Origin of the sequence: Paenibacillus sp. FSL K6-3182 (genome assembly GCF_037976325.1) — a bacterium.
In the GTDB taxonomy this organism is placed as follows: domain Bacteria; phylum Bacillota; class Bacilli; order Paenibacillales; family Paenibacillaceae; genus Pristimantibacillus.
Map to the genome: position 1 here is coordinate 5,575,687 of NZ_CP150265.1, position 57,671 is coordinate 5,633,357.

Here is a 57,671-nt window from a genome sequence, read left to right on the forward strand (position 1 = left end):
CTTCCATGAGAATTCGACTTCACGAGTTAGCAGGATCGGCTTGAACGCCTGGAATATCCCCTCTTTGTCTTGTGAAGACTTCAACGAAACGCCCTGACAAGTGATGCTATGTTCAACAGGAGGATAAACAGCAAATGCCATCCGGTCGGCTTCAGTACCGCTAATGCGCAACCCTTTCTCCTTAAACACGACGTTTCCTTCGCATAGAATTAACCGTTCACCTCCAAATGCCCGGCCCTTCCACAGATGCAGGGACTGCTCTTCGGTTATTGTCAGCACCTTAACAACATGACTGGCAGCAGAGCGAACAGTGAATTCGCAGCCAGATCCCGGCTTCAGATCGGAAATGGCGAGCGTACCATCCTGCCGCACCAAAGTTCCCTCTTTCAATTCGACATCGGAAACGGTATCCGATTCGAAGGAGAATTCGGGGCACACGCCAGAAACCTCGAAGAATACATACAGCGTCTCCCCATCTCCGCGAAGCATGCATAACAGCTGTGCGGTCGCATATTTCAAACGTACACCGTCCATATCCATATGGAATGGCCAGAAGAAGTAACCGTCCTTCTTAAGCGTAAATCCATTTGCAGGAACGTTCAGCTCACCTCCGGGTAACCGCAATTCAACCTGTACGCCATCCTTGTCTTTCATCTCCGTTAGTCTCTGGTAGTTGTTGAAGAACAGGAAGCCGCTATCTCCTTGTGCTCTCGCAACGACGCGTACCGTCTCGTTATCCTCCAAGGATGAAGGCCGAACTTGCGGAAAAACCACAGCCATGGGCGCAAGCCTTTCTCCGAAATCGTGTAGAAATAAATGAAGCCGCTTTAGTATTCTATAAGAATCCCTGATTCCGCCAAACTCTCCGAGCGGCGCCTGGAAATCGTAGCTCCGTACGGGCAACTGATTGCCTTGGGGATTGGATTCTTGCATCGTTGAAAGTTCTCCGAGCGGCTGGGTTCCTCCATGATACATATAGTAGCCCAGCAGATTGCACCCGTTAGCTATCTTAATCATCGCCATCGCGCCAACGTCGTCCGCCTGTATGATGGGACGCCGATGATAGGTAATTTGCACGCCGCCCCCAAGCTCGCAAGAGCCATCGGGATAACGTTCGATGTCTTCCAAATCTTTAATATCAACGGCTTTCTCGCCGAACAGATCGCTGCCGATGCTCGGATCGTTCCGTACTGAATGGAAGAAATAATGCGGTCCTGGAGGCAGTTGGTTTGTATGCTTTTCCCAAGGATGATCCGGATAACCTCCGAATAACGGCAGCATTTCGTCCTTCGGAATCCGTGCTCCACCTGGGCCCCCCCAACCTGTAACCGTATATAAAGGAGCTTTCATGCCCAATCCTCGCGCGATACTCTTTAAGGCTCGCAAATGCTCGGGGTTATCCGTCAATTCGTTGTCGAATTGCATGCCGACGATCGAGCCGCCTTCTTGGAAGGACAACCCTTCGATCTGCTTGGCAATTTCCCCGTAAAACCTTCTAACATACCGCAAATAGTCATCATCGTTTGTCCGTAACGCGCATCTTCCATAGATCCAATCCGGAAATCCTCCATTACGGCATTCGCCATGCGCCCATGGGCCTATGCGAACAAGGACCTCCAATTCGTTCTTCTGACAGAACTGCACGAATTTCCTAAGTTCCTTGTCTCCCGACCAATCGAAGCGACCCTCTGTTTCTTCATGATAGATCCAGAATATATAAGTAGCGACGATCTGAATGCCGCCCGCTTTCATCTTAAGCAGCTCTTCCTCCCACTGTCCATGAGGAAACCTGGAGAAATGAAACTCCCCCATAACCGGCAGCCACGGCTTTCCTCCGCGGGTGAGATGCAAGCTGTTCACGTTGATTTCCTCTCCCGCCGGATTGGTGCCTCCCATTTTTAGATGACCTTCGATCAATACTGGCTTTCGTTGATTGCCAACATCTAGTAAGTATTTCATTGTTTCACTCCCCGAGTATGCGTCTTTCCAACCCATCCCAGCTGTTGCACTGGATTCGAGCGCTTGAATTAATTTTCACTTCCATCATAATTTTGGTATCCTACCTGAACAATGGGCATTTTTTAAGATCATTGTCCAAATCCGTCGAACTGTCTTATTCAAATATTAATCTCGTAGTCAGATATTTAGAAATCGAAACCGGTTGCTGACCAGAAGGCCATTAGAGTTCTGAACATGGCTTGTTGTCCATCTTCCTGCGTTCACATGCAAGCAACATCAACTTACTCACTTCTTCGCCCCTTACTCTAAAATCGATTGTCTGATCGACATTAGAGACAAGCGTCACGCTCATTCTCCGATCCTCTAGATTCCAGTTCAATATGGAGAGAGATAGTTAGATTTTTAGGTCGTTCTCATTTCTTAATATTCGAAGCAATGATGGATATGATCGTTTGACAAAGCCTATTGTTCCGAATATGATAATACTGACTAGTCAGTACAAAATAATAGGAGTTGATATTCATGCATGAAATGTACGAATTGAAAGCTATCTTTACGCCGAATGAAGGAAAACGCGGAGATTGGGCAAAACTGAAAGTGGAGTACGGCAATCTCGGGGATAGCGTCGAGATCGACAAATCGATCGTAAGAATTTCGGATTACGGGATTTACGATGCAATGAAACGCGAAGAAGATGGATCGTTCACATGGTCTTATCCAATTCCGTATGAGGCGCCGATCCAAACCTACGAGATCGAAGTGTATGCAATAGACAAGATAGGAAACAAGGGACCTAAGCAAACGGTTATCTTCACTGTTACCAGCTAAAAATTCCCTTTCACACGAAACCGACGGCAGCTCGAATGTCTGCCGTCGGTTGTTCCTCCTAATCTACCTTTTGTCCTCTTCGGTTAATATCTTCATCCAGCGACGCATTGTCATCAAAGCGAAAGTCTATCGAGAACTTGTCACTTGCCGATCCATTTCCCGTTTGTGAAGTCTGGGATCGCTACCGGCTGCCCGCCCATGGCAATCGAATCCTCGGTTAATGAGGATATACTCATCCACGAAGCCATATCATATACATCAATCGGCGTTTGCGCCTTGTTCCTGAAACTCTCGATGAAATCCCGGAAGACAAGCCAATCCATCCCGTCATGGCCTCCTTTAACTCCTTCCTGCAAATAGCTCTCCCACAGCGGATGTTCATATTGCTCGCGAAGGTGCTCGACGTTCCCCCATTGCGTCTTCCAATTCGATTCATACTGGTTATGCTGTCCATCTATGAATAAAGAATGGTTCTCCTCCATATACATTCCTTTTGTTCCCCTTACCGTAAAACCTCTTGAATAATATCTAGGCAATGTAGTATCCAATGTGAGTGTAATCGTTTCTCCGCGAGCGCACTGGATGATAGTCGTTACGATATCGCCTTGCTTAAACCGAGTACGAGCAAGCTCGCTATCCTTCCTCTTGCTTGTGATGTATTCCTGCATGCCTTCCGCCTTTGAGGCGAGAGACACAAGCGATACCATACGATTTCCTCTATTGATATCTAGTATTCTGGCGATGGGACCTAGCTCGTGAGTGGGATAATTATCGCAGTTTCTATGAATATATTCGTTCAGTCGATAATGACGGTTTTCTTTGCCATTAGCGATTTCATAACGCAGGTCGTGAAGATAACCTCCTGAGCAATGGACGATTTCTCCGAGAATACCTCGCTTTACCATATTTAATACCATGAGCTCATCGCGGCCGTAGCAGCAATTCTCCAGCATCATGCATGGAACCCTCGTTCGCTCATAAGCTTCTACCAGCTTCCAGCATTCCTGCATGGAATAAGCTCCTCCGACCTCGCAAGCGACATACTTCCCTTTCTCCATCGCTTCGATTGCGATAGGGATATGGGTGGACCAAGGTGTGCAGATCATGATGACGTCAACTGCCTCTTTATTCAGAACTTCCTTATAGTCACCAGTTTCAAAAGGTCGACTGCAGCCTGCCTTTTCAATCATATTAGCTGCCTGTTCGCGACGATCCTCGTGCAAGTCACAGACAGCGACGACTTCCACGTCCTCCATTTTCAGCAATATGATTTCCAAAAGCCCCGTTCCCCGTCCACTAAGCCCGATTAAGCCGATTTTCACTTTAGATTTCATCCTCGTGATCCCTCCGAATAATAGCTGCTTGCCCCTTATCGATCGCAAGGTGCTCTGCCTTCATTGATATCGTCTTTACGATTGCGACTGCCTTGTCTGCCATTGTATTCCCGCGAATTTCAACTCCGCTGCATGCCCGTAAGCGGATGATTTCTTGCGAATCAGCGTATTCTCCGCCCATATCGCCGTTCCTTGAGATCTGGTTATCCGCAACAATTAAATCGTTTGTGCTCTTCGCATCCAATAATGGGGAAGCGTCCAATTCAAAGCGGTTATTACTAATCACAACGTTGCTGTGCACGGGAGCATCCACTGATACAACCGTGTTCTCCGGTTGAATCAAAATGACCGGCTGATTACCGTTACCACAAGCGACAAACCGATTTCCCCTTATCTGGACATCGCGAACCATCCCCGATTCATACCAGCTTACCGCATCGTCGGCGATGAGAATCGCGCTCATATGCAGCTTCTCGAACAGATTATTCTCGATGGTCACTTTACGGCGCGTTGTCACTAGAATTCCACGAGTCGGTATTCTCTTGAAGACATTTCCGCTTATGGATACTTCGGGCGTCCATGTGATATTCTCGATGACATCCTCGTCCCCGATCATTCTCGATACCGGAGCATCCAGCGTCAGTTCGGCTTCACGCAGACTACGCTGCTTGATGTCGACAACATGACGGGTAGCATAAGGTATTAACGAGCTAGCCGAAATAAAATCAATCTCATCGCCCAAATGGAAGGCGCTGAATCCGTAGCTTTGCGGATGCATAAACCGCACGCGAATGCGTCTCTCGTCCTCTGCGCCAATGATTTTTAGATGGGTACCGTGAATATTGATGGCATCATCGTGCGCACCCTCGAATAAGCAATCGTTGATCGATATTTTTCCTTTCATACCGGAAAGATGAACAAAATCGGCGAACGCCGCCGCTGTTCGTCCATGGGAAGGATCAGGCGCCAATCGCAAGCCCTCCAAAGTCAAGTTTTCGCTGAATTGCCCGACGATCCCAAGCCCATGCATATATTGCATCCAGACATGACGCCAAGTAATATTCCGGCAGCCAACGATCAGAGCACCAACCTGATCCCGAATGCCGTCGCGCATTTGAAACACATGACCAACCTTCGTGATCGGAGCTGCCGATACAAACCAAAGCCGAAGCTTACCGAGCTCCATCTGTTCGACATGGCTGACCAACGTGATCGGGTTGGGCACTCTCCAGGTCCGGTTGCTCACCGGGTCAAATTCCTGGGCAGGGCCCCCGCGGTAAGACCAATCTTCATCAGTCCAATAAAGCTTATCGTCCATCAACAAATAATAAGAATCCGGATGAACCTCCACCTCCCAATAGTTTTCGAAGATCGCGACGATTCGCATTTCAGATATAGTCGGCCGGACGAAATCGATCGTCAGGTTCCTTATTTCCACGTCGACGCAGCCGTCCATGACGATCGGCGTCATTTTCCCGTGAAACAGCAGTCGCGAGCCATTCCCTTCCACATGAATTCGTTTTGCCCCTTTAAACCAGAGGCCTATCGTTTTGATCTGATGGGGATGCTCCTTTTCGCTAGCCGTATTCGAGACGTAGTAAGGTTCTTTGCTAGCGTTATTGGCATACAAATCATATCTTCCCGGCGGAAATTCGATTACCGTCGGCCCATCCTCGGCCGAAGCGGCAACGATCGCAGCCTGTACGGACCTAGTCGCATCCTCGCAAGAATCCGGGATCGCTCCGTAATCAGTTACCCGAAACAGACGGGGCGCCGGATCGTTTCCTATCACATTTGCTTGACCTCGCATGCTTCATCTCCCAGTGTGATCGACTTTTCACTACACCCATTTCCTACGACAAACTGCGCTTGAACGCCATCGAATCAATTGTTGAAGCTGCAATGAGCGCCCCCTCGTCTCCTTCGTCCGCTCATTCTCTATTTATTGCTGCGATGGAATGATTGATATCGCCATTCCCGGCGCTAGAGAAAGCTCCAGCAACCCTCCCACAATTCGTTGACCAAGTTGCGCTTCCGATAATCCTTCAGCCGTAATTCGGTAGATATCAACGGCAGCTACTTCGTTCCAATCAGGCGGAAGCGACCAAGCCTTCTTCGAGTATCCACTCTTGCTGAATGCGATTAATTCCGGTTGCACTTGCCATAAAGCAGGGAACAGCACGTCGTCTCCTACGCGCAGCGGCTTGCTGTCTCGACGAACGGAGTGATCCGCTAGATGAACGGAATGCCCTCCCGAATAATGAACGACCCTGTTATCGCCCTCGCCCTCTATCTTAATGCGATCAAGCGAGTTCAAATACTGGTATTGAAGCATTCTTGTACAGATCTGCTCCATGAAGATATCGTGCCAATCCTCGCGTGAAACTTCGTTGCCTTGATCCCAGAATACATCCTCGCCATGCACGCCCGCGCCGAACAAGAACTCCAGATCATGTCTGCGAGGAATGCCCGGTTTAGAGTAATCTCGAATAGCAGCTCCGCTCAGCAGCTTGGCGGGTCTCTCCAGAAAATGCTTCTCCTGGTTCTGATCAAACCACCAGCACCACGGTTGCAATCCGATGAACGGATCGTTGCGATGATGGGCGAAGTTTTCGCTTGTCACATCAATCCCGCGACTTCGGAAATAGCGAATCGTCCGGCGCATGTAGGAGGACTCCTCCTCCTGGGAGACGCCTCGGAAAACATTCGCTCTCGGAAAATAAGCGTCCAGGTGTACCGTGCCGGCCTTATCAAGCTCGAGCAGCGAGATCAACTTCTCGATTCGCTGGACGATTTTCCCGCTCTCCCATTCCTTCTTATAAAAAATTTGATAGGCAGCCATATTATTATAGTTACCGATTTGAAGCAAAGAACCATCTTCGTTACGCGAAATCAGATCATGCTCCATGTAAAGATCCCAATGCGGGCTATTATCGTAGGCGTCCGTCATATTGACATGAACGCTGACTGTTGTGTTATAACGTTTGGCTGCTTCCGCCAACCACAAATAGCTGTCCTTCGCAGTCGAATCCTGCGGCCTCTTCAAATGGACATTCACTTCATCCCAGGCAGGGTATCTGTCATCGTGACCATTATACTGCCATCCGACCAAGTAAATGATTTTCGGAATGCCTCTGGTAAGCCGATCGATGTCCACAATATATCGAAGCGCCTGTTCAAACGTACAAAACACCTTCGACCCGCCTTTACCGTCCGGAATCGCCATGCCTAGCTTCATTGTCAGCGTCTGACTATAATCGAAATTGTAAGGGCTCTCCGGTTGCATCGTTTCTTGCCAATCGTAATATTCCCCCGGAATGAATCTCCACGCTTCATTAGTATCTATTGAGTTAGTCATCCTGGCCTCTTCCTTTCTGTAATGAAGAAACCTGACAGCGCCACACATCGACGCTGTCAGGCTTCGCATTTCTTTTTACTTGGATACTTGAGCGTTCATCATATCCACGATCGATTGATAATCGCCAATATCCGAAAGCTCCTTCTTAAATGCATCCCATTCGGAGAGATTTCTCTCGCCAAGAAGGAATTTATAAATATTTTCGTCCAAATACGTTTGTACCGCGGTCATGATTTGCGCTTTCTTCGCTTCGTCATCTTTGCTCAGACGAACGACCGGTGCTTGTTCATACGGAGCAATGGCCGTTTCCGAACTTGTGAATTTGCCCATTCCCTCTTGAGGACGCATCTCCTCGAACTGACCCTTGGCGAAAAATTGCACTTTTTTATAAGCGATATAGTCAGTAGAATAATTTTGCGGGGCGAAGACGAAACCTTGACGCGTTGTACCATCGCCATTTAAGTCTTTTTTCTCTTGCCAGTCTCCGTTTTTGTTGATGAATTCCTTTTTACCTTCGACCATTTGGTAGGTTTTCCCTTCAACGCCCCAATGCATCAAATCAATCATTTCATCCGAATACTGATAATCGAGCATCTTGACGATAAGTTCCGGATATTTCGTGTTTTTGGAGACCATGACGCCGTAGTTGGCATAAATGGTATGACCCAAGAGGGCCGGCCCCAACACCCACTGATCGCCGTACTTTTCGTTTTTCGGATTGACCGCTGCTCCCCATGAGACGCCTTGGTCCGGAACGGAATATTGCTCCCACCAACCTGCCCACGCCAACGGAAGCATGAAGGACTTGCCGGTCGTTACTTTCGCCTTCAATTGATCTTGAGACTGGCTCAGGAACTCGGGATCGAGCAGCTTCTCGTCGTACAATTTGCGAATATACATTAAACCTTCTTTGAAAGACTCCTCAGTCGGTCCGTATACGTATTTCTCGCCGTTCCAGTAAATATCGCTTTTCGTATGGTTCGAGAGAGCTAACGCGTCTATGAATTTTGGCCATTCCTGCGAATTGACCGGATAGGAATCCGGATACAGCTCTTTCAGCTTAACGGCCGCATCGTAGAATTCATCCCAGTTTTCCGGAACTTTGATATTATGTTTCTGGAAAACATCGAACCGGTATAACGCTGGGTATGCGGAACCCGCTAACCCCGTATCGTTCCGGAATCCATCCCCGAAGAAAAACATTTTGCCTTCCGGTGTATACATACTCTTGTCCGAGAACTTTGTAGACTCCAAATAAGCTTTATAGTTTGGAGCGTACTCGTCCAGGTAAGGCGCAATGTCCAAGAGGGACCCTTGGTTGCCGAATTGGAACATGACTTCGGCATCCTTCACACCCGACATAATGTCCGGTGTATCGCCGCTGGCCAGCGTCAATTTTATTTTCTCCGGATAGTCGTCACTGTTCACATAGATCCATTTAATATCAAGCTTTTTGCCGATATGCGCTTCCATCTTTTCCTTCCAGAGCTTATAGAGCTCGGTATCCTTCGGATCGTCCCCGAAGCTGGACATGTAAGCGTTAATCTTGATCGTTTCCTCAGCCGGTTCGGATGGCTTGGATGTCTCACCGGAATTGCTGTTGTTTGTTTGCTCTGACGGTTTGTTGTCTCCTTTGCTGCAGCCAGCAAACACGAGTGTCGCAACGAGCAGAAAACTAAGCACTAGAACCATTTTTTTCTTCAAAGCATAACCCCTCCATGAATAGTATTTGTTAATCTATGTTTAATTTCAGATCAACCGCTGTTAGCCTTTCACCGAACCGATCATCATTCCGGACACAAAATGCTTCTGCAATAGCGGGTAGACGAACAGAATCGGTAATATCGTGACGATGATAGACGCCATCCTAATGTTTTTGGTATTCAGATTGTACGTCTCGAGGAATCGTTGCAACCCGCCTGAACTCGTATCATCCTTCAGTTCGATTACCATCCTGCGCAAGAGCAACTGGATGGGATGGCTGCTTTCGTCATTGAGAAAGATCATTGGTTCAAACCACATGTTCCAGAACATGACTGCACCGAATAGCGCAAATGTCGCCAGCAGCGGCTTGGATAATGGCATATATATGCGAAACAGAATGCCGAGATCATTCGCTCCATCCAGGTAAGCGGATTCCCGCAACTCCTTGGGGACATCTTGGAAGAAAGTACGGAAAATGATGATATTGAATGCGCTCATTGCAACTGGCAGTACGATCGCCCATATCGTATTGAACAAATGCAAATCCCTGATAAGAAGGAAGTGCGGAATAAGTCCCCCACTAAATACCATCGTTATGATCACGTATAAGACCAACGGTTTACGAAATACGAATTCGTTGATTGCTAACGGGTAGGCGAATAAGGAGGTCAGCAGCAATTGAAGAAAAGTGCCGATGACTAAGAACTCAATCGTATTCATATAAGCATTCAAGATGTTTTTATCCTGTAAAATGAATTTGTAGCTGTTAAAGTCAAATCCTCGCGGATACCAAGTAATCTTGCCCTGAGCAACTAAGGTGGGATCGCTAATCGAAACAGCAAACGTATTTAATAGCGGATAAAGCATAACAATACATAGCACGATCATAATCGTGTAATTAATAATATCGAAAGCTTTAGACCCAAGCCCTTCATTATATACTTTCAATGTATCCCCTCCTTACCATAAACTGTTTTCAGATACTTTCTTGGAAAAGTAATTCGCAAATACAATTAAAACAAGACTGATCACGGAGAGCATCAAACCGACCGCGGCGCCATATTCAAACTGTCCGCCTTGCACGCCTACCCGATAGACGTAAGTTTCGATAACGTCCGCCGTTTCGTAAATTTTCGGATTGTACATGAGAAGCACTTTTTGAAAATCCGTGCTTAGAATACTTCCTAGCTTCAGAATGAGCATGACCGCTGTCGCGGGGATAATTGCCGGCCATGTGACATATCTCAGTCTCTGCCAACGATTCGCGCCGTCTATGACCGCTGCTTCGTGTTGCGCCGGATCGACACCGGTAAGCGCTGCCAAATAGATGATGGCTCCATAGCCCAATTCCTGCCATATACCCGCACTAATGTAAATCGGTCGGAAAGCTTCCGATATATACAGCAGCGTCCTTGGTTCCGCCCCAAACCAAAACAGAATTTTATTGACGATCCCCTCTACTGAAGTAAATTCATGAACGAAGCCGACAACGATTACCGCGGATAGAAAATGCGGGAAATAAGTAATCGTCTGCACAGCCCGCTTAAAAAATTTGTTGCGAAGTTCATTCAATAATAAAGCAAATAGGATTGGAGCCGGAAAACTGAAAATCAAAGAATAAAAAGCAAGCAATAGCGAGTTTTTAGTAATCCTCCAACTCATCGGACTATCAAAAAACGCCTTAAAATGGTCGAAGCCGACCCAAGGACTTCTTAAGAAGCCCAACGATGCGTCATAACTTTTAAAAGCGATTGTAATTCCATACATGGGTAAATACTTAAAAACTAGAATAACCAGAAATCCAGGCAGCACCATTAGGATCAAGTAGCGCTGCTTCCAACATTTTCGCAGAAAGCTTTGTTTTTTTCTGAGTTGCAGATTATGCGCAAGCTGTTGATTCTGCAAATTTCACCCCTCCAGTACACATATACATAATGTCATTAAAATGTAAGCCCTTTCGAAATGCAGCTGATCATCTCACCAAGCCCACATCGTTCTTGGTGACCTCAGCATACGGGAGAAGATGATTTTTAAGCAATTATCAACTATTAATATCGTTTGAATAATTTCATTTCGATCGAAAATCGATTGTATGTTAAAGAACGAAAATCGCTCCTGCATACGAAATATGGGAATGTCATTTATTAATGTGCTGTTCATTATTTCAGCTGCGCATGACAGCCAAGAATTATCCCCTTATAATGATGGAAAGCGCAACCCGCTTTATGCAAGCGGTTACAAAATAAAGATTAGAAACCGATCTACCTTATAGAAAGAAAAAAGGGGGGCTCCCAACTTGAACAGATTATTCCGAACTGTTTCCACTCGATATCACAGAAGCAGCGTTCTGTTTAAGCTGCTCATCGTCAACATGATTTTTATCATTCTGCTCACCACTCTGCTTGGGTTCAACTACTCGTATTTGAAAACAAACGTCAAGGAACAAGTTGTGCGAACGAATGAAGGCTTCCTGAAGCAATTGTCCGGGGACTTGTCTGGTGAATGGTTGGAGATTCGCAACATGATTTACAATTTCAGCGTTAGCTTGGATACGAAGCTCCTGTCCAACAATCCCAAAAATTCGCGTTCTTATTACCCCACGTTAATGGCATACAAAAACAAAATAACGCAATCGAATCTGCAGCTTCCGTTCCGGGCGCAGATCTCCACTTACTTCCCGAATCAGGACTTGGTGATCAGCAGTGACGGAACGCGTAGTTTGAGCGTCTTCTATAAGAATCTGGATGTTAAAAACGGTGGTGAAACCTGCCGTTGTCTGCTGCAAAACGAATTGGAGCATCTGTATAATTTCCGCAATACTATCGTGTTCTCATACCGGCTTTTCCCGGAAGGCTATATATTCGTACAAATCGCCAAAGCGGAGCTGCTCGCTTATCTGAACAATCAGACAATGTTGCTTGATAACGTTATCGTGATAAGCGATAGGGAAAATCAACTTTTTGTAAGTACAGCTACACTTGATCCAGCAATCGCCGAGCAACGGCTTCCTGAGCTAAAAGGTCCGCTCATCATTAATGGAAATAAATATACGCCTATTTCTCAAACAGATCCATTGTTCACTTACACCGTTTTGTTCTCGGAAAGCCAGATGCAGGAAAAGCTTAAAAAGGCCAACGGGTACACCTTCGTCTTGTTTGCCCTTTTCTTCGCCGTTAATTTGGGATTTCTGTTCGTCAACTGGTCCATGTTCAGGCCGCTAAGGCTCATGGCGAGAACATTCAATCAATGGACGACGGGCCCTGCTACGAAAAATGAATTCGCGATTCTCTCAGATACGTTCAAGGAACTAAATTCCGCCACAGTCTCCATGAAACAGGAGATCACGGAGCAAGCCGACATCTTGGAGCATAACGCGCTGCTTCGGCTGTCAACGGACGAGAATTATACGATGAAGCCCCACATAAACCGGATGCTGTCCGTGAAGTATGATTCCTATGCCATACTCACCGTCATTGAAGAAAGCAACCAAGGCCAATCCGTTACCTTGTATGCTCCATTACTGGAAGCGGCGTTAAGTCAATCCCGACCGTACATTCGACTGCATGCCCATAGCGATAAATCTATATTTATCACAAGCTGCTCCGACACGAACGCACTGGAAGCTCTGGTTTCCCGCGTCTTTGATAGCTGTCCCGATCCGGTAGACAACATACTTGTATTCTGCGGTATCAGCTCCGTTCATACACGGCTAGAGGACATCGGCAAAGCACTTCGTGAATCGACTGACGCGATTGACAAGCATGTCCCCAATCTAACCCATTTAAAGAGCGTTATTCTATATCAAGATCGGAACAGCGATCAAGCGGCGGTCATCCACTTGTCCATCGATAAGGAGCAAGAACTTGTCAACTACACCCTTAAAGGAAATACGGAAACGCTACAGCAATTTTTCGATAAAACGATACAAAAGACGTTCAAAAATTTAACATTTGAACAGTTCCGGAACATGCTTCGTTACCTCCACGACCTGCTGCTTGTCATCATGAACAGTAAGAAGATCAGCGTCGAAGAGGTGTGGGACGTTCCGCCGGCATTTTCGCATACGTACCATCTCCAGTATTTATTCCGGCAGATCCAAGAGGGATATTTTCTCGTGGCTAAGCGATCCGCCCTGCCGATTACGCCTCTTCTGGAGCAGATCAACCAATATATTGATAAGCATTATGCCAATCCGGATTTATCGTTAACGCTTATTGCCGAACATCTGGCTATCACTCACGTGTATTTATCGACATATTTTAAGAAGCACTCCGGCTACAACTTAAACTACTACATGCACCTTGTTCGCATCCAAGCTGCAATTCGCCTTATCCAGTCTCATCCGAATATGACCATGAAGGATATCGCGGAACAAGTCGGATACTCGAATGCCGGAACGTTCATCCGGCATTTCAAGAAAATCTCTGGGACGACGCCCACGCAGCATGTCAGGTTACAGCAGGAATAGAAATAAACAGGACACGATACTAGTAAGGAGGCCGTTGCTTTGAACGGCCTCCCTGCTGCTTCGCTCCGGCACTGCCGGGCCTTTATGTTTCGAAGGTTATGATCCTGTCTACTCCCGCTCCGAACCGGGTAAGGCGCAATTCGCCCTTTGCATAATCAATACTGATGAGATCGAACGCCGTCTCAGTCACCGTTCCGACCGTCCTTTCGGGGCTTTCGTCATAATTTCTGTAGCTGACCGCGTTAAGCGTAGATATCATCGGAATACCGTCATGATACAGCACCTGATCGATATGAACGTGTCCGAACAGGCAAGCGACGACGTGTTTACGGTTTGTTTTAATGATTTTCCAAATCTTCTCACCGTTCTCAACCTCTCCGTCGACGTACCCTTTAACCCCACGTTGAATAATAGGCAGATGCGAGAAAATGACAACTTTCCAGTTTTCGCTTTCCGGTACACCGGTAAAATCGAACACCCTATGTTCAAACCAATCGACCTGCCTGTCCGAGAAGGCGTATTCCCATTGCCCGTTTTGCTGCAGCATCCCGTCCGCTTTTATTTTGTAGAGAATATCGATGCTGTTCAACATTGCGATCCTCGTCTTTTTTTCCGGGATATCATAGTAGTAATAAAGTCCGCTTTCGTTTCCCTTATCGAAGGAAACCGTTCCGTTCAGACATTGGTATATATCCGCATATACCTCGACCGGGAAGATCACATGATTAGCCCCTTTTAATTTCTGGTGAAAATCATGAATCGAGTTGTCGTCATGGTTTCCCCTAGTCGGAAAGACAGGGCATTCCGGCATCCTAATCGCATCCATGAACTCCGACTGAGCATATACGACATTATCCTTTAGCCCATTCTCAACGATGTCACCGCCGACCACTATACAGTCCAATGAGAGCAATTTAGCGGCGTGCTTGATCGCAGCCGCAGCCCAAAGCTGATTCCCTCCCGGTGTATGATGGGGGTCGGTGTAGAACACGATGTCGACTGTCCAATTTGCCTGCGCTTGTTTTGCTCTATCGATCGCTTGGCTTAAAGGCGAATGATAATACTCTGGCAAATCATGATATCGATCACCCGTCAACAATGAGTCTGTTCTGTTCTCAGACGTATCCCGCTCCATATATTCGTTTATCTCCTTCATTGTTTTTAGATGCTTACGACTCTATCTTCTCCTGCTCCGAACCGCGTTGCAGTCAGTTCGCCTTTCAAGTAATTGATGCTGACGATGTCAAATACCGTTTCGGAGAGAGTTCCTTTTATTTTCTCCGGGCAATCGTCAAAGTCCTTATAGGAAACCGCATTCAGTGTAGAGATCATCGGAATGTCGTCCCTGATCTGGACCTGGTCATAGTGTACGTGACCGAAAAAGCAAGCCACGACATGTCGACGGTTCTCTCGAATGATTTTCCACATCGCTTCGCCTCCCGCAACTTCATGATCGGCTCCAGTCACACCGCTTTGAAGAATAGGGACGTGAGAGAAGATCACGGCCTTCCAGTCGTCCTTGTTTGGTTTGCCGCCGAAATCGAATACTTTGCGCCGAACAAAGTCCAGCTGTCTTTCAGAAAAGGAGTATTCCCATTGTCCGTTCTGCCGAAGCAACCCATTATCCGCGGTAACGTAAGGAATATCGATGCAATTTAGAATGACGACCCTCGTATTCTTGTCCGGGATATCAAAGTAGTAATAGAGGCCGCATTCGTTCCCTTTATCGAATGTTACCGTGCCTTCCAACGGTTTAAGCCAATTCTCGTAAGATTCAATCGGAAAGATCACATGCTCTACGCTTCCGGTTTTTCGAAAGAAGTCATGTATGGAATTATCGTCATGGTTGCCTTTCACCGGTAACATGGGACACTCCGGTACCCGAAGCGCGTTAAGAATTTCTCTTTGCGATTGCACGACCTCCTCTTTCGGCCCGTTCTCACTGAAATCTCCGCCGCACACGATCGCATCAAGTGGAAGCAATTGCGCCAATCGCCTGATGGCCGCGGCGGCTTGTAGTTGATTGCCTCCCGGCATATGATGCGGATCCGTATAGAAGAGCAATCGTACGATCGCATCTCCCTGATCTTTTGTTGCCTTTTGGGCCACTACCGAAAGCTCGGAACGGAAATACTCTGGAATTCCTATGTCCTGATTAAGGCGGTTCACTCGACTGCCTCCTTGAACAAGCCCACGGGAACTTGGCCTGACCAGGTGTTCGGTGCCTCTAAACCGAGCGCTTTAATGACGACAGCAGCAGTATCTTCTATGCGAATGGGGCTCACCTCGGTAGGGGTGGATACGTTCGGGCCTGCGCAGCCCCAGAAAATTGTCACGTCCTTCGGATGTTCGCTGCCGTGATTCAACGGATCCTCGCCGCCCCCGCCATGATCCGCGAGAAATATAATTAGGCTTTCCTCCAACAAGTCCTTATTCCGAAGAAGATCGAGAATGTTGCCCACCAATTCGTCCGTCTCTTCAATGACTTCCAAGTATAGCGGCGACCCATAACCGAAGTTATGTCCCGCCCCATCGATTCCGTCGAATTGGATGAACATGACCTTGAAGTCCGAATTCTTTTCGGCAAAGTCGGCTACTTCTCGAACCAGATGCTTATCGGCATGGACGTTTGCAATATACGTCGCAACCCCCTCTTCAATAATTCCGTCATTAATCGGCTTCCATGCGCTGAACGAGGCGATTACAGCAGACGGATCGGCTTCCTTGACGAGTCTCATAAAAGAAGGATAAGGTGAATCGGCTGGATACTTGCTCTTCTCGGCTCTTTCGTTCGTCAAGCCATGCAGCTCAGGCTTTACCCCATGAAACATAGATCCCCAACACTCCCCGCTAATGGTCGGAATCACTGTTTGGGCAGCGTAAGTAATAAATCCGCCGTCCAATGCTTGATCGATATTCGGAGTACGTGCTTGATCGATCATATTTCCGGCGCCATCCAAACCGATAACAATTACTCTCTTCGTTAATTCCTTCACGTTAATCATCTCCTTTATTTGTTATCCGCTCATTCCAACTACAATAATACCGGCTGTTATCGCGGAAGCTGTCACAAGTCTTCTGAACCCGCTTTTTTCTTTTAGTATCCATATTCCCAGCAAAGTAGCCATGACCGTACCCACTTCCCTAATCGGAGCCAGGTGGGACACCGGTGCTAATTCCATTGCAACGAGGAACAAGAAATATGAGCCCGGCATCAGGATTGATCCGAGCAGGATCATTCGTTTGTTTCTTCGCCACTCGCCCGTTAACACTTGTACGTTCAGCATCGTTCGACTATTTCCTAGCATAAAACCAAAGTTGGAAACCGAAATCAGAATCAAAGGAGATACGTATTGCAAAGTCATTTTATCAATGAGCACATAAGAAGTAATACATAATCCTACTCCCACAGCGGTCAATATAGGCTTCATCTGGAAAGGTTGACCTGCTGAGGGGACCCTCTTCCATTCACTTAGTCCCAATATGCCGATAAATATAATACTGACTCCAATCCATCCCCATAAAGATAATCGCTCGCCCATAAATATGACGCTAATCAAAGGAATAAGCAGCACTCCCGTACCACGCTGAATCGGATAAACCTGCGACAAATCACCTAACGCGTACACTTTGGATAACATCCATGCATAGGTCGCTTGTGCTGTCATGGACATCAACAATAGAACATATGCCTCCGGCGGATAGCTCCTGCTCACCAAATGAATCAGTAATAAGGGAATAAGCAGCACGTTCGCCGCAATGACAATGAGGGAGAGATAGGCTTGCTTATGCTTACTTTTCTTAGTGAATAGATTCCATAGAGCATTCATTGTGCCTGACACGAGAACCAACGATACAGCGATCCACAACATACCCAAACCTTCTTTTCGATTTATTGCCTTAACAAGCTAGCGATGGTCTAATCCGCATCATGTTTTGAAGCTAAGAAAAACGTTTCCACGCTCTGCCTCGAAACGAATGAACAATGTCAACAACCAGCCTTCTTCGCAAGCGCTGTCGTCGATCGTAATCGCGAGTCCGATCCCGGAATGCTCCTCAAGCGTGTACGAAGCCGGCACCTTTATCCAGTAGTGCTCTGTCATGCCTCTCGTCCCGCACAGCTCGAGCCGCAAGAGGTTATTGTCCCAGCATTCGTCGAGCACGCTAACCGCATCCATGCTAACGTGGCGGGAAGAACCGATTAATTGTGGTCGGTTTTCGGCTTTACTTAACCCGACAATTTGGCAAGCCCCAAGCTCTAATGGATCTAACGCGATCGCTACAGAAAACTTGCCCATATAGCTTTGCTTCCAGAAATCAAATGCATGATATGCGTCACTCGAATCCAATTCCAATGCTTCAAGCTCCAGTTCAACCTCAGTTAGCGGAACAATCGCGAATCGGCCAGCTACGCACCAGCGGCGAAATGGAAGGTCGAAATGAATGGCCCAGAGCGATGCCGTCACATACGATTCTCGCATTCCGTCGTTCAAACCCAATATCGCATACGCATACTCTTCCCTCGTCTGACTAGCATTGTGCTGCGGATAAGATAAGTCCAATGGAAAAGTCATATCCAATGGGCCGGTTTCCCCTGTCATCGTCGGCAGTGAAGGGATGCAGCGCTGAATGGAGCGAATCCTTTCGCTATCGTACAGGTCTGTATTATCGCTAATAATCATCAAGCCGCCTGTTAGCGATACGAGCGAAAGAAGCGTTTGCCCCCAGTCTTTCTCTGTTCGCACGCAAACGTAATCAGGATCGTTCAAGAACAAAATTCGCTGCGTATGATACCACCTTGCTGTCTCCACCATTTGCTTGCAAATCGCTGTCCAGCTCGCATTGGAATCCCCTGCAATTCTACAAGCATCGACGATTCCGACCGCTTCTGTTAACACGCCCCAGCATGCTAGGAAATATGCATCCTCCCCGAGCTGCTCTCGCGCACATTGGAGATAAGCTCGCAAGCTGCGAGATGCCTCTTCGCTCGTAATACATCCTTCATGGACAGCCTTGTGCAAGCCTTCGTATAGATAGTGACGAATTTGATCTGTTTTGAAATAGCTATAGCCTATTTCCTTCAATCCCTTGTAGAGTGGCGCAACCTGCTCTGCAAGCGTTTCTGGCACTGCCTTGATCACGTATTCAATCCATTGTCCATATAGCGGATCGCCGTTGATATCCCGCTCGAAAAGGTCGCGATGTGCATCGACGAACTCAGGATTCGTGACCATCGCGCTCGTCCATATACCCGCCTGAAAATCTCGCCCCACGATGCTGGAAATTATACCCTCGTGTCCGTCAGGAAAGCGTGCGTTCGTCGATAGCCAAGCGTCAGCAACGATGCCATCTCTCTCTGGCGGAATAGCCTCACGCTGAAACCCATCATCAATCTGCATGTGAGTCAGACCATAAGGCTTGAAGTGCGTTTCCAAAAATGAAGCCGTACGTTCAATATCTTCCCCGGTTACCTGTTGTGCGAATGCCTCCCATGAACTCCAGCCGGTAATCGGCTGCATTTGCGGACGCCATTGCCAAGGCTTATGGTACTCGTAATGAAGATGCATCCGATAATAGTGCATTCGTAAGTTGACGATCCAAGGCCGTAAGCCCCCTTCTATTTCGAGTTCAGCTTGACAGTTCCCATATTCGTTCTGCTCTAATCGCGATTTTGTCCACTTCCATCCTGCTCCGTGCCAATCGATCAACAAATCCTGTAGAACATCGTACAAGCCATTAACCCCAGAGAGCAGCGGTTTGCCTACCTGTCCAAGTATGGCTTGCCCTCTTACAGCACGATTCGGCCTCATGTTTATCGCTTCTTTACTCAAATAAACGATGACTTTGACCTCAGCTGGTTTATCCAATGCCAAATAGAGCTGCTGGGCCAACGGGCTGCTTTGGATATTGCCGTTCGATACTTCCCGATAATACGGCTTTATCCCCTCTGGAATGCTCATCGACAGTAAGCGACTGCCGTTATAATCGTAATTCAGTGACCGAGTGCTGGCATCCCAGCTTTGCGATGCATGTGCAACGGGGGGTTCCTTGCCTGATATCACGCTCATCCAACGACCTCCATATACGTTTAATTTTCCCATACTGTCATGCTAATCAAGAGCATATTCAGACACAACATTCATAATTTAATCTGGCACTCGAAAATGCATAAGCACGATATTCAATTATTCATATTCCTTTCAAATTTTTAACCGAACAACCCTGTAGCACCATTTTTTCGTAATGATCTTAATAAAGCGATATAGTTGATTCTCCCTTTAAGTGATAGATTAAGGGGCATCACCATCTATTTTAGAAGGGAACAGTGATATGACCATCCAAAATACGGAGCAGTTATTCATGATGGAAAACAACGGCATGAAAGTTTCGCTAGACAAGAGAAGTCTAATTCTGCGCGTGGATACAGGAGACACCACGTGGGAAACCGTTCCCGAGGCCGCGAGTATGGCATTAGGATTCGAGGATACAGGTCGAGTTCAAATCCCTCTTAGTCAGGCTGAGAACAAAAGCTTCTCACCGATCGTGTCGGGCTACTTCCAAGGCGTCCGCATCCAGCTTAATCATTCTTCCGAGGACGGGATTGCCAGCGGGATTCAAACGGTTGTCACCGTTCTAATGAACACACATCACGGCGAACTCGTGTTTGAAGTGCTTGAAGTTAGCGAAGGTAAAGACGTATGCGAAGTCATCTGGCCCGGTACTTTCCATTACGCCAGTGCTCGCGAGAGTGATTATACGGTCGTGCCGGCCATGCAAGGCTACTTAATTCCGGGAAATTGGCCGCAGCCTATCCGTAGATATCATCAAGGAATAATGTTCAGCAGGGATGCCTATATGCCTTGGTGGGGGCAAGTTAAAGATGGGAATGGCTATCTATCCATCATCGAAACGCCCGCAGACGCCCGATTGTCCATCGAGCATATTCCACTTGTGCACACGCATGCCGAAGTCGTATGGATTCATTCGCTTGAGCGCTTCAGCGCTGCGCGGAGACTGCGTATCCGCTTCGCCAAAGATATGAGCTATGTCGTAATGGCTAAGTTATATCGCCAATATGTACGCAGCCTAGGGAAATTACGCACATTGACAGAGAAGCAAGTGCAGAATCCGCAACTATCTGCTTTAATCGGCTCTGCCATCGTACACACGAGCGTGCATACTCGCATTGCACCAAACTCTTATTATTTTGATAAGGAAAATCCCGAGCTGAACGACTATGCCGTATCCTTCGAAGAGCGGGCCCGACAGCTCACATCGCTCAAACAAAAATATGCCGGTAAGCTCTATGTCCACGTGGATGGGTGGGGGCTTAATGGCTATGACAATCTTCATCCTGACGTCCTCCCGCCAACCCCTAAAGGTGGCGGATGGGAAGGATTCCGAAAGCTTCAAGAGGTTTGCCGGGAGGAACAGATTCTACTTGCACTGCACGACAATTACCGCGACTACTATCACGATGCCGCTTCCTACGACCCTAATCTGACGATTAAGGATAGGAAAGGAAAGCAGGAATTTTCCGACTACTGGGCAGGAGGCGCCCACAGCTGGCTTTGTACAAGTTTGTCCAAAGGCTATGTTGAGCGCAATCACGATCTGCTGCAAGAAAACGGTATCCACCCGGATGGCGTTTACATCGATGTCTTCGCCGTAGTGCCTGGGGATGAATGTTATGATCCGGGGCATCGGATGACCAGAACAGAATGCTTGGCTTACCGTGCCTCCTGTTTTGAGGAAATCCGCTCTAGAGGGATGCTGGTCAGCTCGGAGGAGCCCGCAGATTGGGCATTGCCTGCGCTGGATCTCGTCCATCATGCTCCCTATGCGCTTGATCCGGACCCTGGAGGCGGTAAAAGCATCGGCGTTTCAACCCCTTTATTTTCCCTTGTCTATCATGATGCGATCATTGTGCCTTGGTCTTTGAATAGAGGAGACTGGGGAATCCCAGAGACCGATCTCGGATCACTTCATGGTTTGTTGAATGCCGGCGTCCCTTATCTGTCGATCCAAGCTGCAGACAAAGAGATTCCGATCGTCCGGACGCTAGCTCGGCTTCATCAGCTTGTAGGGGTTCTTGAGATGATGAGTCACGAATTTATTGAAGGAAGTAATTGGCGCAAACAACGCAGCACGTACGCAGACGGTACAATCGTCGAGATTGATCTAGACAAGGACAGTTATACGATCATTCCGGCTAACAAGGAGTCGTTCTCATCAGTAGAACTTCAATGGGCCGATTAACACCTAGCCAAGCCGTAACTAATAACCTCTCTTTCAATTTCAGATTGACATTCCCGGTATCCATCATTTAAGATTGAACTGACTGGTCAGTTTAATTCTAAATAAGGGAGGAATTCATATGAAAAGCATGACAACAAAAGGCTCTCGTTTCATTGATGCTCAAGGACGCCAAGTCATTCTTCATGGCATAAGCATGGTTTGTAAGGACAAAGAAAAAGGATATATCGATGATTGGACACAGACGGATTTTCTAAAATTAAAGCAATGGGGATTCAACGTCATCCGGCTGGGAATTATTTGGGACGGAATCGAACCGTCGCCAGGACAATTCAATGGCCAATACGTAGATAACGTCCGGGAGATGATACGGCTCGCCGATCAATTCGGCCTGTACGTCATTCTCGATATGCACCAAGATTTGTATAGCTCGCTATACGCGGACGGCGCCCCTGCATGGGCTACATTGACCGACAACCATGAGTATGCCCGAACCGATCTCTGGAGCGATGCCTATCTGTTCGACCGGGCAGTTCAAACCGCATTCGACCACTTCTGGAACAACACCCCTGCTTCCGATGGCGTCGGCTTACAGGACCATTACTTATCGGCTTGGCGGTTCGTTGTCGAAAGGCTTCGCGACGAGCCTAATCTCATCGGATACGATATGATGAATGAACCCTTCATCGGCTCCAAAGTCGGGGAAATGGTTCAAGGCATGTTTGCTGCATACGGAGAACAGGCAGCAAAACTAACGGGACAGCTCCCCCCTAACATGGAAGAGCTACTGAACATATGGCTCGATCCCGAGAAGAAGCTGCAGGCACTAAGTTTGCTGGATTCCATCGATGTTTATCGCCAAGTCATGCATGCGACTACACCCGCGCAGGACGTTTTCGAACGGGATGTGCTCTCTCCCTTTTTCCAGAAGACGGGCCAAGCCATTCGCGAAGCCGATCCTGACCGAATTCTGTTTCTTGAAACGAATTACTTTTCTAATCTGGGAGTGACCAGTTCGATCCAACCAGTCGTCGGGCCAAACGGCCAACCAGATGATCAGCAGGCGTATGCGCCGCATGGCTACGATTTGGTTACAGATTCCGATTACGTGCACGTTGCTAATAGCCGTCGTGTTGACTTTATTTTCGACAATCACGCACAAACCCAGAACAGGCTGAACATGCCGATGGTCATCGGGGAATGGGGAGCTTACGGCGAATCCCATCTGGCGGAACAAGCGTGTCTTGACGTTCAGAAAAACTTTGAACGATTGTTATGCGGTGATATTTACTGGTGTTATTTGTACCCCGAGATGGATCAGTTCAGCTCCTTTAACGGAGTGTGTCGCGGCTTTCCAGCAGCCGTCGCCGGGAAAATCTTGAGCTACTCCTATGATCGTAGTCACAACCGTTTCGAGATGGAGTGGGATGAGGATGCCGGCGTCGACGTACCGACGAGAATCTATTTTCCGGATATCAAAGCCATGCAGTCCGCAGACTTGATGCTAACCTCCGCTGAGAGTGGATATGAATGGTCAGGCTTAGAAGGATCGTCAGCGGGTTATCTTTGCTTGCAGCATTCAGTTGGAGGAAGAAGGACGCTGAGAATCGGTTAATTCCCCGACATATGGTATACTCTAGGGAAAATCAATACCTAGGAAGGGACCGATAGTAAGGTGAGCAGAAACAAAATTATAGATGCCGCAATCAAACTTTTTTCCGAATTCGGTTATCACAAGACGAGCATGGACGATATTGCCAAAGAAGCCAACGTAGCTAAGGGCACGCTTTACTATCATTTCTCGGGCAAGGGGGAGCTGTTCGAGAGAATCGTGACTGACGGACTTCAAATGCTGATGGAGAAAATCGAGGACGTGCTGCAGGAAGACGAGACCGCCGATAAGCAAATCCGGAAAATCGTTAGCAAGCATATCGAGTTGTTTTTACAATACGGTGAGCTTATTCATATTATCTCTAACGAGATTACGAACGGAATCGAGCCAGATATATTGGAGCGGATCGGTGTAATTAAGCAGAATTATATCGTCTTCTTGTCTGAAGTTCTCCGCCAGGGGCATAATGACGGGGAATTAAACAAACTGAACTTCGAGCTCGCAGCTGCCTGCTTACTCGGTATGTTAGAAAGTGCGAGTATCTATGTGGTCAAACATTCGGAAGCTGTCACAAGCGAGCATTTGCATGAGACGATCAATGCTTTCGTGCTTCCGGCGCTATTGAGAAAATATTAAGCTTCGCTTTGTTAAGAGAAGACTAAGAGAGTTGACGGTATCTCTTTCATTTTGTAATCGAGACGCAATATCCCTATCATCTTCTCTTCATTTTCAAAGGTTAAGTTACATTCGTTAGCCCTCTTGAAATATAAACTTGAGGCTTGCAGCCCTTTGCCGCAATCCTCTCCATATTGTAGAGAACCTCACGTTTTTTAAAAACGTGAGGTTTCTTTTTTTGTTTTGGGGGTCTCGAGAAGAGGCAATAGGTTGTTACACCATGAGCGTTTGTTCCTCCGCGTTCCACAACCCTCGCAAACGGCATGACCTGTTTGTATCCGTGTTGATTGAGTCCAATTTCCAGCAGACTTTTGCGAATCAGCATACTCCTGTCTCGAATACGGCGTCCAATGAACAGCTTTTGCGACTTGTTCCGGGTAATCCCGAATCACCTTGAACATCCTCTCAGTCATGCTCCACTTGCTGCCGGGACAGTGCAATATTCTCTGCGCTCCCATTAGGCAGCCCTTCCTCCCAATTCATTCAATATTCAATCTTGGCTTTTATTCACTTCTATCAATCGTGCAGATCGTGCTATAATTCCAAAAAGGAGTGATATCATTGAGTGGTTTCTTAATCGTTGTCATTATTTTTGCAGTGTTATTTGGTTTTTTCAAAAAGAAGAAGAATTGATTCAATATTCAGCGAATGTTCGTCAGAACAGCCTCATTTGCCCGTCCGCTGAACGAGCGGCCACCTCGTTTATCCAAAGGATTTCGGTCTTGATTTGCCCAGCTTCATCCAATGCTTGCCGCTCTTCACAATGAGACAACGTTAACAGCTGTCAACTAAGCTTATAATACATAAAAGCTCTGCACAGGTATTTACTCCCGGCAGAGCCTTCAATCTTTTTGTTAGATTCCTATGGCTTCATATTCAAGTGAGCCGACTAGCCTAGATCGCCCTGTCTGAATAAACCCGTAGTGATCCTCTTCACGATACTGGATGATGTTCATCGTTCTTCTCCTTTCTTGCTTTTTTAACATCTTCTACCCTACTCGCGCGATTGCCAGTTCCATAGTTGTACTTCACCAACCCTTATATCTCTGACCCATGGCTCCTCACGCAGCTTTAGCAGCTCTTTGACCGGGCCGGTAATAACAGCTCCATACAGCCTTACACCATTTTTTTCCACATAATCAATTGTGTGATCTAACTGTAGAAAAGGAGCTACTTTGGTTGAAATACCTTTATTTTTCTGTAGCATGTGTAAGGTTTTCTTGAAGTAGCCATTCCTCTTTTCCCCGTCTCCATAGGATTCGAGTGATGGATAAGATCCTCCACTGGACACCACTTTTCCGAACCACCCTGTCTTTTCTTCTGAGTAAAAGTCCACCGTCATATCATCAGATTGCCAGATCGGATAGTAAGGAAAACCCACTGGATTTGTAATGGCTCCGCCGCTATCAACTTGCTTCGGATCAAGACCGGTATCCACCGCGAACCAGACTGGCTCCATGTTCTTATGCTCGAATTGCTTTAATAGCTCATCTGTCGAGAATAACCGGTCCAATGATAGATAAGCTTCTGCCACAGTTCCCTCTGGGAGCTTCTCGAGCTTTACCCACTCATTATGGTTAAAGCGCTCCTCTTCCCGGCGGTTAGTCTCCTGCTGTTCGCTTTGATTTGCTGGTTTATAATCGGGATGATAGAAAATACTATTGCCCCCTATAATGTTTCCCTGCCAAGTAATCTGCGGAGCCGAGGCTAGATTCAACAGAAACCGCATCGAAAAATCTGCTACAGCAATCTCTTCGTCACCAACTCTCTTATTCAGCTTACCTGTAAAGTCCATTGTAAAAAAAGCATTACCTGTTCCATTCATATTGACCTTCAGATTGGGGTGGGAAACAGCGACTGCTGACTCCACAACATCCCGGTAAGCCTTCATCCGGTCCGGCGTGCCGCTCCCGTAAAATACACCAGTAATAATCATACTAATCACAGTCAGCACTAGTAGGACTGATAGTACCGTAAAGACATTCATCACCCGAGCCTTCCATTTGCCACGTCGGATAATAACGGCTTCTTTCAATGAAGGTATGCGATTACGCGTCGTCTGTCCATCCTCCCCCTCACGGGAAAGCTCCTGGTCTGACTGTGTGACAACTTCCTCCAAATAAGCTTGATAAACCTCCATCTTCTCCATTTCACGCTCTACTTCCTCACGCTCTTCATCAGTGAGCTTGCCTTCAGCATAATCCTGTAACTTCCGTTTGAAATCCTCACTCATTCTGATCCCTCCCCCTTTCTACCCTGTCCCCGTACCGCTTGCCGTGCTCGAAACAACAAAATCTTCACATGTGATAATCGGATATCCATAATGTCTGCAGCCTCCTGATACGTAAGCTGGTTAAAATCAATGAGCAGCATCGCCTGCTGCTGATTTTCCGGCAATCCGGATAAAGACCGCCCGATTTCGTTCCAACGCTCCTGACGCAACAGCTCATCCTCCGGGGTATGATGATCTGCAAGACGCTGAAAATAATCAGGGGTCTGCAGTGTTGTGCGGCTCTCCTTGCGCTTGTAATCTACATAAGCATTATAGGCAACCCGGAATAACCATGGCTTGATCTTCTCGTCTTGACAATTTTCCAAGTAAAGATATGCCCGGTAAAAGGTCTCCTGCATCAAATCTTCTGCCGTATGATGGTCGTAGCAGAGGGAGCGCAAGTAGCGATAGACATCCTGCACATAAAGCTGGTAAATATCATCCAGATGGTTTCCCTTCATTTTCTCCCCCCTGCCCTAATCACGAATCAGATGAACTAAAGTTACAGTTTACAGTCAAAAAAAACGGAAGTCGTCCAACTATTCAATTAATGACTCTGGATATAAAAAGCCATCTTAGCCCTGTTAACATTGCTAAAATGGCTTATTATTTGCATTCTAATTTCATTCCTCAGATATAAAGCGTTTGGGATAAACCGGAACAATTTTATAAATTTCTTGCCTCGGCAACCAATCCGTACTTTGTGCATTAATTACTTTTACATAATCTGTGAATTCAGGATCTTTAACATCAAGAAGAACACCCTCATAGGTAACTGTTGAGTCTAACTCTACAACGACTACATGTCCAATAAAATCATCGATCCGCATTAAGCCGCCCTCCTTATTTTAAGCAGTTCGACAAGATCAAAAACTATCCTTCAAAGATTGTTGCTTATTTTTTTACTATATATCATCCCGAAGTCATTAGGCGCAAAATTCGCAAGCATGTTCTAATCAGTAACCTCAACGGAGACCCGAACAACATAGCTATCCGAATCCATCTCTGAGAAGTAGTTGAGCAAATCCATTACGTACACATTCCCGCATACTTTCATTCCTTTGCGCTCAATGTATTTTTTAATAATGGAGCAAGCCTCTGAAATGCTCTCGTAAGAGCCTTTATGGTCCATAACAACATAAAAACCCTTGGGCTTGATTAGCATTCTGCCTCCCAAAATCGGCGCTTTAATCCTATTAGCTACATGGCTCCAAGAAAAGGTGCTGGATTCATAACTTTCTTTGCTTATAAGCGCCCAGATCGGAAATTCGTGATTGATAAAATGTTTTTCACAATAATTGCGATGTTCACTTAACTTAACAGCAAATTCCTCTTCGTCCCCTTGTTCGAGCGGCGTCGCGATTAAATACTCCATTTCACATTCTTCTATAGAAGGATTGTCCCGTAGCGTCTCCATCGATGTCTTCGTCATTTGAATGGCATTTTGCAAAATATCTTGCATCCGTTTGATTCGTAGCAGCTCTGCTTCCAATTCGCGATGCTTTTGATTAAACAACTCGATGAGACTCGAGGTGTTCCGGTTCTGGATAAAACCTTTGATTTGCTGAAGAGAGCTCCCAGCCTTCTTAAGCACATTAATAATATCCAAAATATAGGATTGGCGATGAGAATAATAGCGATATCCATTTACATGAATAAATTCAGGCTTTAAGAGCCCGATCTCGTCATAGTGAAGAAGGGTATGCTTTGTAACCCCGCTTATGCTGGCCAGTTTGCTGATCGTGAGGTAGCGACCGTTAATATCCGACATTGTGTATTCCTCCGAGTCCGAAAATCTCATAAACCGATACATGGATTATCGCTAAATTTTACCTAATGAAATTGGCTTTGACAATAGGGTAACCCTGTAGTTTAGAGTTAAGTCCAGAAGATTTCTAGCTATGTATGACATGGAGGGAAAAGAAAGATGTATCGTTTCAATCGTTGGATCGTTCTGGCAGTTGTCTCAAGCGCTCTTTTGCTCATAGTAATGGATGCGACGATTCTTTATACGGCTATGCCAAGCTTAACTTACGATCTAGGTGCTTCGGCATCGGATAAATTATGGATTCTGAACGGTTATTCGCTTGTTATGGCAGGTCTGCTCCCGGCGATGGGGGCGCTAGGAGATCGCTACGGCCATAAAAAAATATTCGCCCTTGGATTGCTCGTATTTACGGCAACTTCTCTCCTAGCGGCTTTTGCTCCAACTCCATCTGTGTTGGTAGTCGGACGGGTACTCCTTGCTGTTGGGGCATCCATGATGATGCCTGCTACATTATCCATCATCAGCAGACCCGCGTGAGCTCGGACTTGCGATCGGCATTTGGGGTTCCATTGCTTCTGGAGGGGCAGGAATTGGTCCCCTTGTAGGCGGATTGCTTATGGAGCATTTTTGGTGGGGTGCCGCCTTTTTGATCAACGTACCAATCGCGATCTTGGCGTTTGTTTTGACGCTGGTATATGTTCCGAAGCATGAAGGCAATAAGAATACGAAGTGGGATCTTACCGGCTCCATTCAGATCATGATTTCCATGGTGGCGATTGTTTTTGCTATTAAAGAATTTGCAAAGCGCGAAGGGTCCCCCATGCTTGCTGCTATTGCCGCCGTTATCGGGATCGTGGCAATGATTATCTTTATTCGTCGTCAGCTCAAAAGCCCAAACCCGATGCTCGACCTGTCGCTCTTTAAAATATCTCCTTTTATGACAGGATGTATTACAGCTTTAGTCGGTCTATTTGGACAGCTCGGAGTTCAGTATATTGTGACTCAGCGACTTCAACTAGTGGTAGAAATGAGTCCGCTGCAAGCGGGTCTGATCACGCTAAGCGTACCGGCGGCGGCTCTTATTGCAGGTCCACTGATCGGAAAGATATTGCATCGCTATAATGTGATATATATCAAAGGCCTCGCTCTTCTGATTGCCGCTTTGGGCACGATGATTTATGTCTTTCAATTTGATTCCGGCATTGCTGGACAAATGATAGGACTAGCACTCCTCGGAGCAGGCTTGGGAGCAGGAATGACGGCAGCTTCTCACTCGATCATGAGTTATGCACCTCCTGAAAAAGCGGGGATGGCGGCTTCAATTGAGGAAGTGGCCTATGAAGTCGGAGGGGCGTCCGGAATTGCAATCATCGGAAGCATTTCTGGTCTAGTGTATACGCTCGCTATGAATATCCCCGAGGGACTTCAGGTTCCTGCCAATGTAAAAGATAGCCTGGACGAAGCGCTGTTGGTTGCCGACGGGTTGCCTGTTCAGGCATCCGAAGCGTTGAAAGCGGCTGGGCGCTTAGCTTTTGATCAATCTTTTTTCGTCATACTGCTGGGGTTATCCGTATTTTTTGCAATAACCTCATTAGTTATATTATGGATAGGAAATAGATCAAAACAAAGTAGTTCAGGAAAACGTTCAGAACAATCATGAAAGTGCTGAATGAAGAAGTTTGAAGAGATTATATTGCGGAGCAAGCAAGATACATTACATTCCTACAAGCAAAAACCCCGACCTCTTACGGTCGGGGTTTTACATGCTGATGGCGAACCTTGGATATGCAACACTACAATTCCTTTAACTTTACTTATTGTTCAAGCAATTTATCCAACAAGCGAATAATCATCGCAACTGACTCGGCACGGGAAGCAGATTCACTTGGTTTGAACAATCCGCTGCCTTTACCGCTTACGATACCTGCATTAGCAAAAGCATTAATTGGTTCAGAAGCCCAGTTCGTGACTACATCCGAGAACGGATTGGTTGTGCTAGGAACATAGTTCGTCAACCGAGCAAGCATTGCAACGATTTCAGCACGGGAAATTTTTTGATTAGGATGGAAAGAACCATCACTATAACCTGTGATTATCCCATTAGCCTGTAATGCTGCAATCGCTTCTGAGGCCCAATGCCCCTTGGTGTCAGAGAAGGAAGCACCGTTTGAATTCGTTAAACCAAAAGCTTTTGCAAGCATCGTGGCGAACTCGGCGCGAGTTACATTTTCATTCGGATGGTAAGAACCATCACTATAGCCTTTTACAATCCCCATCTTAGCAGCACGCTCCACTACTAAAGCACTCCACGAAGATGCCGGGACGTCCGTAAATTTTAAAGCAGGAGCAGATTTCTCTTTTTCCACGATAGCTTTAACTACATCCACATCGATCTTGTCGTTGAAGACTGGTTTCGTAATCGTTGGTGTCGATGTTGGCGCCGGTGTTGCTTTTGGTGTCGACGTTGGCGTTGATGTTGGCGTCGATATTGGTGCTGATGTTGAAGTCGGCGTCGGCGTCGGCGTCGGTGTCGGCGTCGGTGTCGGTGTCGGCGTTGGCGTTGGCGTCGGTGTTGGCTCAACTCCCGTTGTTTTCACGACAGTAAACTCATCGATCTTATTACCCGCACTTGTACGTGCTTCCACATGAATCCCGTCCTCCGTAATTTCAATAGCGGAATATACTGGCACGTCCTCATCAAAGATATGTTTCAAATAATTATATTGCGTACCATCATAGAATTTCCAGCCCGATGCACCACCATCAAGATAAACGGTACCTTCATTTGTATCCTTATTGGGCTTGCCATCTTGCATGGGATAGGTACGCGCATACACATGATCATGACCTACTAGAACCAAATCAACTTTTTTCTCTTCTAAGATAGGCGCAAAATAGGTTTGCGTATACTCAACAAGGGTTTCTCGACCATTTTCTGTATGGTAAGCAGGACGATGGAACATAACGATAGTCCATTTTTTATCATTTTTATTTAAATCTTCTTCGAGCCAAGCTGCTTGATCTATCATTTGTTCCTCTGTACCCTCTGAGTTCAATACGACAAAATGAGTATCATCAACCTCATAAGAGTAAGCATATTGAAGCTGAGATTCTGGTCCGTTCGTTGGGAAATTCGCCCCTTTGGTAAATACTTCTTTCCCTTCACTCTTCACATCATGATTACCCAATGTTAGAGCCGTTGGAATTTTTGTTGCGTAGACCGCAGATGCTTGCCAGAACTTCTGCCATTCTTCAAATGCGCCGCCTACATCAACCATATCTCCACCATGCATAATAAACTGTGTTGATGGATGTTGTTTCAAAGCGTTAGTCATTAGTTCTTGATAGGCTTGTATGCCTTGTGATTGATTCGTATGAGAATCTGTAATAAACAAGAATGAGGTCGGTGTTGATTTATTCTGATCAACTGTCGAATATTCATACCACGCCGACCAATTGCCCTCATAACCTACACGATATTTATAGGCGGTATTTGCTTTCAAGCCTTCAATCAGAGCATTATGAAACCGGATTTCACCCTTCGTTCCATTTTCCTTCATACTAAGCACTTGAAGCTCACTCTCAGCTTGATGTTGTTTTACATGTTTGATATCAGGGCTTTCTCCTGTTCCCCATTCACTAGCTTCAATGTATTCAAGATAAGTAATGGTTTGGTCTGGCTTTGTTTGCCAAGCAGCGCTCAGCTCAGAAGACATATCTTCTGCCACATAGGTTTGAACATATTGAGGTGTATCTGTACCATATTGCTCCACGACTTCATAATTGACAACCTTACTGTTTTTATCACCATTGACCGCTTGAACCTGATAGGTTCCAAGTGCCAATGTAGTTAGGTCTGTCGTTAATTGTCCTTTAGCATCTGTTTTACCAAGGCTGCCGTTCAATAACTGACTGCTAACATCCGATTCAGAGATATAACCTGTTGTTTGTCCATCCGCGAAAATAATTTCGAATAACCCATCTTCAGCTTTTGCAGAAGCATAGTAACGTTCACCAGCCCTTGCAACCATTAAGACATCAGAAGACGTATCGTCATCCTCATATACATTAGACGTTACGGTGTTAACAGTAACTACTGAGCTTTGCTTTAATAATCCAATGAAAACAATGTCCGCACCTTCATACGGCTTGCCCACATGGTCTAATACTGTAAATGTAGAAGGCGTGCCTAAACCAACTCCCGTCATTTCCAGCTGATATGGAAATGCGATGGTATAGTGAATAGGAGCAGCGAGTGGTGAGCTAGTCTGAACTTCGCCAGCTGTAAGATTTGTATTACTCATGGTTATGGTCTTGTAAGCTTCACCACGTTCCAGCGCGGCATGAGAGCTCACTCTAAAATTAACTGTAACGGAATTATGGGCTGCTGCTACGTTATTAAGTGCTACTTTAACCATGCCGTGCTCATTATCAATATCTGAATTTAAGGCAACACCAGTCGCCTGAGTAATGCTTTCAACTTGAAGAATACCCTTATCATAATTTAGTGCAAATTCTGCCTGTTCTGCATTCAAATAATCTTTGATACCTACTTGTACAGAGTAGATTTCGTTGCTTATTGCTTCTTTGTTAGCAGTCATGAACAATCGTTCTCCTGCATTCACTGTGAAGGCGAATGTTTTCCCTGCCGGGTTACCTACCTTATCCTTCACTTCAATCACAAGCTCATGATAACCGCCATCCACATATTTACCTGGATAGGTTAATACCTTTGTATTTTCAGAATAGTCCACTTTATCCGTTATATTCATTCCATCCAAAAGAACAGACAATGTATTCAAATCCAAGCCTGATCCATTATCGTCCAGCTCTACCTTCAATGCATCAAGCGGAGCGCCTAATACTTCATTCGGAACAGGGGCTATAGGTTTAATGGTCGGAACTTCTTTATCCTCATCAAGTTCCTTATAGATAAAGGTAATATCGTCTACCCAAATCGAGCCTTTATTTTTCTTGCTCATATTCGATTGTTTCAACTGGAAAAACAATTCAAGGACGATCGGACCTGGTCTTCCCTGAGGCACATCCGCCTCAATATATTTCCAACCTGACCAGTCTACACCCATTTGATTTTCATCATAAAATGCTGCTTGAAATGAAGATCCGCCTTTATCTCTAAATTTTGTCGTTAGCAAATGTCCTTCATTGTTCCCATAAACCCACATGCCTACTTTAGTAGGATAGCCTGTTACTGGAATATTCCCTGTTTTATACCCGACTTCAATTTGAGATGGGTTATCTACGATGCCAATCATATCGTAATCAATTCTAGCTGAATATTGTCCATTTCTTACATGCTTCTTGTTGTTCTCCAAGTGCAGCGTAGCCTCATACATACGTTTAGGATTAAATTTCACATCTGAGATTCCATCTTCAAAATCTTCAATGATAATATTTGGCGATGCTTCATCTACTGCAAAGACATGGTTTTTTTGACCAAAACCGGTATGTAGTCCCCCTCCTAGCAGCGTTATAATGGATGCAATTACTATTGTCTTGCGTAATACTTTTGCTTTCATTACGTTTCCTTCTCCCTTAGTAAAATGGTTAGTCAATGAGAACTATAACAGTGCATTGTAAAATTAAACCTCCTTAACTATTAAGAAATTTTATTTTTATTCACAAATATTTGTAATTAAGCATCCTTTCATGTTTAGCAGTGATGGGAAAAGACGAGTAGAACATACAAAAAAACCCGATCTCATTCGATCGGGTTTTCTATTTCCGCGGAATTCATTCATCGTACTTTCCCCAGCGCCTCTCTAAGTTCTACACTATGGATTGACGACTATTCCACGATTTTTAGTTTTTTTGGAGTACATGCCCCTTTACAAAGCCGCTTCCGCAGTCTCAAACTGGCTATTGTACAATTCAGCATAGAAGCCGTTTGCCGCAAGCAGCTCGTAATGATTGCCGCTTTCGATAATATCCCCGTCCTTCATGACGAGAATAATATCGGCATTCTTGATCGTAGACAACCTGTGCGCGATAACAAAAGAAGTTCGTCCTGCCATCAACCGATCCATCGCTTCCTGAATGAGAAGCTCCGTTCTCGTATCGACTGAACTTGTTGCCTCGTCGAGGATGAGCAGCGGGGCGTTCGCAATGAGCGCTCTTGCAATCGTGATGAGCTGTTTCTGACCTGCGGAAAGGTTCACTTGCTCGTTCAATACCGTGTCGTAGCCATTCGTTAAGGTTCGGATAAAATGATCAATACCGACAGCCTTGCAGACGGCCTTCACATCCGCATCAGTAACCCCTTGCTTGTTGAAGACGATATTTTCTTTGATCGTTCCCTCGAACAGCCATGTATCCTGAAGCACCATACAAAATTGTTCATGAACATTTTCCCGAGGTAGCTCATGGATCGGAACGCCATCGATAGCAATTTCCCCGCCATTCAGCTCATAAAATCGCATCAACAAATTGACGATCGTCGTCTTCCCTGCACCCGTCGGCCCGACGATGGCGATCTTCTGACCAGGCAAAGCACGGGCTGAGAAATCGTGAATGATGAGCTTATCCGGATCATATCCGAAGGAAACGTTCCGGAATTCGACCTGCCCCTTAACATCCTTAAGCACCTTCGATTTATGGTTCTCTTCCTCAAGCTCTTTCTCTTCTAAAAATTCAAAAACGCGCGCGGCTGCAGCTGCAGTTGATTGCAGACTAGTCGCGGCTTGTGCAATTTGCCCCAAGGGCTGCGTGAACAATCGAACATAAAGCATGAAAGCGACGATGACACCAAACGAAATATGACCATTCATCGCTAATGCTCCGCCGACAATACAGACCGACACATAACCGAAGTTTCCGACAAACATCATGAGCGGCATCGTCAAGCCGGATAGAAACTGCGACTTCCATGAACTTTCATATAATTTATCGTTTATCTGATTAAAAGTTTCCTTCGCCTTCCGCTCTCCATTATAGACCTTAACCACATCGTAGCCTGAGTATATTTCTTCGACATGGCCATTCATCGCACCAAGATTCGCCTGCTGGTGAACGAAATGCGTTTGTGATTTTTTGATCATCACGGTCATAAAGGCAAATCCTAGAAACGTCGAAATGATCGCCGTCAACGTCATCCATACGTTTGTATAGAACATCATGACCAAGGAGCCGACCAGCATCGTAACGGAAGTAACCAGCATCCCGACGCTTTGATTCATCGTTTGCCCGATCGTGTCGATGTCGTTCGTGACGCGGCTCAGCACGTCTCCATTGCTCGTGGAATCAAAATATTTGAGCGGAAGCTTATTGATCTTCTGGGAAATGCGCGTACGCAAGCTTTTCGATACCTTCTGGGTTACCGTAGCCATAATATAGCCTTGGAAGAACGAGAAGATGACGCTTAATCCATATAGAACAGCAAGCAATATACCAATGCTGCTAACTGCGTCCATATCAATTTCGCCCATTAACCCTTTGGTAATATGATCCGTCATATCCTTCAGCTTGCTTGGCCCGACAATCGTAAATATCGTGCCCACCACGGACAGCAGCAGAGCCACGACAATAAGAGGAATGTGCGGCTTGCAATAGGCGACGAGCTTGCCCATTGTGCCTTTGAAATCGATGTTTTGTTTGGTAGCGACCTGTTGTTTAGCCAATTTCAAGCTCCTCCTTCGATAACTGAGAGTTCGCGATCTGACGATATACCTCGCAGGTTTGAAGCAGCTCTTGATGCGTGCCTCTTCCTACAATTTTGCCTTCGTCTAGAACGAGTATGAGATCGGCTTCCTTAATAGTTCCGATTCGCTGCCCCACAATTAGGTTGGTAGCTCCAGCTGTTTCTTGATTCAACATGGAACGCAGCTGGCGGTCGGTTTTGTAATCAAGCGCAGAGAAGGAGTCGTCAAAAATATAAATGTCAGGCTTACGGTAGATAGCCCTAGCGATGGATAACCGCTGCTTCTGTCCGCCAGACAAATTCGAGCCGCCTTGCGAGATAGTGCCCTCATACCCGCCTTCTAGCTTCTCGACAAACTCTTGTCCCTTAGCGATCGCTACCGCTTTCTTCACATCGTCCGCCGAGCCAGCCACATGCCCATTATCACCATAAGCGACGTTGGACGTCACTGTTCCGCTGAACAATACGGCTTTCTGAGGAACATAGCCAAGCTTGTTATGCAGATCTTTCAGTGAGTAATCCTTCACATTCATTCCCGCAACAAGCACTTCGCCGTCCGTCACATCGTAAAATCTTGGAATTAAGTTCATCATTGTACTCTTGCCGCTACCCGTGGAGCCGATAAACGCAACCGTCTCTCCCCTGCGTGCAACGAAGCTGATATCCCTAAGTACATATTCATCCGAATCCGCATACTTGAAGCTGACATTCCGGAATTCAATCTCTCCTGCTTTCGCAGCATTAGTTGATTTCGCACTGCCATCCTTGATGCTTGGTTCTGTATTTAATACTTCCATGACACGCTTGGCAGCAACCGACGCCCGCGGAAGCATGAAGAAAACCATCGACAGCATCATAAAGGCCATGACGATCTGCATGGCATAAGACGAGAAAATGACCATGTCGCTGAATAAGCCTAATCTAGCTGCTGTATCCGCTCCATTAATCAGATACGCTCCGATCCAATAAATCGCCAAGCTTAATCCGCTCATAATTAAGCTCATGACCGGCATCATTAATGCCATTAATCGGCTTGTGAATAGATTCGCATCGGTTAACTCCCGATTTGCGAACTCGAACTTTGCTTCTTGGCTTGGTCCAGCATTATAAGCACGAATGACTCGCAGACCTTGAAGCCCTTCTCTCGTTACTCGGTTCAGTTGATCCGTTAGTCCTTGAATCATTCTGAACTTCGGCATGGCGAACAAAATAACGATCGCGATCATGAGAAGAAGCAGTGCAACCGAAATACCGGACGAGAGCGTCCATTGCCAGCTCTTGCTTGAGATTTTCACAATTGCCCAGCCTGCCAGAATAGGCGCTTTAATCATGACCTGCAGCCCCATCGCCACAATCGTTTGTACTTGCGTAATATCGTTCGTGGAACGCGTAATGAGGCTTGCTGTTGAAAATTGATTCATCTCGGCCATGGAGAATGATTCAACCTTGTCGAAGAGCAGGCTTCTAAGCCTCTTAGCGAGCGATGCAGCGCTCTTCGCGACCAAATAAACAACGATGAAGGATGCAATTAAGCTTCCAATGGCACACAGCATCATATAGGCGCCTGGCTCCCATACCTCGTTTAAGGAGCTGCCTTCCGTCTGCACCAGCTTTGTGATTTCTGCCAAATAATCGGGAAGCTTGAGATCGAGCCATACCTGGAACACGATAAATGCAGTACTGATGACGATAAACCAAACATTTTTGGGATTGAAATACTTCAAAATCTTAAGCATTTATCAAACGCTCCTTCTCCATGTTGTTAGCCATAGAACTGTAAGCCTACTAACTATATTACAATAATAAAAGCCGCTCCAACAACTTCGGCGACTACTCCAAATTCTTTTTGATTTTATCGAGCACATTAAAAAAAGTATCCATCTCCTCTTGCGATAGACCTTTCTTAATTTCACGCTCCAATTCAACGTATTTTAAAATAATAGCTTCATGGTATTCAATAGCTTTTGGCGTAAGAATAATCCTCTTTAGTCTTGCATCATAAGGAACAGACTCTCTCGTTATGAGATTATTTTTCTCCATCAATTGCAAAATCTTACTCGCGGTCGAACGCCGAATCGTGAACTGGCTCTCGAAATCGCGTTGAAAAATCTCCTTGTGCTGGTTCTCAACAAAGTACCTCAGCACCCATCCATGCATGCCAGTCAATTGATCGCCATATTTTTGACTCATAAACCCGCTAACCTGTCTATGCAGCATATTTCTTAGCGTTCTAAGTTCGAGCGCAACTGATCGATCTCTGTTCATTTTCGCCCCCCTTTACCTATCATCTCCAGCTCTTTCCTCATTTTATCACAATTATTGTTAGTCAACTAACATTAATTATATATTAAAAGCTTTAAACCACAATGAACATCAAAGAGGAGCTGACCTCGCGGCAGCTCCCTCCTACTATCTCATCCTTATATCATTTTAGATAGCTATCTACTTTCTACATAAGTCTTATTCGATTTCGATGGCACTTCTAGAAGTTTAATTAATTTAAGCAAAAGAACAGGCTCTTCTTCTCGGAATTGGTCAAAGCGGAGCCTCAACCGTTTAAATACTTCCTTATCTTCGCGAATAACATGACGAATGTATTGATCTCTCAGCTTCATCGCCCGTTTTGTTATATCCTTGTAGCCTTCCACAAGCTCTTCGTCATACGAGATTATCCCCTCTTCTACTAGATAACCGATTCGCTCGCTCATCATTTTTTTATGCTCCCAGAGAACGTGAAGATGTCTCGCATCGTTGCGGTCACCCAGCCTAGAATCGTTTTGCTCTACAGCATCAAAGTACATTTGCAGATAGTCATACACCTTGATTCCGAAAGCTTCCTCGTCTGGATTATAATTAATTCGGTTTAAATGGGTCTCGCCATTAACATAATCGAGCAGCTGGTCGATCGCGGCCGTTTTATCAAAAGGATAAGCAGAATGCGGTGCGTATTTGTAAAAATACGTATGATGATCAGACGTGAGTTTCTCCTTCAAAAGCTTTCGCATAGAACCTGCAGCATCCTGAAACTCTTGGAATGGGATCTTCACATTTCGGTACACCCCCGTATGATCGAACATGGAAGCATCAAACATATTTTCCTCCCAGTCAAAACCGTACAGAAAAAGATGATGAGGGAACGGCTCTTTCTGATAAGAAGCTGCCGGTGACAGCTTGGCTTCGTCCACAAACACAATGCAGTAATAGCCGCTTCGGATCTGATCCGCGAAAAATTTCGGCCAGTCATCCAATGCCAAATTATCTAGAATCGTATAATTCACAGAGCATGTTAAAAGAAACGGATTATTGAAATTCAACTCGTTTGGCTTGCCCCGAAAAAAATCGATAAAATATTGCCTGCCGTCCTCCATAAATTTAGTGGTACAGGATAACTGGATAAAGTTGCTGTAATACCAAGGAATCGTTTCTTCGTGGACGCTGGTGATTGAAAGGGTGTAGGCCCATCGTAAAAACCCTTTAAGTGGCGGATTCAACACGGGAAGCTGTACCGCGTTCATATGATTCGCCTCCTTCTAATGAGTAATCGGGAAGCGTAACTGGTAAAATTCCTTCAGGCTTAAACTTGCCCAGTAAAACGCTAGAAAGGGCCTGCAATGTTAGCGGATGATGCTCATAACAGGCTAGAAAACCTTTAGCTTCTGGAAATGCCGCGAGATCAACGGGGTTGCGAAGGGAGATCGGAATGACTTTGTTTCCTCCTGCCAAAAGCTTGCGAACCAAAACGGTCTGCCCGTGATTAGAAGCCGTATGGAATATTCCCACGACGATCTGCCCATATCCTTCTGCTCCGGAGACCAAGTCCGCAATTTCATCCGTACTCGGACTAGTCCCATACAACCGCTCCATAAACTTTGCTTTCATCAAAGGATATAGAAAGCTGCCGAGGGTGTCATCGTATATCGGTTCATCCTCAGACTTGCAAGCAGCCGCCATCTGCGGCCAAAGCACAAGCGTGTCGACTTCGGAAGACAACTGGCAAAAATTCGGTTCACGGTTCATCATGGTGATGCTTTTCTGGCGAAGCAGCTTAATCGTCCGAAGTGTTTGCGAATGATCGAGATAGGTCTGCGTTTCTTCCCAGCTGCGCTCTCGCAGCTCTCCGATGCGGAGCTCCTTAAGGAGAAGAATGCGCTCCACGGAAGCATCAATCCGATCTTCAGGCAGACGCCCATCTGCTACCGCATGTTCCAGTGCTGCTGCCGCCTCCAGCTGGCTTTCGTACGTATGGCTGACGAGAAGAAGATCTGCTCCAGCAAGTACGGCTCTTACGACTGCCTCCCCGACGCCAATGCCTTGTGTTACAGCGTTCATTTCCATGCAATCCGTCACGATAAGCCCCTTGAAATCCAGCTCTTCCCGTAGCAGTCCCGTCAATACTTCATGAGAGTGTGTGGCTGGAACAGACAAACCGCCGCTTAGCAATGGAATCCCGACATGGGCAGTCATTACGGCTTCGGCCCCTGCCCGCGCACAGCGCCGAAACGGTACGAGCTCGACAGACCGCAGACGCTCAAGAGAATGCCTCACGACCGGCAGCTCAGCGTGCGAATCTACCTCCGTGTCGCCGTGCCCAGGAAAATGCTTAATAACAGAGACGATGCCTCCATCCTGAAAGCCAAGCATTGCTGCGATCCCAAGCTCAGCGACAAGTTCAGCTTCGTCACCGTATGCCCGGACATCAATAATCGGATTTCGCGGATTGACGTTAATATCGACCACCGGCGCGAAATTCATATTGATGCCCAGCAACTTCAGCTCTTTTGCCGTTCCCTTTGCGGCTTCATAAAGCAGCAAAGGATCACGTGCCGCTCCCAAAGCCATTGCCGCTGGCAGCTGTGAAATTCCCTGTCTTAATCGGACGACCATGCCACCTTCCTGATCTGTTCCGATCCATAGCGGTATGCCTGTTGCATCCGCAGCCATTTGTTGGAGTTTCTTCGTTAAAGCAAATGCCTGCTCAGGGTTGTCCAAATTACGGGAAAAGAACACGACTCCCCCGATGAAATGGTTTTGCAAGAGGTCGCCAATATTCGCATCCGGCGTAAGTCCCTCGAAGCCTACCATAAGCATCTGCCCAATTTTCTCTTTCATCGTAAGCTGGCTACAAGCTCTCACCTGCATTCCTCCTCTGACATTACAATTGCGTCCAATCGAATAAAACGCCTAACAAATCAGGCTTACTCCCGGAGAGCCGGGAATAAACCGATACAGCTTCGAGCGGGCTTGCTTCTTCCGTTATGAGACTTGCGACGTCCAATTTCCCACGGCGGATAGAATCGAATATGAACATGTTCATTTCCTCTTCCGTCCAGCCATTAAAACCTTCCATCATTCGGCCGTGAATGCCTAATATGCTGACCGAATTGAAAACGACTTTGGGACCGATCGTCTGTTTTGAAGGCTCTGTCGAGTCACCTAGCAGAATGACTTTGCCGAGCTCCCGTGTCAGCTGTGTGCAGTAGGGCAGTACCGCATAAGAACCCGTCACATCATATATCGTGTCCAGCATTTTGCCATCAGTAAGTTGTTCTACCGCTCCGAATGCTTCGGCTACCGTAAGATTCAGCAGATCGGTCGCACCGCTTCTAAGGGCTTGGTTCAGGCGGGAGCTTTCCGGAGCAATCGCAATAATCTGCCTTGCACCACTCGAATTCAGATACTGAATGACAAGCTGGCCGATAAGACCGAGTCCAACAACTCCCACTCTTTCACCAAAAGCAGGTTCTGCGCGCAGAATCCCTAGAAGAGCAACCTTAGCAATCTGTGTGAAAACCGCCTCTTCGTCACGGATTGAATCTGGTATACTTGCCGCTTCCTTATAGTCTGCGAGGAAATATTGTCGGTGACCAGCCGGGCAGATGACCCGATCGCCGGGCTTTATTCCTTCCACTCCAATGCCTGTCTCCAGCACTTGCGCCGCCATCGAGTAACCGGGATAGAATGGGTACCGAACCCAAGAGGACCAGACCGTTCCTTCATCGAAACGCCCCTTTAGACAAGCCAGCTCCGTCCCTGTACTTATTAGTGATTTTTTGGCTGCACATAAAATTTGTCCTCGTCCTGGCTTCGGCACCTGTTCCTCTATAAGCTCAATTCGATCGGGCTCCTGAAAAATGCAATTTATCGAGGTACGGCCTTGCGTTGTCGCCATGTCCGGCATGCGATGACACTTCCTTTTCTAGGCATGGGATATAGATGCTGATATTTGTAATTCCCTTATGATCGCAAAACCATCTTAACTGCTCGCGCTGCTATATCCCTTCACAGCCTGATTCCAAAGCAGCCGTACAGCTGCGAAGAGCAAAAGCGATCCGATCAGCGCCAGTCCTGCATATAACCAGCTGAGCTGTCCAAGCAGAAACATAGGTCCGAAATTAGTAATAAGAAACAGCGGAATAACGAAGGTCCCGATTCTGCGGACCCAAACAGGATAAATAGCCATAGGGAAATTGTTGGCATCCCAGGCGGAATGGGCGATATCCGACATCGCCCCCGTCTGGACGAACCAGAATGAAAGCAGCGCTGGGATAATCATTAGGCAATACGTGATGACAACGGAGACCAGCAGCATTAAAGCAAATCCCGTAAGTTGAACGAGCGAAAACGGAATATCCATCGCATGCCAGCCGATACCGACCATAGTGAAACCGACCAAAATATCGGGAATTGGCAGCGCCAGATCGACGTATCGCAATGATGCCATAAACTGCAGGGAAACGGGCTTCGTAATCATCAAATCAAGCGAGCCGTCTTTAATATACTCAGGAATTTTCATGAAATTTGTAAAAAACAACCCGACATAAATTCCCGTAACGACGGTGTGCATACCTATAAATAGAAGCAACCCTTCAGGAGGTATGCCTTCTACATGTAGATCAGTGCGGAACACGACGAGCACATACAAAAGCTTGGCAAGCAGATAGACAGATTCGACAAGCAGGCTCATCACAAAATTGCCCCGAAACTCCATCTGAGCAATGAGACAATTTTTGATAAACATACCGTACAGGCGCAAGTATTTTCTCACAATTTTAAACATATGGAACGTCTGCTACCCCCCGACCGCCGAATATTTCTTTATGGATACGCGCCACGTCAGACGGGAAATGAGCAAGAAGAGCAATATCCATCCACCCTGAATAAACAGCCCCTGATACATAGCCATCGTCCCTGTTTTACCGCTCAGAACATTCACCGGAAAATAAATGGTATACGGAAAAGGAGTATATTGAAGCGCCTTTACAACCGATTCCCCGAAAATTTCCAAAGGGAACATGCCACCGCTCAAAATATTGACTAGCAAACTTGTAATCACAAAAAAGTATGAGATTTCATGCAAATAAAACGCGCTGGCGCAAATGCAGTAGGCGATCAAAAAGTTGAGCAGAAGCGCACCCCACAGCGTCACAGTGAACAGGATTATACGTACGACCTCGATATCCAGCACATCCCTAGCGGCTGAAATCCAGATCATACAAATAAGCAAAAGTGCAGTAATAACGTAATAAATCGCCTTTTGACCGATAAAAGACATCAGCCGGTACCCGAAGTAGCTGACTGGCTTAATCAAATATTTGTTAAGACCGCCATTCTTAATATCGTCGGCAATCTGGTGCTCAAACTGGGTAGCAATCAGCTTGGACACCAGCCCTGCCAAGATCGTATACAAAATAATTTGACCATACGAATACGAGAACAACGCCGCCTTGCCGGAATGTTCGTACACCGCCGTCCAAATAAAATATTGAACGAGAATCGGAAAAGCAGCCCCAAGAAGACCTAGAAAGAAGTGAAATCGGTATTCCATCGAATGCTGGACGCCCACCCTAAAAACGGCCATGTACAATCTGCGTCTGTTCATCCTACGGCTTCCTTGCGATAGAGCATGGAAATGCTCTCCTCGATCGGTACGTCTTCTATCGTCCAGTCGATGATTGGAAACGAATCGAGCACGGCGCGCGACACTTCCTTTAAGCGATGCTTGGGCAGCTCTAGAACAACGTTGTATTCGTCTCCGCTTACAATTTTCCCGAATTTGGCCAGCCGCTGCTCGGCAACAGGTTCGGAGAAGTGCAGCCTTATAATTTTCTGCTCGCCAAACAGATCGTTGATCTTGTGAAGATCCCCATCGTACAGAAGACTTCCTTCATTAATAATGATCGTCCGCTTGCAGAGGTCCTCCACATCCTTCATGTAATGGCTCGTAAGCAAAATCGTCGCACCAAACTGCTCATTGTAGTATTTCAGAAACTCTCTAACCTTCTTCTGGGAGGGGAAATCAAGCCCGATCGTCGGTTCATCGAGATAAAGCAGCCTAGGGCGGTGGATAAGCGCGGCGATCAGCTCCATTTTCATCCTTTCGCCCAGAGACAGCCTGCGCACCTGCACGTTCAGAAGATCCTGCACATCTAGCATCTCCGATAGCTCAGCAAGACTTCGGTGGTAGAGATCATCCTCGACGTCATAAATGCATTTGTTCAAATAAATCGATTCGCTAGCTGGAAGGTCCCACCAAAGCTGATTTTTCTGCCCCATCACAATGGAAAAAAGCCGTTTGAACTCATGCTTCCGCTCCCATGGCACATAGCCAAACACATCGGCTTCTCCGCCTGTCGGATAGAGAATGCCAGACAGCATTTTGAGCGTTGTTGTTTTACCCGCCCCGTTAGGTCCGAGAAATCCGACGCATTCGCCAGGGCCTATGTCAAAAGAAAGCGATTTGACCGCTTCCTTCACCAGCGACTTGCGAGCAAATAAATTTTTCAGCGAATTTTTAAGCCCCGCTGCTTTCCGGTAGTACACGAACGATTTGTGCAGCTCCTGCACACGGATATAGTCCATCCCCGTTCCTCCTGGCTTAAACTCCATTGTTGTACAGCAGCACACACTTAGAGCATATCGGCATTAAACCGCAGGCAACAATTTCACGCTGTTTCCGAAGATCTTCACCGTGAAAAACATCGGCTACGCTTTCTTCGTACAAATTGCCAACACTGAATTCCGGGAAAAATTTGCACGGATTCACTTTGCCGTCCGGCATCACATCCATCCGATTCGAGATCGAAAAGCACTTCGTACGATTCATAGCCGGTTTCTCGCTGCCCCGGATAAATCCTTCCACCTCTTCGGGCTCCAGCGCAGGCTGATAACGGACACGCACATTCCAAATTCGGGAATTCACACGTTGAAGCTCTTCGAGCAAAATATCAAAATTGTCTGGCGAGATGTGGAACGTGAAGGAGTGCCAACTATTCTTGTGATCGTCTGCAAAGCGGGAGGCAAGGTGCGGGAAATGAGCATCGAAGTAGGTGTCCATTCTATCCGCCGTATCAGAAGGGATATACCAGGGGAAGCAGAAATAGACAGAATCTACGCCCATCTCTTCAAAAAATTCCATAAAGCTGTAAAGCTTGCCGACCATCTGGTCGTTAACCGTCAAGGCCACAGAAACCTTGCCTTTATATATACCCTGCTTTTTCAGATCTAGCAGCAGCTGAATCGCATGGATTACTTTTTTAAACGTGCCTTTGCCTCGGATCGCGTCATTTTCCTTCTCAAAGCCTTCAAGGCTGACCAGCATGACCAGATTTTCTGACATTTTCAGAATAGAATCCAGCTTCTGCTCAATGAGAATCGCATTCGTGCAAATCGTCGTGTAGCGCTCTTCTTTGGATAGCAGCTCTGCCAGCTCATCGAATTTGGAGTAAAATAACGGTTCGCCGCCCCACAGGAAAACACGTGATTTGCGTGCTCTTGTTTCAGCCAAAATCTTCTCCACGACGGGAATATCGATTTCATCTTTCTTCACTTCTTTCGCAAAACCGTGATGGAAGCCATCCGGATTCCACTCAAAGCAGTGTGTGCAGCGTAGGTTGCAGCCATTATTAAGCTTAATTCCTATCTCATAAGGCACGGGTGCTGCATAAGTTGGATCATCTCTGCGCTTCCTTCCGGTTTCCGCCAGCGGAACCAGCGTTCTTTTCATATTACGAAATGTGATTTGGTCAAACGTAACTGCTGTTTTCGGCTGCATAGGTGATCCTCCCGAAATGGTTAATTTTTGACCGCTGCTCTAATAATCGTGTGCAAGTCTCCTCGAGCAAATGCTCCGAAAAACGTTGGTTTTTCCACTCCGTAAAGCGGATTCCGAGTCCACAAGATTCCCAATAGGTTGAATTATGAAGCTCATGGTCGCCGAACGGCTCCAACATGACAAAAGGGATTCCAAGTGACAACGAATCGTTCAAAGTCGCTCCCCCCGGCTTACTGATGATCGCCCAGCAATTGCGCATCAGCTCGGTGTAAGCTGAGTAATCCTTGAGGGGATACTCCCTGAGAAGTCCGTCTTCACGGATATACTGAATCATAGGCGGGAAAGAATGTCTCCCATGTTTGTCCCTGCTCCACGGATCCCAGGAGACCTCCGTCCCAAAATATCGCGTGGTCCCGTCGTCCTCCTCCACCTCTGAAGGATCGTAAACAATGACATCCAGACGGTGTCCGAGCATTCGAAGTTCGGAGATCGTCATGGCGTAGGTGCCGATTCCCCAGCCACCGCCATGGATCAGAATGCGTCCGGCGCGCTGCCAGAAAGGCAAAGGCTTCGCTTCGTCTGAAGCGATATAACTGCCCGGAGACATTTTTTGAAGCTCGTAAAACCAAACGTTCTTATAGACGGGGTACAACTGCTTATGTACCTTAAACGACGGGGTATCCCACGCATCCAGTCGGATCAGCCGGATGTCCAATTGCTTGTTAGAATCTGTCTTGTAACGCTCCAATATAGGCAGCCAGAAACCCGTAAACACCGCAAAACGGGTGACATCGGCCTGTTTCCAAGCGTTCAGCAGTCTTTGAACCTCTTCCTCGTCCAAGGAATTGTCAACAGGTTTGGCCAGCTTATGCCCCATAAGAGCAACAGCGAAATCCGCATGAAATGCTTTTTTGGTGGATCTGATCTTGCTTCGCACTTTTTCGTCATACAAGCTCTCCAGAACGTAAATATCCGTTTCGACTCCTATGCTTTGCAGGTACGTATGCAGATGCATAGCCGGAATGTACGCGCCAAGCGAATTACCCGACGCCAGCAAAATAACTGAAGATGAATTCATGCTCAGCTCCCGCGTTCCAAATTTAGTTGTACACTTTAACGGATAAGTCGGCGAGCACCTGTCGCAAGCTGTTAATCAGTTCGCTGCGGTGTTCATCATCTCGGCCTACGACCGAGACATAGAGCCGTCCCTTCGGCATGCCTCGTTTGTTTTGCGTTCCCTCCGCCATTCGGCGGCGAGTCAGAATCTCGTTTATCATTACGGTATTGGATGATAGAGGAACAACCCCGTACCCTGAGGGGGTTGTCAACAGAAGTTCAGATGCACGCAGTGCGTGCAGTAGAGTGCCAAACTCGAAGCCTTCCGGTAATCCGAGGGATAAAAACGTAAGCCAGCCGCTATGTCCGTACGTTTCCCAACATTTATCGAGATACGCGTTAATAAGTCCCATCGACTTGCGGGCGTTAATCTCTACAATCGATACGACTTTTCCGTCCTCCAATATCATGGAGTCAAAGCAGACAAAGCCGTGGTAGCCGTCTCCCGCCAGCAGCCGGAGCGCTTTCTCCATCACGTTGAAATAGCCAGCGTTCTCCAACATGCTGATAAAAACATCATCCGCTTTGATAGACCCGCTGTAGTTTTGCTGGTGATTAATCATCCGCTGAACTGAAATGAACTCCGTCTCGCCACTCTCCTTGATGAACCAGTGAGAGCTGAAGTCGGTCTTTTTCTTTAGCAGCGGCTCAAGCAGGAATTGAGAGCGCAAACCTCTTTCCTCCTGTTTATGCAAGTGATCCGTTATTCTTCGCTGCATGGATTCGCTGTCAATGAGCATATTGCCTTTGCCAGCAACGCCGAAGGGATCTTTTAATAAATAGTGCCCCTGCTTCAATAGAGCACTTCCGACCGTCTCTATTTCTGCTGCGCTGTTCGCCTCCATGCCGTAGCACTTCTCGCCTATTCTAGCCAAGAGCCTGTTGGAATACAGCTTTGAATTAACACGTACAACCGTCTCTAGATCTGGCAAGGAACCGCTAAGTTCGGCGGCGTATAGGTACGCTTCCGTATCCGATGTTATGGCGTACGGGGACACCATTTTGGCAGCGCGGGAGAACATCTCTTCACCCTGTGATTTCATCTGCTGCAAAACCACACCCTCGGGGAAACCGGAACCGGTTGTCTGAAGCACTTTGTTTGCCGGTTTGGAGAGCCTTGCTTGATCGGCCGCAAGCCTGAACATGCATGATTTAAATAAGTCCGGTTCGGGCAAGGGATCCTTCTCATCATTCAAATCATAGTGATAACGAGTTCCAAACGAAAAACCTAGCCCATTTAGATACTCATGCAGTGCTGGGTTGATTTTGCAACGGCTGTAGAGGATATCATTAGGCCCGCAAAACGGAAAGAGCAGCTCATCCATGCACAGGACAATGGACTCGCTATCCTTGTCCGGCATAGCAGGCAGCTTGGCTAGATCAGGATCTCTCCACCTCGTTTCGGGGTCGAAGGTACCCATAACCATTTTCGCAATCACGTCGACTTTACGACTTAGCATCTTCGTACAACGGCTGGCCTTGCGGCTGGCAGCTTTTCACAAACTGAATAAAAGCTCCGATCGACTGGAGATGCTCATAATCGAATTCGTCATAGTCAATGGCCACATTCAACTGATCCTCGACTTGGAGCATAAACTGGATCATTTGCAAAGAATCAAGGCCAATATCATTGTTCAGATTCGTTTCAGGGGAGAGGGAATGGCGGAGTTCCGGCTGGTCTTCTTTGATCATGCACAAAATATCAGCAATTTTATCGAACATTACTACACTCCTTTAAAGGTTTAATGTATGAGGAGCATCTGAATCCTCACTTACACAAATTCCAACAAAATAAAAAAATCCTTGTTCATCCCTCCAATTCCTATAAATTACAATTATTATCATGCTCTAGCATGAATCTGTCAACGAAAATAGAGTAGATCATTTACACTATTTTTCAATATAATTTCGTGAACACCCTTTGAATAGGTAGCAAGAATCATCTCATTTTGAACCTCGGCATTGGAATACGACAAATTTATACATTAATATTGATTGATTCTATTCAAAACTGTCCGCTTATTTAGGACTTTTTAACCTAAAATTCAAAAAAATAATCTAACCATTATTTTGCTGCAACTAGTATTAGTTTTTTGTACTATTTTCATCTAAAACAAAAAAGCCCCCCGGAGCTCCCATTCAACTCCGAGGGCTTAATTAGTTTATGGCTGCAGCTGCCACAACGCGGGAACGTTGCTAGGCTCCCAACCTGCTAACGAAGTGTGCGGTTGAATACATTTATACGTCGCACCATTGTATGAGACTAGAGCATTCGCTGCATATGCCGTGTTAGCAGCCCATGGTGTAGCGCTTGGTCCTTGAGCAGTCGTAGCGGTAACTGCGTTGCTGTTGCCTGATTCATTTTGAGATGGATCAATAGCACGAACCGTGAACGTATAGGAAGTATTAGGAGTAAGACCCGTAACGAGCTTCTCGGTAGCTGTGCCCGTTACTGTTGCAACGACATTTGAACCGACATAAATGCGGTAACCCGCGATGCCAGAAGCATCCGTTGAGGCGTTCCACATCAGTGTAAGTGAGTTTGAGCCAGGAGCTCCCATGACATGAAGTCCAGACGGGTTCGTTGGCGGAGTCGTGTCGTTCGGGATCTGAACCGTCGTTATTTGTACGCTATTGCTGGCTGGAGATCGATTACCGGAGGAATCAAACGCTTTGACGGTTAAGTTGTAGGTGGTTCCGGCAATCAAATTCGTCAGGTTGACATTTAATTGATTTCCCGGAACGGTTGCTATTGGCGAGGTGTTAGAGCCGGAATAGATCTCATAACCTGAGACACCATTATTGTCCGTTGAAGCTCCCCATGATAGTGAAGCTGTTGTTGTACCGACTGTACCTGCTGTAAGGTTCGTTGGAGTAGTTGGGGCAATGTTGTCTGAAGCGCCAAACTGAACATCAATTACGTTATACCAAGCGTTTGGTGTATCATAAATATCCCATACGGCAAGGATGATTTGATAACCAGTTCTCTCTGGTACACTACAGGTATGGGACAATGTTGCTGGAGGCTGTTGACCGTTCCCCTGTACCGTACAGAATGGTGTCAGATCAAGCTGTGCACGAGAAAGCGGGGCATTTGGATTCCAATCTTGCTTGGTAATAAAATAGCGATAACTTGTCGTCGCATGACGGGCTGTGAACTTCCAAGTAAATGTATTGGTACCGCTGCTAATATTGACCTTATTCCAGCGTGTAGCTGTTTGTTGGTCAAGATTGGCGAAGGCAGCAAGGCCGGCACTGGCGATTTTACCATCTGCAGGTCCAGCTGCTGGAAAACCTTTTAATCCTTCGAGGCTTTGCGGCTCATAAATAATTGCGCCACAGTTCGTATTCAGTCCATTTTTACATTGTATCGCCCGACTTGCAGGATTATCGATATAACCATGAGCAGAAACTGGCTTAACGAAAGCAATCATACTGGTTAATAGAAGCAGCAGACCGAGACAAGCAACCAACACACGTTTCTTCAAACTCGAACTCCTATGAATCTGATTCATCATCACATTACCTCCTAGGTTTTTGGTCTGGTTTTAGAATCCATCCATTTCCTAACAGCATGCGGATATCAGTATCATTTCCCCCCTCTCATCATAGCTGCGACGTCTATAAAGATAGGTTCACTTTAAGCGACCAACTCCTTTAAAATCCGAATTTATATAAACTCCTAAGAGCTTATACACGCATTAAAAAATGAGTAGTGAAGCCAAGATAGGTATGGTTTGGGTTCATGGGAAGGTGTGAGGTTTGGTAAAAAAAAGAAATCTTTCCGGATGTTTGTACCGAAGTGTGGTGGAGATGAATTGCCCTAAAATCGGATTGTAGCTGAGGAATGTTCTATGAATCAATCATAATGTAAACGTTATTATTTTGCACTGCTATTTTAGAACTAATATTTTTCACGCTCAAAATAGGTCTTGCACCCAACCCCAACGACCTAAGCTTATGACACAAGGATGTATATATTACCATTTTTTGTGTTTAAAGACCTAAATTTGTTTTCGTAATTGCAGCATATTAGGATACTTACATTGTTCTCCTATATTAAATTGCTTTTACTTCTATTTCAGCAATGGTACGTTTATTTTGGGATTGAACAGGACGATGATTATCAGGGAATATGGCTTGAAATGCTTTTATTTGAGCTTTCGACATTTCGATAGGCTTCTCTAGAATAGTCCACTTCACGCCCTCGGAACAAGGCGGAGTCGTCAGTGATCCTTGGTAGCGATAAGCGTCCAGATCACTAGGAAGAAGCTTGCTGAGATCAATTTTGTTTTTCAAAATAAAATCAGCAGCTGTCTTTGTTTTGGGCAGCTTGGACCAAATTTCCGTCAAGGCCGGGTTTCCTTTACCCTCCTTAATAAGTACGCCTAACACAGCTAGATTTCCAGTCTTGCTCTTATGTACAAAGTGCAGCTCCAAGGGGGATGCTTTTCCGTCTATTAAATGCTCACTCGGTGTATGGAAATGGAATTGAGCCAATGTGTACTTAGTATCGCCTATTGTCAACTGATTGGCAGCTGAAGATGTATTGGCTTGAATGGTATGTCCGCTATTGCCAAAGGTAAAGGAGGTTGGTTTGTAATGGACGGTCACCTTCGTTTTCTTGCCATTTTTATTTGCTTCGTCGCTGTGTATATCGATTGGTGATTGCTCCACTCCAGCACTGCAAGCAGCATATTCCGCATTAAGATGGGCCCAGCGCTCTGGTCCAGTGCTGCCATCATAGCTCCAATGCGGTGCTTCGCTCTCGGATTTTGATGCTGGTGCTGCATAAGCGACAGTTGAAGCTAGTAGAACTAGCATAGCTGCGCTTGTGAGTAATTTAGTCAAACTTGTGCTCATAAATCAATTGATCTCCTTAATAAGTTATGATTGAATGATACAAAAAACGGTACGCTGCTTCGAACACCTCCTACAGTATAGTACCAACAACTTGGCTAATTATAAATAATTTAGAAATATTTTGTGCATATTGAATATTTTGAACATAAAACTCATATTTTCATCATGACGATTACTGGCAAACATAAATAATGGAGCAACTGCCGCAGCAGTTGCTCCACTCTCCCGTTTATCATCTACTTTTCAAAAAACTCTTTAGCATATTCTACAACCCCATGGACATCTGAAAGTCCAGCATCAATAAGCTCCAATGCCATAAAGTTATCGTCAGAAACCTCGAATGGTGCTTCGATACCATATTGACTGGCTTTTTTATAACCAAACTTCGGATAATACTTTTCATGACCCAAAACAATGGAACCTTTATAACCAAGCCGTGCAGCGATTTTGTGGCCTTCGATTATCAGCTGCTTCCCTATGCTCTTGCTTTGCATCTCTGGCAATACAGCAACAGGTGCAAGAGCAATCAGCGTCTGATTGCCTACTTTTATTTCTGTAAAAAGAATATGACCCACGATTTCGGCCTCGTATTCAGCTACAAGAGATAACTCCGGAATATAGTTCGCTGAAAGCCTAAGCCTGTTTACCAAGTGATGCTCATCATGATCTGAATAGTCAGCATTTTCAAAAGCTTTTTGTACGACATGGTAGATTTCGTTAACGTCTTCATTGTTTTCTGGTCTGATTATAATATTCATTGGTTTAACCCTCTTTTAGTAGATTATGCCCGCTTCACAGCGGCAAAGTAGGTATGAATTTCGCTTTAACCTTCTCATTATCACTAAAGCTAGTCATAGAATCAAATGTTTGAACTGTGTACTCATTCATTTTAGCATTAAGTGTTCGCACGTTCACGATATTAGTCATTTTTTTCATGATTGGCACCTCCATCCTCATTACGCCTGCAGGGCTTACTTTGGTAGCGAAACAGGATGCTTGGATCGCAGCCATAGTAGGAATCGGACTCAACACTCTAAGCGTCCTCATTTATGTCAGTCTCGGTAACCGTTATGGAAATTAGAATTTCTAGACTTCGAACCCATACTGGAGTATGGCTTTAAGCCCATTGTAAAAGCTGGCTTCTCCTTTTCCGGATTTCAGGAAATGATTGTGCTGCTCATGATTTATCCTTATGTAGCGAAATCAGCAAAAAGAGGACGAGGCTTTGTATGGGGAACCGTAAGCGGTGGAATTGTACTGATCATCATTACTGTGGGATGTATAGGCGTAATGGGAGCTGCCGTCATCGCAAATCAATTATTTCCGGCCTACGTGCTGGCGAAAAATATTAACATCGGCCATTTTCTTGAACGTATTGAAGGCATTATGATGTTCATTTGGATTTTATCTATCGTGATGAAGATTGTGCTGACGTTTGATGCATCGTTGATTGGGCTCTGCCAGCTATTCAAATTGAAGGATTCGAAGCCATATGTCATTCCCATGGGATTTTGCTTGATCGCTCTAGCGCTGTTATGTTACACAAATACGATTTCCGTCAATGACTTCCTCACCAAAAACTGGACACCCTTTGCTACGATTTTCACGATTTTTGTACCCTTGTTCATTCTAGGTATATTACTGATTCGTGCACCGGGCGCGAGTAAAAGTAAGCAGGAAAATACAACTGAGAATGAGCAAGTATAGCTGTGATGGGAAGAAGACAAATCGGAGGTTTGTTTAATAAAACGGAGCCGCCTCAAAAGGCGGCTCCGTTGCAAAGCATAAATGACGGTAAAGCTCAGACATTATTTCCCCATAACTTCTTTCAATTTCAGCAGCACAGTAACCGCTTCAGCACGGGTAGCAACGCCAGTTGGCTCAAATTTATTACCGCTGCGTCCTTGTACAATTCCCTGCTTCTTCGCCGTTTCCGCAGCCTTCTTAGCCCATGCAGGTATAGCACTGTCATCAGCAAAGCCTGTTTTGCCGGTTGCATCTGCATCAAGGCCAGTAACTTTTGCGATCATAGCTACCATCTCGGCTCTTGATATGCTTGCATTTGGACGGAAGCTGCCATCCTCATAACCTGTAAGAATACCAGCTTCAACAGCCTGAGCTACTGCCTTAACCGCCCACGCGCCAATAGCAGACTTATCTTTAAATTGCAGCTCGCTTCCGCTTGTTTGCGGCTTCAGCATTTGCATCATCATCACTGCAAACTCCGCACGTGTTACCGAAATATTCGGCTTAAATGTGCCGTCTGAATAACCATTTACAAAGCCTTCTGCCACTGCCTTTTGGATATTCAGCTGTGCCCAGTGACCATCAATATCCTTGAAGTTCGGTTGATTTTTATTTATTGCCATGACAGCAAATTTCGTAAAGTGATCCACTTCAACTTCAATTTTATTACCGTTTATCTTGCCTCCAATAGATACCCATTTCTTGCTCGTCTCATCGAAGTAGAATACAGCTGCCGTTTGATTCTCTTTAAGCAGCGATGAATTAAATTCAAAGACGAGTGTTACATTTTTGCTGAATTTACCCGAACTGTTTTTCAACACTTCAAAGACTGAGCTGAGAGGAATATCGTCTTTCGAGAAAAGCTTAGCCGTATCCAGCAGCTCTTCAATGGTCAGCATAATTTCCTGAGCTGTTGCTCCAGCTGGGATCGTGACTTTAATTTTCTCACCTAAACTCACCTTTGCTGAGTAACCAGCTGGTATTGTTGCTTTGCCATTCGTAGATACAATCTCTGTTATACCAGTGCCGCCGCCTGAATTACCACCGATTGGCGCTTTAGGTGTCGTAATATTTCTCGCATTGCTTGCCTTGGAGAAATTATTCGCATGATCGAATGCGATGACATAATACTGGTAAGCTGTTTCCGAGCTTAACCCTGTATCACTATAAGATGTACTTGTTGTTGTTGCCAGCTCAATACCATTGCGGAAAACCTTGTAGCCTGCTACTCCCAAATTGTCAGTAGAAGCAGACCATGTCAAATTAATTTGAGTGCTGGAAACCGCTTCTGCTTTTAAATTCGATGGATCAGTAGGCGCATCCGTATCAACGATAGTTGGTGTCCACCAGTTGCCGGATACGACAATCATGCTGAGCAAACGGAGATTATTGCCAAAATATAAATCATCTTCCGTTTTAACAGCCGTATTATGATCCCAAAGCTTATTTAGCCATTCTTGATTGGATGAATCGATCATTGCACTAACCATTAGCGGAGCTGAGAAAGTGATATCTTGATAATCAGCTATCGCTTCCGAGCCATCCAATTTATAGCCCGCCAAAATATTTTGTGGATCGTTATCCGTCTTTTTACGAATCCACTCATTTAATGTACTTAACTGATCTTTTGCACGTTTTTCCCCTGTAATGAGATAGTCTGTGCCTATGCGCCATGGTGTACGGGATGAGTTGTAGCTATAATCGCCGTCCGTATCTGATTCTAGGAAGAACGGCGGTGCAGGTATAAAGCTTCCACTGTCAGTATCCTTCACGACAAAGTCTGGAAGCAGACCAGCGTTCGGACTGAAATTTTTATAAAGGCTTTCCATCACGTTATAGGTTTTGTCGACTACCTGATTCCAACGGCCATCGCCGGAAACAACAGCAAAATCCTTCATATGCTGCAGCATGAAATCCGAAGGACGGGTAGCATTTTCATACTCGCCGCTAGTTGCCCAATCGGCAATTCTTAATACCCAATCCTTTTGGTTGACTTCACTATCCATAATGGCTTTTATTACTTTACGAGCCTGAGCCAAATAATCAATTTCCCCATCATTTCCCCATTGCTCGCTCGCAAGAAGAAGTGCATAAGCAATATCCATATCTCCATCTGTAGCTGAATCCACACCGTTAATGTCAATAATTGCTTTACCATTATCAGCTTGCTGCCAAGCCATGAGGTCTGGATTTATTTCACTTGGATGTGCTCTGAAATAACGATACATGCCGTCAAAATACTTCTTCGCATCTTTATCATGGCCTGCCATTAGAGCAGTGATCAGCATGCCGTAGCCATGAGCTTCAGAAACGGTAATCTCATTCTCTTCAAACCAGTCTCCATCCGCATACCACACATAATATTGACCTGAGGTATATGGATTCTCTTTCAAATATTTCGTTTTCCACTCGTCATATAATCTTGACACGGTATTATCCATATCAGCTTGCGTAATATGATTTGGCTTAATTGTGCCGTCCGCATAAGCGGTATGCTGAGGGAATGCTTTAAGCGGACCTTCACCCGCAGCAGCCGGTTTCGTCTTCACGCTTATCGAATTACTTGCAAGCGATTCTAGTCCCTCTTGATTAACTGCTTTCACTTCATACGTATAAGTGCTGTTTGCAGCTAAACCTGTATCGGAATAGGATAGCTTTGAGCTTGATGTTGCGCCAACTTTCACGCCATCACGGTACACATTATAACCTGCCACGATGATGTTCCCAGAGGATGCCGCCCAAGTCAATTCGTTCTGATAAGGGGATACGGCTTTTCCAGTTAAGCTTGTTGGTGCTGAAGGCGGCTCATTCTCGGCACCATTTTCAATCGTTGTGACTTCCACCGGAGCGGAGTTGTCTCTTGTTCCAACAGCCTTGACGATAAAATCATATTTCTTATTCGAATTGATGTCTTTAATTTCTAAGCTGTATTCTGTTTGATTGCCGGTTACCGAAATATATTCGCTCCAGTGTGCTGCTACTTTGTCGTTCTTCTCGTAAATTCTAAATCCTCTAACCGGTTCTGTTCCTGTAGAAGGCTTCTTCCAAGATAAAATCGCTTTATCCCCTTCCACCTTCACCTTGACGTTCTCTACCTTCTCCGGCTTCGTATCCGTTCTTCTGATTCCGTAATCATCATAAGCTTTCAATCCCTTGCCAACTGTATTTTCAGCTTTTTCGTCTGCAACAGCTGCTGTGAATGCGGTAAAAGCAAGTACTTTATCCGAAATAGACACATCCGTAAACATTTTCTTGAATGGTTGAGTGTCAATCTCAGCAAAGTAATCATCATAAGGAATGGGATTGCCGTTCTCATCCTTTACTTCTTGCGCATCCCCATTTTCATCAATATAATGCTGATTATTTTTTTCGTAAAATTTATTTCCGAACGCATTAGACATCAGGTAGACTGTCCCTTTAGGATCGATGGCATTGCCTTCCTCATCGATTTTAAAATCTTTAATGATCTCATCATTTAACATTTGAAATGATCTCATATACATATGATCATGGGCTTCGAACACCATATCGATTCCCATTTCGTCAAATTCAGGAATAAGATACTTTTTGTAAAATTGTACCCGCTCATCTTCCCATTGCGCTGAATTGTCGCCAGCTCCGTAAGGTCCTTTATGGAAAGTGACAAACTTCCATTTCTTATCGCTTTTCGCTACTGTGTTTTGCATCCATTTCACTTGATCCCAGAACTCTTTATCCGCCCATTCTACATCTTTCCCATTCGCAGCAAGTCCGCCTTCATATTGGGAATTGAATACCATAAAGAGCGCGTCGCCATACTCGAAGGAATAAACAGAACCTTCATCCGTACCGGCTACCGTTTGCTTAGGCAAGTTGAAGTGGTTATAGAAGTTATTATTAGGCGTCGTTACATCACCGTCATAATCATTCACTTCATGACCGCCAAGTACAGGCACATAAGGAACATTTGTGAGAGAATCCTGTGCTAAGCCCAGCATCCACTGCCATTGCTCCTCCAAGTCTCC

The 57,671-nt window shown here is 45.9% G+C and carries 41 protein-coding genes and 2 pseudogenes (2 of these 43 only partly in view); 8 read left to right on the top strand and 35 right to left on the bottom strand.

Annotation, left to right across the window (positions count from 1 at the left end):
- Positions 1-1,959, bottom strand: partial view of a beta-galactosidase gene (locus MHH56_RS24590; RefSeq protein ID WP_339204289.1) — the 5' portion only. The gene continues 393 nt to the left of window position 1, outside the view; only the first 1,959 of its 2,352 coding nucleotides appear in the window; the start codon lies at positions 1,957-1,959; the stop codon falls past the left edge of the window.
- 522 nt (positions 1,960-2,481) lie between these two features.
- Between MHH56_RS24590 and MHH56_RS24595 the strand changes: the two genes are divergently transcribed.
- On the top strand, positions 2,482-2,787 hold the full coding sequence (locus MHH56_RS24595; protein WP_339204291.1) for a hypothetical protein: 306 nt from the start codon (positions 2,482-2,484) through the stop codon (positions 2,785-2,787).
- Between the two features lie 140 nt (positions 2,788-2,927).
- Here the strand turns inward: MHH56_RS24595 and MHH56_RS24600 are convergent, their stop codons facing one another.
- The 6 genes from MHH56_RS24600 to MHH56_RS24625 form a co-directional block, all read right to left on the bottom strand.
- Entirely contained in the window at positions 2,928-4,121 is a 1,194-nt protein-coding gene (locus MHH56_RS24600) for a Gfo/Idh/MocA family oxidoreductase (protein ID WP_339204292.1), read from the bottom strand.
- Positions 4,111-5,931, bottom strand: a complete 1,821-nt coding sequence (locus tag MHH56_RS24605) for a right-handed parallel beta-helix repeat-containing protein (RefSeq protein ID WP_339204293.1) — start codon at positions 5,929-5,931, stop codon at positions 4,111-4,113. Before MHH56_RS24605 ends, MHH56_RS24600 begins: the two co-directional genes overlap by 11 nt.
- A 132-nt stretch (positions 5,932-6,063) precedes the next feature.
- A complete protein-coding gene (locus tag MHH56_RS24610) occupies positions 6,064-7,479 on the bottom strand; it encodes an endo-alpha-N-acetylgalactosaminidase family protein (RefSeq protein WP_339204294.1) in 1,416 nt (471 codons plus the stop codon).
- A gap of 75 nt (positions 7,480-7,554) precedes the next feature.
- Positions 7,555-9,183: an extracellular solute-binding protein gene (locus MHH56_RS24615; RefSeq protein WP_339204295.1), complete on the bottom strand. Its 1,629-nt coding sequence runs from the start codon at positions 9,181-9,183 to the stop codon at positions 7,555-7,557.
- A gap of 60 nt (positions 9,184-9,243) precedes the next feature.
- Positions 9,244-10,131 carry a carbohydrate ABC transporter permease gene (locus tag MHH56_RS24620; protein ID WP_339204296.1) on the bottom strand — a complete coding sequence of 296 codons (888 nt, stop codon included), beginning with the start codon at positions 10,129-10,131 and terminating at the stop codon, positions 9,244-9,246.
- A 12-nt stretch (positions 10,132-10,143) separates the two neighbouring features.
- Positions 10,144-11,088, bottom strand: coding sequence for an ABC transporter permease subunit (locus tag MHH56_RS24625; RefSeq protein ID WP_339204297.1), 945 nt, complete (start codon positions 11,086-11,088; stop codon positions 10,144-10,146).
- 229 nt (positions 11,089-11,317) lie between these two features.
- On the opposite strand from MHH56_RS24625, the gene MHH56_RS24630 reads away from it, so the two are divergent.
- Both MHH56_RS24630 and MHH56_RS24635 read left to right on the top strand, forming a co-directional pair.
- On the top strand, positions 11,318-11,455 hold the full coding sequence (locus MHH56_RS24630) for a hypothetical protein (RefSeq protein ID WP_339204298.1): 138 nt from the start codon (positions 11,318-11,320) through the stop codon (positions 11,453-11,455).
- A 24-nt stretch (positions 11,456-11,479) separates the two neighbouring features.
- Positions 11,480-13,651, top strand: a complete 2,172-nt coding sequence (locus MHH56_RS24635; protein ID WP_339204299.1) for a helix-turn-helix domain-containing protein — start codon at positions 11,480-11,482, stop codon at positions 13,649-13,651.
- A gap of 82 nt (positions 13,652-13,733) precedes the next feature.
- Here MHH56_RS24635 and MHH56_RS24640 read toward each other — a convergent pair whose 3' ends face one another.
- Genes MHH56_RS24640 through MHH56_RS24660 form a run of 5 tightly spaced genes read right to left on the bottom strand, consistent with a single transcriptional unit; the run spans position 13,734 to position 19,719 of the window.
- Positions 13,734-14,807 carry a metallophosphoesterase gene (locus MHH56_RS24640; protein WP_339204300.1) on the bottom strand — a complete coding sequence of 358 codons (1,074 nt, stop codon included), beginning with the start codon at positions 14,805-14,807 and terminating at the stop codon, positions 13,734-13,736.
- Positions 14,808-14,812: 5 nt separating this feature from the next.
- Positions 14,813-15,820, bottom strand: a complete 1,008-nt coding sequence (locus MHH56_RS24645; RefSeq protein ID WP_339204301.1) for a metallophosphoesterase — start codon at positions 15,818-15,820, stop codon at positions 14,813-14,815.
- Complete coding sequence (locus MHH56_RS24650) at positions 15,817-16,647, bottom strand: alkaline phosphatase (protein WP_339204302.1); 831 nt, start codon at positions 16,645-16,647, stop codon at positions 15,817-15,819. The genes MHH56_RS24645 and MHH56_RS24650 overlap by 4 nt, the downstream gene beginning before the upstream one ends.
- Positions 16,648-16,668: 21 nt before the next feature.
- Entirely contained in the window at positions 16,669-17,523 is an 855-nt protein-coding gene (locus tag MHH56_RS24655) for a DMT family transporter (protein WP_339204303.1), read from the bottom strand.
- Between the two features lie 57 nt (positions 17,524-17,580).
- Positions 17,581-19,719, bottom strand: a complete 2,139-nt coding sequence (locus MHH56_RS24660; RefSeq protein ID WP_339204304.1) for a hypothetical protein — start codon at positions 19,717-19,719, stop codon at positions 17,581-17,583.
- A 262-nt stretch (positions 19,720-19,981) separates the two neighbouring features.
- Between MHH56_RS24660 and MHH56_RS24665 the strand changes: the two genes are divergently transcribed.
- From MHH56_RS24665 to MHH56_RS24675, 3 genes are all read left to right on the top strand, one after another.
- Complete coding sequence (locus tag MHH56_RS24665; protein WP_339204305.1) at positions 19,982-21,910, top strand: DUF5696 domain-containing protein; 1,929 nt, start codon at positions 19,982-19,984, stop codon at positions 21,908-21,910.
- A 118-nt stretch (positions 21,911-22,028) separates the two neighbouring features.
- Positions 22,029-23,522 (top strand): cellulase family glycosylhydrolase, encoded by a 1,494-nt coding sequence (locus MHH56_RS24670; protein ID WP_339204306.1) that lies wholly within the window; start codon positions 22,029-22,031, stop codon positions 23,520-23,522.
- A gap of 60 nt (positions 23,523-23,582) precedes the next feature.
- Positions 23,583-24,155 (top strand): TetR/AcrR family transcriptional regulator, encoded by a 573-nt coding sequence (locus MHH56_RS24675; RefSeq protein ID WP_339204308.1) that lies wholly within the window; start codon positions 23,583-23,585, stop codon positions 24,153-24,155.
- A 1,033-nt stretch (positions 24,156-25,188) separates the two neighbouring features.
- Here MHH56_RS24675 and MHH56_RS24680 read toward each other — a convergent pair.
- The 4 genes from MHH56_RS24680 to MHH56_RS24695 all read right to left on the bottom strand — a co-directional run bounded on the left by MHH56_RS24680 (position 25,189) and on the right by MHH56_RS24695 (position 28,237).
- Entirely contained in the window at positions 25,189-26,427 is a 1,239-nt protein-coding gene (locus MHH56_RS24680) for an anti sigma factor C-terminal domain-containing protein (protein WP_339204309.1), read from the bottom strand.
- Positions 26,424-26,927 (bottom strand): sigma-70 family RNA polymerase sigma factor, encoded by a 504-nt coding sequence (locus MHH56_RS24685; RefSeq protein ID WP_339204310.1) that lies wholly within the window; start codon positions 26,925-26,927, stop codon positions 26,424-26,426. The genes MHH56_RS24680 and MHH56_RS24685 overlap by 4 nt, the downstream gene beginning before the upstream one ends.
- Before the next feature lie 162 nt (positions 26,928-27,089).
- Entirely contained in the window at positions 27,090-27,296 is a 207-nt protein-coding gene (locus tag MHH56_RS24690) for a hypothetical protein (RefSeq protein WP_076267682.1), read from the bottom strand.
- Between the two features lie 122 nt (positions 27,297-27,418).
- Positions 27,419-28,237: a MerR family transcriptional regulator gene (locus MHH56_RS24695; RefSeq protein WP_339204311.1), complete on the bottom strand. Its 819-nt coding sequence runs from the start codon at positions 28,235-28,237 to the stop codon at positions 27,419-27,421.
- Between the two features lie 246 nt (positions 28,238-28,483).
- Here MHH56_RS24695 and MHH56_RS24700 point away from each other — a divergent pair.
- A pseudogene (locus MHH56_RS24700) lies at positions 28,484-29,894 on the top strand (MFS transporter).
- Positions 29,895-30,048: 154 nt separating this feature from the next.
- Here MHH56_RS24700 and MHH56_RS24705 read toward each other — a convergent pair.
- The 18 genes from MHH56_RS24705 to MHH56_RS24790 form a co-directional block, all read right to left on the bottom strand.
- Positions 30,049-33,774: an S-layer homology domain-containing protein gene (locus MHH56_RS24705; protein ID WP_339204312.1), complete on the bottom strand. Its 3,726-nt coding sequence runs from the start codon at positions 33,772-33,774 to the stop codon at positions 30,049-30,051.
- Positions 33,775-34,083: 309 nt separating this feature from the next.
- A complete protein-coding gene (locus tag MHH56_RS24710) occupies positions 34,084-35,820 on the bottom strand; it encodes an ABC transporter ATP-binding protein (protein ID WP_339209723.1) in 1,737 nt (578 codons plus the stop codon).
- 43 nt (positions 35,821-35,863) lie between these two features.
- A complete protein-coding gene (locus MHH56_RS24715; protein ID WP_339204313.1) occupies positions 35,864-37,627 on the bottom strand; it encodes an ABC transporter ATP-binding protein in 1,764 nt (587 codons plus the stop codon).
- 94 nt (positions 37,628-37,721) lie between these two features.
- On the bottom strand, positions 37,722-38,156 hold the full coding sequence (locus MHH56_RS24720) for a MarR family transcriptional regulator (RefSeq protein ID WP_339204315.1): 435 nt from the start codon (positions 38,154-38,156) through the stop codon (positions 37,722-37,724).
- A 173-nt stretch (positions 38,157-38,329) separates the two neighbouring features.
- Complete coding sequence (locus MHH56_RS24725; protein WP_339204316.1) at positions 38,330-39,406, bottom strand: hypothetical protein; 1,077 nt, start codon at positions 39,404-39,406, stop codon at positions 38,330-38,332.
- A complete protein-coding gene (locus MHH56_RS24730; protein WP_339204317.1) occupies positions 39,366-41,000 on the bottom strand; it encodes a glycoside hydrolase family 3 N-terminal domain-containing protein in 1,635 nt (544 codons plus the stop codon). Before MHH56_RS24730 ends, MHH56_RS24725 begins: the two co-directional genes overlap by 41 nt.
- 43 nt (positions 41,001-41,043) lie before the next feature.
- On the bottom strand, positions 41,044-42,069 hold the full coding sequence (locus MHH56_RS24735) for a zinc-binding dehydrogenase (RefSeq protein WP_339204318.1): 1,026 nt from the start codon (positions 42,067-42,069) through the stop codon (positions 41,044-41,046).
- Between the two features lie 75 nt (positions 42,070-42,144).
- Positions 42,145-42,948: an ABC-2 family transporter protein gene (locus tag MHH56_RS24740; protein ID WP_339204319.1), complete on the bottom strand. Its 804-nt coding sequence runs from the start codon at positions 42,946-42,948 to the stop codon at positions 42,145-42,147.
- Positions 42,949-42,960: 12 nt separating this feature from the next.
- Positions 42,961-43,770, bottom strand: a complete 810-nt coding sequence (locus MHH56_RS24745) for an ABC-2 family transporter protein (protein WP_339204320.1) — start codon at positions 43,768-43,770, stop codon at positions 42,961-42,963.
- Complete coding sequence (locus tag MHH56_RS24750; RefSeq protein WP_339204321.1) at positions 43,767-44,750, bottom strand: ATP-binding cassette domain-containing protein; 984 nt, start codon at positions 44,748-44,750, stop codon at positions 43,767-43,769. The genes MHH56_RS24745 and MHH56_RS24750 overlap by 4 nt, the downstream gene beginning before the upstream one ends.
- A 16-nt stretch (positions 44,751-44,766) precedes the next feature.
- Positions 44,767-45,942 (bottom strand): radical SAM protein, encoded by a 1,176-nt coding sequence (locus tag MHH56_RS24755; protein ID WP_339204322.1) that lies wholly within the window; start codon positions 45,940-45,942, stop codon positions 44,767-44,769.
- The gene (locus MHH56_RS24760; RefSeq protein WP_339204323.1) at positions 45,914-47,020 is read right to left on the bottom strand and encodes a hypothetical protein; all 1,107 of its coding nucleotides are present in this window, start codon (positions 47,018-47,020) and stop codon (positions 45,914-45,916) included. Before MHH56_RS24760 ends, MHH56_RS24755 begins: the two co-directional genes overlap by 29 nt.
- Positions 47,021-47,042: 22 nt before the next feature.
- The gene (locus MHH56_RS24765; RefSeq protein WP_339204324.1) at positions 47,043-48,518 is read right to left on the bottom strand and encodes a hypothetical protein; all 1,476 of its coding nucleotides are present in this window, start codon (positions 48,516-48,518) and stop codon (positions 47,043-47,045) included.
- Positions 48,505-48,780, bottom strand: a complete 276-nt coding sequence (locus tag MHH56_RS24770) for a phosphopantetheine-binding protein (protein ID WP_339204325.1) — start codon at positions 48,778-48,780, stop codon at positions 48,505-48,507. The genes MHH56_RS24765 and MHH56_RS24770 overlap by 14 nt, the downstream gene beginning before the upstream one ends.
- Positions 48,781-49,220: 440 nt before the next feature.
- Positions 49,221-50,576, bottom strand: coding sequence for a lytic polysaccharide monooxygenase (locus MHH56_RS24775; RefSeq protein WP_339204326.1), 1,356 nt, complete (start codon positions 50,574-50,576; stop codon positions 49,221-49,223).
- A gap of 541 nt (positions 50,577-51,117) precedes the next feature.
- Positions 51,118-51,921: a carbonic anhydrase family protein gene (locus MHH56_RS24780; protein ID WP_339204327.1), complete on the bottom strand. Its 804-nt coding sequence runs from the start codon at positions 51,919-51,921 to the stop codon at positions 51,118-51,120.
- Positions 51,922-52,157: 236 nt separating this feature from the next.
- Complete coding sequence (locus tag MHH56_RS24785) at positions 52,158-52,679, bottom strand: N-acetyltransferase (RefSeq protein WP_339204328.1); 522 nt, start codon at positions 52,677-52,679, stop codon at positions 52,158-52,160.
- Positions 52,680-52,713: 34 nt separating this feature from the next.
- Positions 52,714-52,857 carry a hypothetical protein gene (locus MHH56_RS24790; RefSeq protein ID WP_339204329.1) on the bottom strand — a complete coding sequence of 48 codons (144 nt, stop codon included), beginning with the start codon at positions 52,855-52,857 and terminating at the stop codon, positions 52,714-52,716.
- Positions 52,858-53,013: 156 nt separating this feature from the next.
- Between MHH56_RS24790 and MHH56_RS24795 the strand changes: the two are divergent.
- Positions 53,014-53,628, top strand: a pseudogene (locus MHH56_RS24795) (GerAB/ArcD/ProY family transporter); the annotation flags it as partial.
- Between the two features lie 101 nt (positions 53,629-53,729).
- On the opposite strand, the gene MHH56_RS24800 reads toward MHH56_RS24795, so the two are convergent.
- Positions 53,730-57,671, bottom strand: the 3' portion of a protein-coding gene (locus MHH56_RS24800; protein WP_339204330.1) for a glycosyl hydrolase family 8. The gene runs 1,500 nt beyond the window's last position; the window shows 3,942 of its 5,442 coding nt (coding positions 1,501-5,442); its start codon lies beyond the right edge, outside the window; the stop codon is at positions 53,730-53,732.

Bases quoted from the DNA above. Each gene is read 5' to 3' on its own strand.
- MHH56_RS24595 (WP_339204291.1), top strand. From the start codon at position 2,482: ATGCATGAAATGTACGAATTGAAAGCTATCTTTACGCCGAATGAAGGA.
- MHH56_RS24600 (WP_339204292.1), bottom strand. From the start codon at position 4,121: ATGAAATCTAAAGTGAAAATCGGCTTAATCGGGCTTAGTGGACGGGGA.
- MHH56_RS24605 (WP_339204293.1), bottom strand. From the start codon at position 5,931: ATGCGAGGTCAAGCAAATGTGATAGGAAACGATCCGGCGCCCCGTCTG.
- MHH56_RS24610 (WP_339204294.1), bottom strand. From the start codon at position 7,479: ATGACTAACTCAATAGATACTAATGAAGCGTGGAGATTCATTCCGGGG.
- MHH56_RS24630 (WP_339204298.1), top strand. From the start codon at position 11,318: ATGTCATTTATTAATGTGCTGTTCATTATTTCAGCTGCGCATGACAGC.
- MHH56_RS24640 (WP_339204300.1), bottom strand. From the start codon at position 14,807: ATGAAGGAGATAAACGAATATATGGAGCGGGATACGTCTGAGAACAGA.
- MHH56_RS24655 (WP_339204303.1), bottom strand. From the start codon at position 17,523: ATGTTGTGGATCGCTGTATCGTTGGTTCTCGTGTCAGGCACAATGAAT.
- MHH56_RS24660 (WP_339204304.1), bottom strand. From the start codon at position 19,719: ATGAGCGTGATATCAGGCAAGGAACCCCCCGTTGCACATGCATCGCAA.
- MHH56_RS24665 (WP_339204305.1), top strand. From the start codon at position 19,982: ATGACCATCCAAAATACGGAGCAGTTATTCATGATGGAAAACAACGGC.
- MHH56_RS24670 (WP_339204306.1), top strand. From the start codon at position 22,029: ATGAAAAGCATGACAACAAAAGGCTCTCGTTTCATTGATGCTCAAGGA.
- MHH56_RS24680 (WP_339204309.1), bottom strand. From the start codon at position 26,427: ATGAGTGAGGATTTCAAACGGAAGTTACAGGATTATGCTGAAGGCAAG.
- MHH56_RS24685 (WP_339204310.1), bottom strand. From the start codon at position 26,927: ATGAAGGGAAACCATCTGGATGATATTTACCAGCTTTATGTGCAGGAT.
- MHH56_RS24690 (WP_076267682.1), bottom strand. From the start codon at position 27,296: ATGCGGATCGATGATTTTATTGGACATGTAGTCGTTGTAGAGTTAGAC.
- MHH56_RS24695 (WP_339204311.1), bottom strand. From the start codon at position 28,237: ATGTCGGATATTAACGGTCGCTACCTCACGATCAGCAAACTGGCCAGC.
- MHH56_RS24705 (WP_339204312.1), bottom strand. From the start codon at position 33,774: ATGAAAGCAAAAGTATTACGCAAGACAATAGTAATTGCATCCATTATA.
- MHH56_RS24710 (WP_339209723.1), bottom strand. From the start codon at position 35,820: ATGGGCAAGCTCGTCGCCTATTGCAAGCCGCACATTCCTCTTATTGTC.
- MHH56_RS24715 (WP_339204313.1), bottom strand. From the start codon at position 37,627: ATGCTTAAGATTTTGAAGTATTTCAATCCCAAAAATGTTTGGTTTATC.
- MHH56_RS24720 (WP_339204315.1), bottom strand. From the start codon at position 38,156: ATGAACAGAGATCGATCAGTTGCGCTCGAACTTAGAACGCTAAGAAAT.
- MHH56_RS24725 (WP_339204316.1), bottom strand. From the start codon at position 39,406: ATGAACGCGGTACAGCTTCCCGTGTTGAATCCGCCACTTAAAGGGTTT.
- MHH56_RS24730 (WP_339204317.1), bottom strand. From the start codon at position 41,000: ATGAAAGAGAAAATTGGGCAGATGCTTATGGTAGGCTTCGAGGGACTT.
- MHH56_RS24735 (WP_339204318.1), bottom strand. From the start codon at position 42,069: ATGCCGGACATGGCGACAACGCAAGGCCGTACCTCGATAAATTGCATT.
- MHH56_RS24740 (WP_339204319.1), bottom strand. From the start codon at position 42,948: ATGTTTAAAATTGTGAGAAAATACTTGCGCCTGTACGGTATGTTTATC.
- MHH56_RS24745 (WP_339204320.1), bottom strand. From the start codon at position 43,770: ATGAACAGACGCAGATTGTACATGGCCGTTTTTAGGGTGGGCGTCCAG.
- MHH56_RS24750 (WP_339204321.1), bottom strand. From the start codon at position 44,750: ATGGACTATATCCGTGTGCAGGAGCTGCACAAATCGTTCGTGTACTAC.
- MHH56_RS24755 (WP_339204322.1), bottom strand. From the start codon at position 45,942: ATGCAGCCGAAAACAGCAGTTACGTTTGACCAAATCACATTTCGTAAT.
- MHH56_RS24760 (WP_339204323.1), bottom strand. From the start codon at position 47,020: ATGAATTCATCTTCAGTTATTTTGCTGGCGTCGGGTAATTCGCTTGGC.
- MHH56_RS24765 (WP_339204324.1), bottom strand. From the start codon at position 48,518: ATGCTAAGTCGTAAAGTCGACGTGATTGCGAAAATGGTTATGGGTACC.
- MHH56_RS24770 (WP_339204325.1), bottom strand. From the start codon at position 48,780: ATGTTCGATAAAATTGCTGATATTTTGTGCATGATCAAAGAAGACCAG.
- MHH56_RS24775 (WP_339204326.1), bottom strand. From the start codon at position 50,576: ATGATGAATCAGATTCATAGGAGTTCGAGTTTGAAGAAACGTGTGTTG.
- MHH56_RS24780 (WP_339204327.1), bottom strand. From the start codon at position 51,921: ATGAGCACAAGTTTGACTAAATTACTCACAAGCGCAGCTATGCTAGTT.
- MHH56_RS24785 (WP_339204328.1), bottom strand. From the start codon at position 52,679: ATGAATATTATAATCAGACCAGAAAACAATGAAGACGTTAACGAAATC.
- MHH56_RS24790 (WP_339204329.1), bottom strand. From the start codon at position 52,857: ATGAAAAAAATGACTAATATCGTGAACGTGCGAACACTTAATGCTAAA.